This window comes from Verrucomicrobiota bacterium JB022 (assembly GCA_030673845.1).
GTDB lineage: Bacteria > Verrucomicrobiota > Verrucomicrobiia > Opitutales > Oceanipulchritudinaceae > WOUP01.
Genome location: JAUTCQ010000021.1, coordinates 115344 through 173014, shown reverse-complemented (window position 1 = coordinate 173014; position 57671 = coordinate 115344). Strand labels below are relative to the sequence as shown.

The following is a 57671-nucleotide window of genomic DNA, read 5'->3' as shown; positions in this document are numbered from 1 at the left end:
TGAGGTAGTAGCATTACTCAACAAAATCGGGTGGCAATTCGCCCCCCGATGCGCCATGACCTGAGCGCCACCGGCTCATCGTGGGCCGCCCCTTCCTTCATGGATTCGCAACCCAAGCCAACTCTGCGCAGCGTGCTGCCCTGGCTGGTGGCCATCGCGTTTTTCATCGAGACGCTCGACGCCACTATCCTCAACACCGCTGCGCCCCGTGTGGCCGAGAGCCTCGGTGTGGAGCCGTTGAGCCTCAAGGCTGCGCTCACGAGCTATGCGCTCAGCCTCGCCGTGTTCATCCCGATCAGCGGCTGGGTGGCAGACCGGCTGGGCACACGCCGCACCTTTACCAGTGCGATGGCGCTCTTTGCCCTCGGGTCGCTGCTCTGCGGCCTTTCGGTCAACCTGCCCATGATGGTGGCCTCCCGGATCCTGCAAGGGGCGGGGGGCTCGCTCATGATCCCGGTGGGCCGGATTGCGATGGTGCGGACGTATCCGCGCTCGGAGCTGATCCGCGCGCTCAACTTCGTCATTATTCCCGGTCTGCTCGGGCCCTTGCTCGGTCCGCTGGCGGGCGGTTTGATTGTCCAGTGGCTGCCCTGGCATTTCATCTTCTGGGTCAATCTCCCGTTCTGCTTTGCCGGCGTGCTCGCCTCCAGCAAGCACATGCCCGACTACCGCTCGGAGACTTCGCCCCCGCTGGACTGGGTGGGCTTCCTGCTCTTTGGCAGTGGGGTAGGGCTGCTCGCCTTCGCGCTGGAGGTCTTGGGCGAGCACACGCTGCCCATGGCGACGGTGGCCCTCATTGCGGCACTCGGGGTGGGGCTGGTGGTGACTTACGTGATCACCGCGCGCACCAAGGAGCACCCGCTGCTCGCGCTCGACCTCTTCAAGGTCCGCACTTTTCGGATCTCCGTGGTGGGCGGCTTCGTCACGCGGCTGGGCATCGCGGGCATGCCCTTCCTCCTGCCGCTGCTCTACCAGATCGGGCTGGGTTTCCCGCCCTGGAAGGCAGGCCTGCTGATGATGCCGGCCCCGGCGGCGGCCATCCTGATGAAATTCCTCACGGGCCCCATCCTCAAGCGAATCGGCCACCGGGTCGCGTTGCGCTGGAATACGGTGCTGCTGGGCGGCGTAATCGCTTCGTATTCGCTGATCGAGCCCGGCCGGCCCATCGCGTTGATCGTCGGGCTGGCCTTCCTGCACGGCTTTCTCATGTCGCTGCAGTTTACCAGCGTCAACTCGCTCGCCTATGCCGATGTGCCCAACGAGCGGACCAGCGGCGCGTCATCGATCACCAGCACCGGGCAGCAGATGTCGATGAGCTTCGGCATCGCACTCGCCTCCTTCCTCGCCATCCTGCTGTTGGGCGGGCTGGAGCAGGCAGAACCGCAGGCATTCGCTGCGGGGCTGCATCGCACCTTCTGGATCCTCGGCGGATTCACGGTCATCTCTTCCCTTACGTTTATCGGGCTGCGAGCCGACGACGGCAACAACGTGAGCAATCGGGCCAACCGCATCCGCGAGCCCGCGACAAATGTGGAAGAAGCGACCTTGCGCACGCGGAGTCGTTAGCTTAGGAATGGCATCGCTTCCGCAGCGTGAGGCGACCATCTGTCCAGCAGAAATTCCACCTATCCGCCTTTTTTACGGAACTAAACACGTTGAATTGTGTTCTTACCCCACGAACAGGATTTTTTTAGCCGTGGCTCTCTATCGTACTCTATCTCTTCCCGTGGCATTCGCCGGGGTCGCAATCTGGCTAGCCGGATGCGGTCAACAGGCGACGACCGAAGCTCCCCAACGCCGACCGGCTCCGGTCGAAGTCTTCACGGTTGAGAAGGGCACCATTACGGAACGTCGAGATTTGAGCGGCACCCTGCGCGCCAGTGCCGATTTTGTGGTTGCGAGCAAAGTCAGCGGTCGCGTCGACCAGTTAAAGGTACGCGTTTCCGACACCATCGAGCGCCGGGGCATTGTCGCCGTGCTGGAAGATGAATCTTACGTGCAGGAAGTCCGCCGCGCCGAGGCCGACCTGCTCGTGGCTGAGGCCAACCTGGAGGAAGCCAAGGCCCGGGCGGAGATTGCCCAACGCGAAATGCAGCGCGTCAGCCAGCTTCGCGAGCGTGGCGTCTCGTCGGATACCCAATACGATACCGCCCTGGGCAGTGAACGCTCTGCCCGCGCCGGGCTGGCCGTGGCCCAAGCCCAGGTCGCCCGTGCCGAAGCAGCGTTGGAAACGGCCCACCTGCAGCTGGGGTATACCGAAGTCCGCGCCGAATGGAGCGAAGGAGACGCCACCCGGATCGTAGCCGAACGCTTTGTAGACGAAGGCGACATGGTCGCTGTCAACGACGAGATGTTCCGCATCGTCAACCTCGACCCGCTACTGGGCGTGGTAAACGTGACGGAGCGTGACTATCCCCGCGTCTCCAACGGCAACACCGTCACCATTCGTACCGACGCCTATGCCGGACAGACCTTCGAGGGCAAGGTGGTGCGGGTCGCTCCGGTTTTCTCCGAGAACTCTCGCCAGGCCATGGTCGAATTTGAGGTGCCCAATGCCGACGGACGGCTTAAGCCCGGCATGTTTGTGCGGGCCGAGCTGGTGATGCAGGACCACGAAGACACGATCATCATCCCGGAGGCCGCCGTCGTGCGTCGCGACAATACCAACGGGGTCTTTTTGGTCGATGAAGGTGGCAAGACCGTTTCCTGGCAGCCGGTACGGCTCGGGATCCGCGAGGGCGACCGGGTGGAAGTGACGTCGGGCAACGTGTCTGGCCAAGTGGTGACGCTTGGCCAGCAGCTGCTGGAAGACGGCTCGGCGATCACCATCGACGCTGACTGATTATGAGCCTGCCCAAGTTTAGCGTCCGCAGGCCCATATTCGTGACGATGATCACCCTCATCGTCATCGTGCTGGGTGTCGTCTCCCTTCGCGAGCTCAAGATCGACATGTTGCCAAGTGTCGAGCTGCCGCGCATCTCCGTCACGACCGATTTTCAAGGGGCCAGCCCCGAGGTGATGGAGCGCCTGATCACGCAGATTATCGAAGAAATCGTCGCCACCACGCCCGGCATCGAGGAGCTCACCTCCACCTCCAGCGAAGGCCGCAGCCGCGTCAGCCTCACCTATGGCTTCGGCACCGATGTCGACCAGGCGGCGCTCGACCTGCAGGCGACACTGGCCGACGAAATCAACGAATTGCCCGACGACGTGGTGCGCCCCCGCGTCAGCAAATTCGACATCGACAGCTTTCCCGTCGTCCTTCTCGGCATCTCCAGCAAGCTCGACCCGGTCGAGCTGACGGAGATCGTCGAAGACCAGTTGCGCTACCGCTTTACCCGCGTGCCCGGCGTGGCTCAGGCCGACCTTTGGGGCGGCTTTACCCGCGAGATCCGGGTCGAGATCGACCCCGATCGCATGCGCGCACTCGGCCTTTCCATCGACACCGTGCTCGATGCGATCGAAAACGCCAACCTCGATTTGCCGGCGGGCAAGATCGAAGCCGGTCGCTACGAGGTTACGCTGCGTGCCCCCGCCGATTTCCAGAGCCTCGAAGAGCTGCGCAACACCGCGATTCTCAACCGCGACGGGGCGGTTGTCCGCCTGGCCCAGGTGGCCGAGGTGCTCGACACCTACACCAAGCTGACCCGCTACATCCGCATCAACGACGAGCAGGGGCTGCGCATCGCCATTCGCAAGAAGGCAGGCGCCAACACCGTCGAAGTGTCGCGGGCGATCCTCGAAGAGATCGAAGACATCAACGAATCTTTCCCGCAGCTGCAAGTGGTGCCGGTCATCGACCAGGGTAACTTCATTCAGCGCTCCATCGAAAACGTGGCCATGTCGGTATTCTATGGCGGCGGCCTGGCGGTGTTGATCCTGCTCTTCTTCCTGCGCAACTTCCGCAGCACAATCATCATCGGCATCGCGATCCCGATCTCGATCATTGCCACCTTTACGCTGGTTTACTTCCTCGGCTTCACTATCAACCTCATGACGCTCGGCGGCCTTGCCCTGGGCGTGGGCATGATGGTCGACAGCTCGATCGTGGTGCTCGAAAACATCTTCCGTCGGCGCGACGAAGAGGGCGAAGACCGCCGCGAAGCCGCCGCTCACGGGGCCGACGAAGTGGCCTCTGCCATTACCGCAAGCACGATCACCACACTGGTCATCTTCCTGCCGATCATCTTTATCCAAGGGGTGTCGGGCGTGCTGTTTCGCGACTTGGCCTACGTCATCGTCTTTTCGCTCTGCTGCTCGCTGGCCGTCGCGCTCAGCCTCGTGCCGATGCTCTGCTCCCGCTTCCTCAAGAGTCGTGAGCAGGAGGCCAAGCGCGCCCCGTGGGTTACCAAGCTGCTCGCGTGGTCCGACCGCGGCTTCAACCGCCTCGAAAGCGGCTACGGCTCGGTGCTCGACAAGGTGCTGCGCCGCCGTTTCGTAGTGGTGAGCACGGTGGCGGCGATGCTGGCGGGCTCGCTCTTTCTCTGGCCCTACATCGGGTCCGAATTTCTCCCGCCGACCGACGAAGGCGAAGTGCGGATCGAGGGCGAGATGGAGGTCGGCACCCGCCTGGAGCTGGTCGAAGAGCAGACGCGCAAGATGGAAGAGATCGTCTTCCCTGCGGTGCCCGAAATGGTGTCTTCAGTCGTCAGCGTCAGTGGTAACGAAGGCGAAATCCGCCTGTCGCTGACCCCTTCGGCCCAGCGTGCCCGCTCCAACATCGAGATTGCGGAAGACCTCCGTCAGCGCCTGGCGGGCAAGATCCCCGGGATGGAAGTGCGCACTCGCGCACCGCAAGGCCAGTTCCTGCTCGACCGCCTGCTCGGTGGCAACGAAGGCCTTACGATCGAGATTCGCGGTTTCGCTTTCGATACCCTGGCCGCCCTCGGTGAAGAGGTGGAAGACGCCATCATCGACATCCCCGGCGTCACGGACGTGCAGCGTAGCATCACCGAAGGCATTCCGCAGGAGCGCATCGAGATCGACCGCGAGAAGATTGCCGATCTGGGCCTGAGCGCCCGCGACGTCACCCGCCTCGTGGAAGCCGCCATTGCCGGTTCCGACGCCGGAGACTACCAGACGGGCGGCAATTCCTACCGCATCTTCGTCCAGCTTTCCGAAGCCGAGCACCGGACGATCGATGAAGTGCTCGACCTGCGTCTTACGACCGAGAGCGGCGAAGACGTGGCCCTGCGCAACCTCGTCTCCGTCACCTCCGGGCGTGGCCCGCAGGAGATCACGCGCAAGGACCAGCAGCGCATCGCCCGGGTGAGCCTCAACATCGAAGGCCGCGACCAAGGCTCGGTCGTGGCAGACGTCCAGGCGGCGCTCGACACCATCGCATTGCCCAACGGCTACTCCTTCTACGTGGCCGGCAGCTACGAGGAACAACAGGAGGCAGCGCGTGAGCTAGGGATCTCGTTCCTGCTCGCGATCCTGCTCGTCTATATGGTGCTCGCCTGCCAATACGAATCGCTGCTCAACCCGCTCGTGGTGATGTTCTCCGTGCCCACGGCCGCCATTGGGGTGCTGCTCACGCTGTTTCTCACCGGCACCACGCTCAACCTGCAGAGCGGCATCGGCTGTATCATGCTCGCAGGCATCGTGGTCAACAACGCCATCCTGCTGGTCGATCAGGCCGGCCAGCTGGAGGAAAAGGGCTGGGATCTGATGGCCGCCGTGCGCGAAGCCGGTCGCCGCCGCCTCCGCCCGATCCTCATGACCAGCCTCACCACGATGCTGGGCCTGTTGCCGCTCGCCCTCGGCATCGGCGAAGGGGCCGACGCGCAAGCCCCGCTGGGCCGTGCGGTCGTCGGGGGTCTCTTTGGTTCCACGCTCATCACGCTGTTTCTCGTGCCCGCCATCTACTCGCTCATGCACCAAGGTTTCCGTCGTTGGAAGGAGTCGCGCTAATGTCTCGCCTCCGCTGCTTTACCACCTGTTTCCTCATCGCCGGCCTCGGGCTGGCAGGATGCTCCAGCCGCGTCGAGCCCGACCCGCTGGTCGTCCCCACCTCCTCGGGTGGCGAAATCCGCGTCGAAGACCCGGTGATCGCGGGGCCCGTCCAGCCGCCGGCGAGCTTCAACGAAGCCGCCGTGCGCACCGCGCCGACCGAATACGCGCTGACGGTCGAAGACGCCGTCTTTCTCGCCCTGCGGCACAACCGCAACTTGCGCGTGCAAGAGCTGGAGCCCGTCATTGCCGACGCTTTCCTCATGACCGAGCGTGGTATCTTCGATCCGGAGATCTTCGCCTCCTACCAATACGACGAAGAAAACGTCTCCGAAACCGACCGAGGCACCGGGGGCTCTTACAACGTGGTCGGCAACGACAACAACGCCGCCGTCGGCGTTCGCCAGACCCTGCCCACGGGGACGGAAGTCGAAGTCTCGGTCGAGCAAGGGCGCTCGGTCTCCAGCCGGACGCAGGAAGAGCAGTCGGCCCGGCTCGGGCTCTCCGTCACGCAATCCCTGCTGCGCGGCTTTGGCCCCAGCGTCAACCTAGCCGCTGTCCGGGCGGCTGAGCTGGCGCGCGATGCGAGCTACTATGAGCTGGCCGCCTTCAGCGAGGCACTGCTGGCCGAAGTTGAGACGACCTATTGGGAATACGTGCTCGCGCGGGAAGAAATTGCCATTTTCGAGCGCTCCCTGGCGGTGGCCGAGCAGCAACGCGACGAGATCCAGACCCAGATCGAGATCGGGACGCTGCCCCCCATCAATGCCGCTGCGATCAAGGCCGAGGTGGCGCGCCGCCAGCAAGACCTGATCGACGCCCGCAGCCGGTCCAATCAACTACGCCTCGAATTGGCCCAGCTCATCCTGCCGCCCAACAGCTCCTTCAACGAAACGCAGATCGATACCCGCTCGACGCCGCCCTTGCAGCCCGAGCCCATCCGCGACGGCGCGGAGCGCATCCAGCTGGCCCTCCAGTCGCGCCCCGACCTCAAGGAGGCGGAGAACCTCTTTGGCCAGAACCGCCTCGAAGTCCTGCAAACGCGCAACGGCCTGCTTCCGCGGCTCGATTTGTTCCTCGATCTCGGCAAGACGGGCTACGCGCAATCGGTCGAGCGCTCTTTCCGCCGCATGGACGATGAGACGTACGACCTGATGGCGGGGGTCGAATTCAGCATGCCGCTGGGCAATCGTGCCGCCGAAGGTCGACACCTCGCCGCCCGCGCCGCCCGCGACCAGGCGGTGGAATCACTGCGCAACCTGCGCCAGGTCATCCAGCTCGACGTATTGCTCGCGCTGAACGAAGTCGAGCGTCTGCGCCAGCAGATCGAGGCGACCGCTGTCACCGTCGAGCTGCAGCGCCAAGCCGTTACCGCCGAGGAAGACCGCTTCGAACTCGGTAGCGGCACATCTCTCCAGCTCGCCCAGGCTCAACGCGACCTGCTGGAAGCGGAAATCGCGCGGGTGGGGGCGATTATCCAGTATCGCATTGCGCTGGTCGACCTCTACCTGGCCGAGGGCACCTTGCTGGAACGTCGAGGCGTTACGCTGCCCATGCCATACCGCGGCGGGGCAGGGCTCCCGTAGGCTCAACGCGAAGATTTCGCTTTGCTTTTACGAAAATTAGGATAAGCTGCCGACATAGTTTGAGCAGCTTCTCGCCGCATACCCTCATGTAGTAGCGCACATGGCGGCAGCGTTCTCCCCCGAGCGTATCGAGGCTGCACAGTCTCCTCATTACACCTTCAGCCAAGGCTGAATCACCCCCTCCCGTGTACCCTCATGCAGCGCTACGTCCTATTGTCACCGCCCCATTGGCCGCCTAACGTTGATGGTTTTCTCCGGCTGTGGCCTACTGCCGCGAAGACAAGCTACATTGGTTCCTCGTCCCCTCGTATCCTACCGTCTTGAACCCGGCACAGCTTTTTGTTTCTCCCCCTGTTCCTTCCGGCTGCGGAAGCGCGGCCACACCCCCTCCTTGCACCCCCCATGAAGTCGACCCTTTCCCCCGCCTATTTTTCCTTGCGCCTGCGCCCGGCCAACGACGGGCCCGCCCTTCAGGATCGCCAGCCTACCGTTGCCCAAGCCGCTCAGCGCGCGCTCGACCGGACGGTTTCCGACATTACTCAATGCCTCCGTGCCTTAGGCAGCGGCGACAAACAGGCCGCCGACGACCTGCTCCCGATGGTTTACGACGACCTGCGCCGACAGGCTGCTATCGGCATGTCGCGTGAATACCATTACCAGACGCTGCAGCCCACCGCGCTGGTGCACGAGGCCTGGTTGCGCGTAGTCGGCGGCAGTACGCGTCAATGGGCCAATCGCGCACACTTCTTTGGCGCGGCGGCCCAGGCCATGCGCCGGATCCTGATCGAAAACGCCCGCCGCAAGTCGCGCCTCAAACGTGGCGGCAACCAGACCCGCGTGCAGGTCGAAGATCTGGACCTCGCGGCCACCACCCCCGAAGAGAACATCCTGTTGATCGACGAGGCCCTGGAGCGCCTGCAGGAGCACGATGCCGACAAGGCCCGCATCGTGGAGCTGAAGGTTTTTTGGGGCTGCACCACCGCCGAGGTGGCCGAAACTATGGGCATGAGCGAGCGTAGCGTGGAGCGCCAGTGGACCTACGCCAAAGCCTGGCTCTATCAGTCGATCCGCAGTAGCCAGAGCTGAGCTTTTGCGCCGATGAAAGAGGCCGGGAAAGAGGAAGAGGCGATCTTTACCACCGCCGCCGAGATGGTCGACCCGACCAAGGTCAGCGCGTATCTGGACCGCGCCTGCGCCGGCCGCGCCGAGCTGCGCGCCCGGGTCGAAGCCCTGCTGGAGGCCCACCGCGAAGCCGACCGCTTTTTCGAAGAAGGCGCTTCGGTCGTCCGCCTCTCAGACACCTTCACCTTGCTCAAGCGCCGGGTCCGCAGTTCCGTCTTGCCCGACCAGGGCGGCCGGCTGGACGACGAGGCGATCGGCTCGCGCATCGGGCGCTACAAGCTGCTGGAGAAGATCGGGGAGGGCGGCTGCGGCGCCGTTTTCCTCGCCGAGCAGGAAGAGCCCGTACTGCGCCACGTAGCTCTCAAGATCATCCGGGGCGGGATGGAAAGCCGGAGCGTGATCGCACGCTTCGAAGCCGAGCGGCAAGCCCTCGCAATGATGGACCACCCCAACATCGCGCGTGTCTTCGATGCGGGGGCGACGGACAAGGGTGCACCGTACTTTGTGATGGAGCATGTGCGCGGCGTGCGGATCACCGATTATTGCGACCAGCACCGGCTCTCGATCCGTCAGCGGCTTCACCTCTTTATCCAGGTCTGCCACGCCATCCAGCACGCGCACCAGAAGGGCATCATCCACGGCGACATCAAGCCCTCCAACATTATGATCGCCCAGCACGACGGCGTGGCGCAGCCCAAGGTCATCGACTTTGGCATTGCCCGGGCGGCAGAAGCTCGGCGCGGCGAACGCCAGACGCTGAGCACCTCTGCGCTCTGGATCGGCACCCCTGCCTATATGAGCCCCGAACAGGTAGAGGTGGGGGAGCTGGACGTCGATACCCGCAGCGACATCTACAGCCTCGGCGTGTTGCTTTTTCAGTTGCTGACCGGTCGCACTCCGTTGGAAGGGCGGCTTCCGGAAGAGGCCGGTCTGGAAGAAGTCCGTCGCGCCCTGCGCGAATATACGCCATTGCGCCCTTCGGTGGCCTTGGCGGCGTTGCCACCGGAAGCCTTGCAGGCCGTGGCGGAGCAGCGCCAGACGACGCCCGCCCGCCTCCTGGCCCACCTCCGGGGCGACCTCGATTGCATTGCGCTGAAGGCTCTCGAAAAAGACCGCCGCTACCGTTACGAGACCGCCAACGGCCTCGCGATGGACGCCCAGCGCTTCCTCAATCACGACCCCGTGCTCGCGCACCCTGCCGGGTGGGTCTATTCGTTTCGCAAGCTCGTGCGGCGTAACCGCGCAGTCTTCTTTGCCTCGGCGATGGTCACGACCATTCTCCTCGCCGCCCTCGGGGTCTCGACCCACCTTTTCCTGAACGAGCGTGAGGCCCGTCAACGCGCGGTGCAGGCCGAGCAGCAACAGGCCCGCCTGCGTCAGGAGGCCGAAGAACGCGAAATGGTCACTCAAGCCGCCCTCATGGTTAGCCAGGAGCGTTACCCGGAAGCCGACGAGCTACTGAAAGGAGTGACGCTGACCGACTCGACGATGGAGGGTGCGGCCGTCTACCGCGCGGTGGGCGAGTGGCACGCGATCAACGAGCGTTGGGCCAAGGCCGCCGAGTGTTTTGGCGTGCTGCTGCGGATCAACGAGTTGGAAGGTGCCGACGTCCGCACGCTCGACTATCTGGAGCTGGGCCCGGTGCTGATCGAGTTGGGTGATCGTGAGGCGTATGACCGGTTCCGCCGCATCGCAGTCGATCGCTTTCCCGCCGCCGGCAGCTTCTCCGATCGTATCGTCAAGATCAGCCTACTGGCCCCGGCAGAAGCGACTTTGCTGGAAGATCTGCAGGAATATGCCGACTTCACCACCCAAGTTTCGATTGAGGCTGCCGCGAGTGGCGATACTTTCCAGGCCGCATGGCAATGCATGTCCATCGCCCTTTTCGAATACCGCTCCAGCGACTACCAGGCGGCAATCGACTGGTGCCTAAGGAGCGTCGAATACTCGGATAGCAATGCTCCCCGCACCGTTACGGTCAAGGCCATCCAGGCGATGGCGGAGGCGCGGTTGGGCCGTATCGATTCTGCCCGCGCCAGCCTGGCCCTTGCCACGGAATTGACGGAAACCCGCAACCCGAACCGCGCCGACCGGGGCACCCCGGTGCTCGGCTTCTGGTTCGACTGGGCCTTTGCCCGCATCATCCTGCGCGAGGCGACAACGCTCGTGGAGGAACGCAGTATGGGAATTTAGAGCACTGCCGCTTCCGGTCGCGAAAATGGCGGCCATTTTTTTTGCGAAATTTCGGCGGGGTAGGGATGGGAAGGGCGCATGTAGGGATGTGCGCTACTCACCCGCGGGCCATACGGTCCACGGTCACCCGGAAAAACCAACCCTTTCACCGCGTCATGCCCTGACCCTGTTTTTGTGCCCCCTACAGACGCCGCAGCCTGAGCGCGGTCGTCTTAACCCGCAAATTTCTTATCTGACGAAGCTGAAAGGGGATTCTGCACGTCAATAGGAGTAGCAACAGCATCGCCAGCGCCCTGTCACTCGGGGCGCTGGCTTTGACTCCTGCTGCGCAGAATCCCGCCTCCTTAGCCCCACAGGCTCCGCCTGCGCTCTACCCCTACATGAAGACACAGAAGCTAACCGTGCTGGAGAAGATCGGATTCGGATCCGGCGACATGGCCATCAATGTGGTCATTTCGTCGATGTTTCTGATCATCAATTACTTTTACACCGACGTCTTCGGCCTTAAGCCTGCGCACCTCGCCCTCATGTTTCCGCTAGTGCGGATTATCGACGCAGTGACCGACCCCGCGATGGGGATCCTCACGGATAAGCTCAAGGGCCGCCACGGGCGCTACCGACCCTACCTGTTATATCTGGCGGTGCCCTTCGGCATTGCCGTCTTCCTGACTTTTACGACACCCGATTTCGCCTACGCGGGCAAACTCGTCTGGGCTTACGCTACCTACATCTTCGTCACGCTCATGTTCACGGGCGTCACGATCCCCTACATCTCGCTCATTTCGGTGCTGACGGACGACCCGAAAGAGCGCCTTTCGGCCAACGGCTACCGCTTGTTCCTGGCCAAGGTCGCGGCCTTTCTCGTCGCCATCGCCGTGCCCAAGCTCGCGCAGATCTGGGGGGCGGAGAGTATGCAGCGCGGCTACCAGCTGGCCATGGGGCTGATGGCGCTGCTCTCGGTTTTCTTCCTCCTCTTCTGCTTCATCACCACGCGCGAGCGAGTCGAGCACGTGGTGGACCGCAAGCCGCTAGCCGAGCAGTGGAAGATCCTCTTCCGCAACGACCAATGGGTGGTGCTCTGCATCGTCTGCGTAGTCGGCACGGTAGGCTACACCATCCGCAACTCTGTCGCCGCCTACTACGCGCAATATTACCTGGGCGACAAGGGGTTGATCGCCCCCTTCCTTGGCACGGGTGTCGGTGCGGCCATCCTCGCGATGGTCGCCTCCACCTGGATCACCAAGCGCTACTGCAAGGTGCAGATGTTTCGCTGGACGCAGCTCGCCGTAGGCGTGATCAGCCTCGCGATGCTCTTACTGGTCGGGCCGGGCGATGTGGTGACGGCCTTCGTTTTCTACGCCCTGCTGTCGTTCGTGGTCGACTTGCACGCCCCGGTCTTCTGGTCGGCCATCGCCGAAGCGGTCGATTATGGGCAGGCCAAGACGGGGCAGCGCGTGTCCGGCATCGCCTTTGGGGGCATCTCGTTTTGCCAGAAGACGGGTATGGCCGTGGCCGGTTCGCTCGCCAACATCCTGCTGACCGTCTTCCACTACGTGCCCGATGTGCCGCAAAGCTCTTACACGCTGACGGGCATCGCGCTGATGGTGACGATTATCCCCGGGGCGTTCCATGCCATCATGGGCTGGGTCATGTTCAAATACCGCATCACCGACGCCTTTTACAACCGCATGAAGGAAGGCCGCGAGCCGGGCCTGCAGCCCATGGCGGGCGTCATCCACGATACCACGATCTAAGCCATTTCCATGAAGCGCCTCCAGCCACTCATCGAACAGCGAGCCGATCCCTTTGTCTACCGACATACCGACGGCTACTACTACTTTACCGCCTCCGTCCCGGCCTACGACCGCATCGAAGTCCGCCGCTCCCACACGCTTGCCGGCCTGCGCGAGGCCCAGCCGGTCGCCGTCTGGCACAAGCCAGCGACGGGCCCGCTCTGCGAACTCATCTGGGCGCCGGAGATCCACCACCACGAAGGCCGCTGGTATGTCTACTTTGCCGCTGCTCCGAGCCGCGAGATCAAGGACAACCTGTTCCAGCACCGCATGTATGCCATCTCGACCGACGCCGCCAACCCGCTAGAAGGCCCGTGGACGGAGCCCGTGCAGGTCAAGACCGGCTGGGAGAGCTTTTGCCTCGACGCCACCACCTTCCGCCACCGAGGCCGGCTCTATTACCTGTGGGCGCAGAAAGATCCTCAGATCCAGGGCAACTCCAACCTCTACCTCGCCGCAATGGAGACGCCCGTGAAGCTGGCAACCCAGCCTGTGATGCTGACCAAGCCGGAGTTCGACTGGGAGATCCGCGGCTTCTGGGTCAACGAAGGCCCGGCGGTGCTCGTCCGCCACGGCAAGGTGTTCATCACCTACTCGGCCAGTGCGACCGACGAGAACTACTGTATGGGCCTGCTCTCTGCCGATGAAGACGCCGAGCTGCTCGACCCCCAGAGCTGGACGAAGAGCCCGCAGCCGATCTTCCAGAGCGATTTCGAGCACGGCATTTACGGCCCTGGTCATAGCAGCTTTACGGTCTCCGAAGACGGCAAGGACCTGCTCGTCTACCATGCCCGCACCTATACCGAAATTGTAGGAGACCCGCTGTGGGATCCCAACCGTCACACTTTTGTCAAAGAGATCGCCTGGAAGGGCGGGATGCCGGTGCTGGGAAGCCCGGCCCTGCCCTGATCTCTGCCCCCCGAACCACCGAAACGCTTCCCGGCCGGCCTCCCGTGCCGGCTGGGGAGTACTTTGCCTGTGCGCCTCATGAACTCCACTTTTTCCCGCCTTCTGCGGACTTTACTGCTGCCCTTGGCGACTTCCCTGCACGCCCAGGAACGGCCCCCGGTGCCCGAAATCGGCTCAACCTTGCCCACCAACGGCGTGATTGCGCACGACCCGGTGATGATCGAGCAAGACGGCACCTATTACCTCTTCACCACCGGCCCCGGCATCTCTGTCTGGACCTCGACGGATCTCAAGGAATGGACGCGCCAACCCGGCGTGTTCGATCCCTTCCCGGAGTGGATTCCGGTCGCGATTCCTGAGTTCCAGGGACATCTCTGGGCGCCCGACATCTACTTCCACGACGGGCTCTATTACCTCTACTATTCGGCCTCGGCTTTCGGTAAAAACACTTCTGCCATCGGTGTGGCAACCAATCGAACGCTCGACCGCGACGATCCGAACTTCAAGTGGGTCGACCATGGCAAGATCGTGCAGTCCTTCCCCGGCGTCACCAACTGGAATGCTATCGACGCGCACATTATCGACGATGCCGACGGCACACCCTACATGTCGTTCGGCTCCTTCTGGGGCGGCCTCAAGATCGCCAAGCTGATGCCCGACCGGCTGAGCCTGGCCGATTGCTGGCAAGACCTTCTGACCATCGCTACCCGCGTGCGCGAAAACGAAAACGGCGAGGAACCGGGGGCCAACGCGATCGAGGCACCCTTCATCTTCCACCACGGCGACCACTATTATCTCTTCGCCTCCATCGACTACTGCTGCCGGGGCGCGCGCAGTGATTACAAGGTGATCGTAGGCCGCTCCGAGTCGCTCCTGGGGCCGTATGTAGACCGCGAAGGCGAGCCCCTGCTCGACGGTGGCGGCACGATCATCCTGCAGGGCGACAAGCGCTGGCATGGGGTGGGGCACAACGCCGTCTACACGTTCGATGGCGCGGATTACATCGTCTCGCACGCCTACGATGCGGAAGCGCACGGCTGGCCCAAGCTGCGGATCGACAAGATCCATTGGACCGAAGACGGCTGGCCCGAAGTGAGCGCCGAATAGACCTTTTTGCGCAGGATGAATCCCAAGCGCCCGACAGTTCAAGTCGGGCGTTTCTTTGTTTACACAAAGTCAACTGTCTACCATTTCGCGTCTCGGCAACTGAGGGGATTTGAGCAGAGTGCAGGCAGACCTTGGCGACCGCTGCCCCGCGCCTCATAGTCGCAAGGTCTTCCCCAAACTCCCAAAACTACCCCTACTATGTCTCACTACCTAAAGTATAGCCTGATGGCTGCTGCGACTCTGGGCTTTGCTGCCACCGGGTTCGCTCAAGACAGCGATCTGCCGGAAGACGAATACGTCTACACCCTCGAAGCCTTTGCCGTTCAGACCTCTGCCAACGACGAGTCTTACCGCGCCCAGGAGTCCCTTGGCGCCACCCGGATCAATACCCAGCTGACTGAGCTGCCGATTCAGGTGTCCGTGCTCAAGCCGGAGATGATCAACAACTTTCAACTCTTCGATCCCGATGAACAGGGCCAGTTTGTGGCCAGCTGGCTCTCCGGCGAAGTCGAAGCCGGTGGTGGGGGCGGCAGTCGCCTCCGTGGCTTCGTGCCGCTGACCTTCCGCAATGGCTTCGAGCGCACCGGAGTGGGCGAAGTCGTCAACCTCGACCGGGTCGAGATTATCAAGGGCCCGCTGTCTGCGATGTTCGGGCGCTCCAACCCGGGTGGCCTGATCAACTACATCACCAAAAAGCCCGCGCGCAAGCCGCACACCAAGCTCGTTGGCATCTACGGCAGCTTCGACTTTACCCGTTTCGAGCTGCACAACACCGGCCCCGCGTCCATCGTCTCCGACGACCTCTACTACCGTGTCGACGGCTCCTTCACCAACACCCGGGGCGTGCAGGACTATTTCTTCACCCGCACCTACGCGCTCAGCACGGCCTGGACCTACGAGCTGACCGAGAAGACCACGATCACGATCGAAGGCGAGCAGCTCAACCGTTACCAGAATCGTGGCTTTGGCGGGTACCTCAACCGCTGGAAAAACTTCGTGAGCCCGGTCGACGGCCAAAGCTACGGCAACGTGATCGGCGGCATCAATGAAGAGCTGGTCGAGAGCGGCTTCAACTACCACGGCCCGAATGCCCAAGTGAATCGCGAGATCACCACCCTCGACCTGCGCGTCGAGCACGAGCTGACGGATAATTCCGGCTTGCGCTTCAACGCCCAGTACTGGGACCGCACTTTCGAAGACTGGCGCTTCACGACTGGCGCGAGCGCCTTCTACGTCGACGATCCTGCGGCCGTTTACGCCCGCGAACCCTACGTCCACCTCCAACCGGAAGAGGCCGTGGCCCTGCAGCTCGACTACATCCTGCGCAACCGCTGGACCAACTTCGAAAACAGCCTGCTCGTCTCGGTCGACTATATGGACCGCAGCATGGAGCGCCGCGACTATAGCATGGAGCCCGGCGTCCGCGCCGAATATTTCCCCGACTACAATCGCTTCGACCTTTCGGATCCGGACTACGGCATCGCTTACGATTACAACCTGCTGACCCGTGAGCGACGCTACCACCTCGACGAGCGCGAGCGCTACGGCTTCCTCATCAGCGACCGCTTTGCCATGTTGCAGGGTAAGTTGATCGGCTACGGCTCGCTGCGCTACGAAGATACCTCCACGCACACCGAGTTCAGCTCGTCGGCCGACAATACGAAGGCCAAGGCCAGCCCAGCCGATGCCGATGAAGAGTCCACCACCTACTCGCTGGGCCTCGTCTACAAGATCCTCGACAACCGCCTGATCGCGTTCGCCAACCACTCCACCTCGTTCGAGTGGGCGGTCGATTCGGAGCCCTCGCTCGACCGCGGGACGAACGAACTGGTGCCCAACGTCGAAGGTCAGGGCTACGAAGCGGGCTTCAAGGGCGAGCTGCTGCAAGACAAGATTTACTGGCAGGCCACCGCCTTCCAGATCACCCGCGAGAACATCTCGGTCGACAACCCGGAGTTTATCCTCGACGACGAGGGCAACATCCCGCCCGGCATCCCGGAATTTCTCGGCCTCGCCGAAGAACGCTCCGAGGGTTACGAACTCGAAATCTACGGCGACCCGACCGAAAACCTTTCGTTCACCTTCGCGGTGGGCTATGTGGATGCCTTTACCAAGGAGTCGCCCAATTCGCCGGAGATCGAAGGCCGCAAGCTGCTCCGCGCGCCCGAGTGGAACATCGGCTCCACCTTGACCTACCGCATCAAGGAAGGCCCGCTCAACGGGGTAGTATTCGGCGCTGCCGTGCGCTACACCGACGAGTATTACGCCCGCTTTGGCGGTGTGGCCTCGCAGGTGACGGGCGAAGAGGGCTACACCGCCCCGACGCAGCCCTCACAGGCTGGCACCGAAACGACCAGCCGCATCGAAGAAATCCGCCCGGCCGTCACGCTGTGGGACTTCTATGTCGGCTATACCTGGCGCACGGGTGAGGACCGGAAGACCTACCACTCGGCCCGCCTCACGGTGAAGAACGCTTTCGACGAGCGCTGGTTCACCGTTACAGGGCGCGAGGGGCTGCCGACCGAAGTCCGGGGCAGCTACTCGATCAGCTTCTAATCTTGGTTTTGAGGTATCAGACAACGGGAGGGGCGGTACGTCCAGCAGTGGGGAGGCGTACAAGGAGACCAGATTCACGCCCCTCCCATCCCTTTTTACGCCATCGTTTTTATGCACCTGCTCAAGTTCACCTTCACGACTCTCGCCTGCGCCGTGGCGGGCACCCTTTCCGCCCAAAAACTGGAAAACGACGACTTCCGCGTGACGGTGACCGATTCGCACCGCATCGAAGTCCGCCCCCAGGGTGGCCAGCCGCAGACCTTTACCCTCGATTTTTTGGTGCTGCACCAGCCGAACGACCCGAAGATGGCCTTGCGCCCGGGCGGCCTGAAGGTGCCTTACAACCTGCTTTCGTGGGAAAATCCCAACCTGCGCAGCGCCGATGCGGCTCTCGGGCAGGTGAAGCGCGACGTCTCCCAGCAGGGCGACGGCTTTGACGACCGCGTACTGCTCGGCAGCAGTAAGTCGCGCACCGCCGACGTTTTTTATGCGGGTGACAGCCAACGCCTGAGCCCGGTCGCACACCGGGAAGTGGGCGACCGCATCGTCTGGGACTTCGCTCCGACGGAGTGGGGGACCCTGCAGGCCGAGTTGAGCCTGCCCGACGCGGGCGACCCCGTTTTGACTTACACCTGGGATGCTCGTCAGCCGGGTTATTATTCGATCGGCTATCTCGGTGCTCCAGCCAAGCCTCTGGCGGAAGTCGATGAAGTCTGGCAACCCCTTTTGTGGCAGGAGAAACGCTTCCCGGAGGCAAGCTACCTGACGGCCGCTTTTCGCGCGCCTATCCCTTCCGCGCTGGTCATGGACGAGGGTCAGACCTGGGGCGTGCTGGCGAATGCGGAAGAATATCCCTTCAGCCCGCTGCCGATGATCACCAACAGCCGTTTCGGCATTGGGGTCCGTAACGCCCAAGGGCAAGCGCAACCCTACCTCTTTGCGCCCCTGTTGGGCGGCATCGAGTCACTGCGCGAGCCGGGTGAGCCCTATCGCTTTTCCGTCCGCCTGCTCCTGCGCAACGACGACATCCTCGACACCTACGAATATGTGGCCCGTGAGCATTACGGCTTTCGCGACCAGCGCCACAACGCCCTCGGCTCCCTCAACGACGCGCTCGACCGCATGGTCGACTACGGGATGAGTGAATACAGCCACTTCAACCTCGATCTGAAGGGCTGCAGCTACTCGACCGATGTGCCCGGAGCGGTCAAGAACGTGTCGTCGCTCAACCCGCTGAACATGGCGCTGATCCGCGACGACGAGACGATCTTCACCCAGCGCGCCTATCCGATCATGGAATACCTGCTCTCGCGCGAGAAGTTCCTCTTCTCTCTCGATCCAGAGCAAAAGATCCAGAACCCTTCGCGCAACATGACCGGCCCCAGCGCGCCCGTCAGCGAGCTGGTGGCGCTCTACGAGATCAGCCACCGCGCCAATCCCGTATTTCGCGATCTGGCCGAGCAGATGTATGGCACCACCCGCACGCTCAACCTCGACGTGGAGGAGAAGGGCGACCGCTGGGAAAACAGCCTCATGCTCTATCGGGCGACCGACGACGAGCGGTTTGGCGAGCGGATGCGGCGCGATGCCGACCGCTATGTGAGCAAACGCATTGACCAGGCGCAGACGGACTTCGGTGGCGGAGCCTTCTTCTGGACCCAATTTACCGCCAACTGGATCGAGCTGTTCGAGCTTTACGAGACGACGGGTGATGAGCGTTATCTGCAGGCCGCTCACGAAGGCGCCCGCCGCTATGCCTTCTACACCTTCATGAGCCCGAAAGTGCCGGACGAGCTGGTGCGGGTCAACGAAGGCAACAAGGCCCCCGTCTACTGGTATCTGGCCAGCAAGGGGGCTAAGCAAATCGAGCTGCCGGAGGAATTCGCCCCCGCCTGGCGCCTCTCGGCGGTCGGCCTCACGCCGGAGTCTTCCGGCACGAGCAACGGCCACCGGGGCATCTTCATGGCCAACTACGCCCCTTGGATGCTCCGTATTGCCGAGGCCACGGGCGACGCTTACTTGCACGACATCGCCCGCTGGGCCGTGATTGGTCGCTACCGCAACTTCCCGGGCTACCACATCAATACCGCCCGCACGACAGTCTACGAAAAGGCGGATTACCCGCTGCGCAGTCACGACGAACTGAGCGTCAACTCATTCCACTACAACCACATCTGGCCCATGATGTCGATCCTGCTCGACTACCTGGTGTCCGACGCCAGTGCGCGCAGCGACGGCCAGATCGACTTTCCCTCCGAATACATCGAGGGCTACGCCTACCTGAAGTCCAAGTTTTACGGCCACCAGCCCGGTACCTTCTACGGCCACGACGACGCGATCCTCTGGATGCCGAAAGGCCTCGTGCAGGTCGAGTCGCCAGAGATCAACCATGTTAGCGCCCGGGGCGAAGGCAGCTTCTATCTCGCGCTGATGAACGAGTCGACCGAAACGGTCCAGACTACGGTGACGCTCGACCCGCAACGCCTCGGCCTGCAATCCGGTCGCGATTACAAGGTCCGCAGCTGGGTCGATGGCAAGTCGCAGCGGCAGCGTTCGCTTCGCGGCGGCCAGTTGACCGTCACCGTGCCGCCGCGCGGGCTCGTCGCCCTGTCGGTCGAAAGTGTGCAGCCGCAAGCCGCCTTCCAGCAAAGCCTGCTTGATCTTCAGACGGCAGACGCCTGGCGAGACCACTATCGCGAACTGCCCACCGGCGACGCCCGTGCCATCATCATGGACTGGGGGCAAACCGTTGGCACCAACGCCTACCTTTACCTCCGTCAGGACGATGCCCAGGTGGCCCGAGCCACGCTTGAAGTGCGACAGGGAGACCAGTGGCAGGCCTTCGAAGACGCGGCCTTCCCTTATGAATGGACGGTGCCGCTGCCGGACGACACCCAAACCTTCGAGTTTCGCCTGACGGTAGAAACGACCGATGGCCAGCGTCAGCGCGGCGAGATTCAGACCATGCGCCGCTAGCCTCAAGTTGTGTGAACAATGACGAAGGCCTATTCAATTTATGTGAGCGTTAGCGCGTTTAGGGGTGGCACCCTTTCAGGGTGCATCCTTGGGCTCGGGAACCCGGGGTGTCGGTCCGCTCTCGCGGCCCTCAACCCCGGGCTAAGGGGTGGCAAGCCTTTGGCTTGCTGGATGATCCAGCATCCCGGAGGGATGCCATAACTTAGCCGGTGGTTGAGGACGCATGCGTCCGACACCACCGGATCGTAACCGGACCAGTTTGCACCCAGAAAGGGTGCCACTGTGAAAACGCCCAGACGATCAGACACTAGCGCCTTTCTACGGCCCCTTTATTGAAAGCTTTTATGAACGATTTTGCTTCCCAATCCACCGCTGCGACGGGGGATGAGCGCATGTTTCGCGAGCCGCTGACCCACGCTGGGCGCGAGCTGCGGACGCAAACCCTCGAGCGCGATCTGGTGATCGTCGGGGGCGGGATTTCAGGCGTCTGCGCCGCGATCACCGCTGCCCGGGCCGGCCTCAAGGTCGTGCTCGTGCAAGACCGCTCCGTCCTGGGCGGCAATGCCTCCAGCGAGGTCCGCCTCTGGATGCTTGGCGCCACCTCCCACATGGGCAACAACAACCGCTGGTCCCGCGAGGGTGGGGTAATGGGTGAGTTGCTGGTGGAGAACGTCTTCCGCAACCCCGAGGGCAACCCGCTGCTCGTCGACGCGCTCATGCTCGACATGGTGCGCAGCGAGCCCAACATCGAGCTGCTGCTCAACACCTGCGTCTACGAAGTCGAGAAACGTAACGAGCGCGAGCTGGCCGCCGTCGTCGCCTTCTGCTCGCAAAACGCCACCCGCTACATCTTGCGCGGCCGCGACTTTATGGACTGCTCGGGCGACGGCGTGGTGGCTTTTCTTGCCGGCGCTCCCTTCCGCATGGGTGCCGAGACGGTCGACGAGTTTGGCGAGGGCCTCGCGCCCACCGAAGACTACGGCTACCTGCTCGGCCACTCGCTCTACTTTTACAGCAAGGACGCGGGCAGGCCGGTCAAGTATCACGCCCCCTCCTTTGCGCTGAAGGACATCAACCGAATCCCGCGCTTCCGCAACATCAAGCTCAAGGAATACGGCTGCAAGCTATGGTGGGTCGAATACGGGGGCCGCCTCGATACGATCCACGAGACCGAGCAGATCAAGTGGGAGCTTTGGAAGATCGTCTACGGCATCTGGGACTACATCAAGAACTCGGGGGAGTTCCCCGAGGCCGAGACGCACACGCTGGAGTGGGTCGGCATGATCCCCGGCAAGCGCGAGAGCCGCCGCTTCGAGGGGCAATACATGATCACCCAGCCCGACATCGTGGAGCAGCGCACCTTCCCCGACGCGGTGGCGCATGGCGGTTGGGCGCTCGACCTGCACCCTGCCGATGGCGTCTATTCCAACAAGCCGGGCTGCAGCCAGTGGCACTCCAAGGGCGTCTACCAGATCCCGTTGCGGGCGACCCTGCTGCGCGATTTCGACAACCTCGTGCTCGGCGGGCGGATCATCAGCGCCACGCACTCGGCCTTTGGCTCGACCCGCGTTATGGCCACCTGCGGCTACCTCGCTCAGGCGACCGCGCTGGCGGTAGTCGAGGCCCGAAGGCAAGGTGTTGCGCCCTCGCAAATGGCTGCGCCGAAGCACTTCGCCCCCCTGCAGGCCGCGTTGCAACGCATCGGTCAACACATCCCCGAAGTGCCGCTGCACGATACGCACGACTTGGCCGCGTCGGCCCAGCTCAGCACCTCCAGCAAGTGGGCTATTCTGCAGCTCCCAGCCGACGGGCCTTGGCAGACGCTGCACGAATCGCTTGCCCAAATGCTACCCGCCCCAAAAGGCCCGCTGCCAGGCATGACATTCACCGCCCAGGCCGACGTCGCCACCGAGTTGACGGTCGAGCTACGCCTTGGTCACCGCGCCGGTCACTACACGCCGGAAGACGTGCTGGAACGCCAGACGATCTCCCTGCAGCCGGGCGAGCAGTCGTTCACGCTGCGCTGGAGCACTCCTATGCCGCGCGCCGATTACGTCTTCGTCTGCTTCCTCGCGACCGAGGGCGTGTCCTTGCGATCCTCCGCTACGCGTGCGACCGGGCTGCTCACCGTCTACAACGGCGTGAACGAGCGGGTTTCCAACAATGGCCGCCAAGAGGCTCCCGCCGGCTCAGGCGTGGATAGTTTCGAGTTCTGGACGCCGCGCCGCCGCCCCGAAGGCCACAACCTGGCGTTCCAGTTCGACCGCCCGATCTTCGTGTGCGATGCGGCCCAGCTCCGCTCCGGCTTCGAGAGGCCGACGCATCAGCCCAACGCCTGGATCGCCGACCCGCAGGACGCCAGCCCCACGTTGGAGCTGCGCTGGGATGCGCCGCAAGATCTGCACGCTCTCGTGCTGGCCTTCGATACCGACTTCGATCACGCGATGGAGTCGGTACTGATGGGGCATCCAGAGGCGGCGATGCCGTTTACGGTGCCCGCCTGCCGCATCCTCGACGAAGAGGGCAAAGTGGTGGCCGAGGTGGCGGACAACCACCAGACGCTCGTGCACATTACCTTTGACGGAGGCTGGAAAACCGATTGCCTCCGGGTAGAGCTGACGCACCCCAGCGCCCAAGTGCCCGCCGCGCTCTTTACGGTGCGCGCCTACGGCCCCGCCACACTCCTCCCGCTGCCCTCCCTCCGCGCATGAGCACGCCCGACTACTTCGTCATCCTGCTGTATGTGATCGGCCTGATCGCGATGGGCGCGTCGTTCATTTCGCGCAACAAGTCTTCGCAGGAGATGTTTGCCGCTGGTGGGCAATCGCCTTGGTGGGTCTCGGGCCTGTCGGCCTTCATGACGATGTTTTCCGCCGGCACCTTTGTCGTGTGGGGTGGCATCGCGTACCGCTACGGCTTTGTTGCCGTCGCCATCAGCCTGTGCTACGGGGTGGCGGCGCTGATTGTGGGTGCCACGCTGGCGGGGGTGTGGAAGCGTATAGGCGTCAACTCCGCCGCCGAGTTCCTGCAACTGCGCTTCGGCAACTCCATCGTGCAGTTCTACACCTGGCTGCAAGGGCTGATCAACCTCTTCACCATGGGCGGCTCGGTCTACGCCCTGTCCGTCATTGTCTGCACGCTCGTGCCGCTGGGGATCGACCACCCGTTGGCCGACCCAGCCACCGGCAACCTCTCGGTCACCTACACCTCCATTTTCATCTGCGGCGTGGTCATCCTGATTACCTTTGGCGGCGGCTTGTGGGCGGTGCTGATGACCGATGTGCTGCAGTTCATCATCCTGACGGTGTCGGTGATTGTGGTTGTGCCGCTGATCCTGATGCAGGCGGGCGGGCTCGGCAGCATGTTGACGGAGGCACCGGAAGGCTTTTGGCAGCCGGTGGCGCAAGACTATACGTGGTGGTTCCTCACGGGCTGGGTGGTCGTCCACTACTTCAAGATCGGGGGAGACTGGACCTTTGTGCAGCGCTTCCTGTGCGTGCCGACGGAGAAGGATGCCCGCAAGAGCACCTACCTCTTCGGCATCATGTATCTCGTCAGCCCCATCTTCTGGATGCTGCCGCCGATGGCCTACCGCCTTGTTTCGCCGATCCCGGAGGGGCTCAGCCCCTCGGAGGTCAACGCCTTGGGCGAGCGTGCTTACATTCTGGCCTGCCAGCAAGTGCTGCCGGTCGGCATGATGGGCCTGATGGTAGCGGCGATGACCTCCGCCACGGCCAGCATGGTTACGACGCAGCTTAACGTTTACGCGGGGGCCTTTACCAACGAGTTTTACCGCAACCTGATCAACCCGCAGGCCAGCGAAAAGCGACTGGTGGCGATGGGGCGCATCTTCACTGTCGCACTCGGCATGATGATCGTCGCCGGGGCCATGATCATCCCGCGCGCTGGCACTTACACGGGCTATATCATCTCGCTCACGGCCATGTTGACGGGGCCGCTCGTACTCCCGACCATCTGGGGCCTGTTTTCGCGCAAGATCAGCCTCAAGACGGCTTGGGCCGCTACCATCATCGGCGGCTCGGCGGCGGTGGTGGCCAAGTTCGGCCTTTCGGCGGGCGGTTTTCTCGATGTAGAGCTGCTGCGGCCCATCACCTCGCTGGTCCAGCACAACCAGAACGTGACCGATCTCGTGGTAGGCTCGGTTACCGCGCTGCTCGTGCTCGGTCTTTCCGAAGCGCTCGGCCGCGAGGAAGCTCCCGGCTATCGCAAGATCCAGGCGCACGCCGCCCAAGCCAAAGTGTTGGCTGCCGATAACCCCATTGTGGCCTCGCTGCTGCCGGCCAAGCTCTGTGCGTGGTCGGTGCTCGTGCTGGGGGCCGTCATGACGGTGCTTGCGGTTACGGTCGCGCAAAAGGTTGCCGTGCTGCTGACCTTCGCTGCGATGCTCTTCCTCCTTGGCGGAGCAATCTGGTACGGCGTCCGCCGAGTCGAAGGTCGCGTCGTAGCGGCCTAGGCTGGCGAGACTGGCGCGGCGATTTCCTGTTGCCGCGCCATTTTTTCGGATACCGTCGTGCGCAAGCGCACCGGGATGGCACTCCCGCAAGGCGGTAGGCTGAAGCCATCGCGCCGGTGCGAATCGACCAGCACGACGCGCGGGTTTTCCGGCACGCCTGTCTGGTTGAGATTCAGGTTGGTCGCGACCAGCGAAACCGTTTCGCGCCCGATCAGCCGGTAACGGTGATTGACCCCGGTGGCCTCGACCGGAGGTTCGGAGAGGTCGATACTGGCAAAGGCGACGTCTGCCGGGATGCGGTAGCCGAGTCGCGCGAGGCGTTGGTAGACGCTGCCCGCGCCAACGATGGCCTGCGGGCGATACTGCTCAATCCACGCCTGCAGGCTCTCGTCGGAGATCTCCTTTTTCGGCAAGATGGGGATGTGGTGCGCTGCAGCGATCTTGGTCTGGAAAAAGAGAAACGACGAGGTGAAGAGCTTTTGGCCGATGCCGCCTTCCCCATACGTCATGACCAGCCCGATACGTTCGTAGCCCTGCGCGCAGAGGTGCTCCAGCAACTCATCCATCATTTGCAGGTAATTCGGGCAGGCGCGGTCAAGCATCGGGTCGATAATGCTGAAGCCCGCTGTCGCCGCGCAGAAGCCCGAAAAATCGAAGTCGATCCGGCCGACGCCGCTGCGGAAGGGCAGCACGATAATACCCTTGATCCCGCGTGCGATCAGGATGTTACGGAGCCGGGCGGAAGACATCTGCATGTCGGCCAGGTGAAACACGTCGAGCTCGAAGCCCATCCGGCCCGCCTGATCGCGGATACCCTCCAGCAAAGCCCGGATTGGGTGGTAACTCTGTTGTTCCGCCGTGCCGATTTCGGGGATCAAGACCGCCAGCGTCGCGGCCGAGCGCGTGGCGCGCGACTGCCGCAAGTGGGCCATCAACTGCGTCACATGCGGGTCCTTCGTGTAGCCCAGCTCCTGTGCCAGCTGCTGGATGCGTTCGCGCTGGGCGGCAGAGATCTTTGGGCTGTTGCGGAGCGCCAGTGACACGGCAGAGGGCGAGACCTCCGCGTGTTTGGCAATGTCGCGAATCGTAACGGGGCTGCGGGGCATGGGGTAGGGGTGGGACGCTTTGGCATCCCCGGCTCTACCTTGGCCAAAAGCGCGGCTTACGGCAAGCCGAGTCGCCCCCAAATCTCCGCTCTAATGGTGGTGATGGTGGTGGCACGCCTCGCCCGAGTGGTGGCAAGTCGCCCCTTGCACCGGCAGATATCCGGCGTCGGTCAACTGAATCCGGCCACGCTCGGTGAAGGCGTCGATCAACCCGTCGGCGGTCAAGCCTTCGGGGTCGCGGCAAGTGATATAGAGGGCCTGATGACCGAAGTAGTATTCCATGCACATCTTCAAGTGCATCCGCGGCAAAGGCTTGCCGATCGCCATCATCAAGTGCAGCACCTCGTGCCCATGGGTTTCGTTGTTCATGCGAAGCAGGGTTTAACGTTAACAACCACTATCCAGCTGAACGTCGCGAAACGGCACCCGCAAGCCCACGACGGGGTCGCAAACCTACGCAGCAGTGCGCCTAATAGGTGCGATTGCAGACGCTATAGCGAAGATTACGCTACGTTGCCTTGAAACCGGGCCGTGCTTCCTTAGGCTGACCGCGAAAGGCTTACCCATGTCGCGCACGCCTGTTTTCACCACACCCAAGCCATGGCTCAACCAGCGCCAAAGCGGCGTTCTCTGCCACGTTTCGTCGTTGCCGGGGCGCTTTGGGATCGGCAATTTCGGGGCGAGCGCTCACCGGTTGATCGACTGGCTGGCGGCGAGCGGCTTCCACTATTGGCAGATCTGCCCGCTTGGGCCTACGGGCTACGGCGACTCGCCCTATCAGTCCTTTTCCAGCTACGCGGGCAACCCCTACTTCATCGACCTCGCGGAGTTGGCCTCGCAAGGGTTGCTCCACCCCGAGGAGCTTCAGCCGTTGGAACATTTGCCTCCCGGACGCGTCGACTATGGCGGTTTGTATCGGCATTTCTGGCCGCTTCTGCGCTTGGCTGCCGACCGCTTCGACCCCACTCACACGGAAGACGGCAAGGTGGATTGGGAAGCGTTTCAGGCCGCCCAAAGCACCTGGCTCGAATCCTACGCGTTCTTTATGGCCTTGAAGGCCCACCATGGTGGGCGCGCCTGGACGGAGTGGGCGGAGCCATATCGCGACTTCCATCGCCTCGATCCCGCCTCGCTGCCAGAGGAGGTACAAGCCGAAGCCCGCCGCCGCCGGATCTACCAATATTGGTTTTTCGACCAATGGCAGCGCTTGCGCACCTACGCGCATGAGCGAGGCGTCGAGATCATCGGCGACGTGCCGATCTTTGTCGCGCACGACAGCGCCGACGTCTGGAGCGCCCCGGAAAACTTCCGTCTCCACGCCGATGGTCGCCTGCAGGTGTCGGCGGGAGTGCCGCCCGACTATTATTCGGAGCTGGGCCAGTTTTGGGGCAATCCGCTCTACGACTGGGCTTACTTGCGCGAGACAGGCTACCGCTGGTGGCTCGACCGCCTGGCCGGCGCTTTTGCGCTCTACGATGTCGTGCGGCTCGACCACTTTCGCGGTTTTTCGACCTATTGGGAGATCCCGGGTGACGCTCCCGATGCCCGGACCGGCCAATGGCAGCCTGGCCCGGGGCTCGACTTTTTCCAAGCGGTTTACGAGCGCTTCCCGGCCGCCCGGATCATTGCCGAAGACCTTGGCTATATCGACCGTGAGGTGTTCGAGCTGCGTGAAGCTACTGGCCTCCCGGGCATGAAGGTGCTGCAGTTCGGTTTCGGTCACGATGCCAATCAGGTGAACCTCCCGCACCACTACCCGGCTCATAGCGTCGTCTACACCGGTACGCACGACAACGACACGACCGTCGGCTGGAGAGCCAGTCTGCAAGGTGGGCAAGAGGCCGCCGTGCAGACCTATTTCGATTGGGGCGATCCGTCGACAGCCTGGCCGTTGGTGCGCGCTGCGCTGCTTTCGGTCTCGCGGCTGGCCGTCGTGCCGCTGCAAGACCTGCTCGACCTGGGCCCGGAGGCGCGGATGAATCTGCCTGGGACTCAGGGCGGCAACTGGCAGTGGCGGTGCACCGATGCGCAACTTGACACCCTCTACGCCCGCGAAGCGGAACTGCGCAGGTGGAACCACTTGAGCGGCCGCACGGCGGACAGCCTTCAACACGACTTCAGCGCTCCGCCGGAAGACCCCGCCGCACTGCATGCCTGAAACACACCCTCGCTATTTCGCGATTGCCCCAACTTTGTAGAATCGTAGAATCTAATAAATATGAGACCACTCCTCCTTACCCTGACTCTCCTTGCCAGCACGCTGGCCTGCGCTGCTCCTGAGCGCGAGCTGATCACCGTCGTGGTGACGCCCAACGAGGCCGACTGGACCTACGACGTTGGCACTCCGGTGACCTTTACCGTCCACGCGCTGAAAGATGCGCGCCCGGTCGAAGGTCTGGCGCTGCGTTACGAAATTTCGCCCGAACAGTTCGACGCGACCGAAGAAGGCAACGCCACGACGAGCGCCCAAGGGGTGGTGATCCAGACGGCTGGACGCGACAAGCCGGGTTTCCTGCGCTGCGCCGTGTTTGTCGACTACGAGGGCAAGACCTACCGCGGCGACGCCAACGTAGGCTTCGAGCCGGAAGAGATCACGCCCTACGTGTCCGAGCCCGCCGACTTCTGGCAGTTCTGGCAAGACGCCATCGCGCAGGTGCGTAAGGTGCCGCTGGAGCCAAGCTTCGAGCTGCTGCCCGATCTGAGCACCGATCGGGTCAACGCCTACCACGTGCGCTTCCGCAATGAGGCTCGCAATTACATCTACGGCGTGCTTTGCGTACCTAAAAAGCCCGGGAAGTATCCTGCCATCCTGCGCGTGCCCGGGGCAGGCGTGCGCCCTTACACGGGCTCATCCAAAGTGGCCGAACAAGGCGCCATTACCCTCGACATCGGAATCCACGGCATCCCCGTGCGCTACCCGGAAGAAACCTACCTCAACCTCCGCTATGGCGCCTTGCTGGACTACAACGTCAACCAGGCCGAAGATCGCGATCGCTACTATTACAAGCGTGTCTTCCTCGGCTGTGTCAAGGCGGTCGACTTCCTGCAGTCGCTACCCGAGTGGGATGGCGAGAACATCGGCGTGACCGGGGGCAGCCAGGGTGGGGCACTGAGCATCATCACCGCCAGTCTGCATGCGGACGTGGATGCGTATGTCTCCTTCTATCCCGCCATGTCGGACATGCTGGGCGATCTCAAGGGCCAAGCCGGTGGCTGGCCGCACCTCTTTTCGCGTTATGACGCGGCAAAGCACCCCGAGTGGTATGGCGTGATCCCGTACTACGATGTGGTGAATTTCGCCCGCCATCTCGACAAGCCGGGTTGGATGTCGTTTGGCTATAACGACTGGGTTTGCCCGCCGACTTCGACCTTTGCCGCCCACAATGTGCTGAAGCGTGAGCCGGAGCTTCACCTCTACCCCGAAACCTACCACTGGACCTATCCGGAGCAGACGGCGGCCGGGCAGGCTTGGCTCTTTGAGCAACTGAGCGCAGGCAACTAAGCCTTGGTCAACGCGTAGCGGTTTCGACCACGGGCAGCTCTCCCGTGGTTTTTTTACGCCTTCTCCAGCCAGCGGCGCAAGAGGGCCGCGTTGCGGATATTGGCGCGGAAGGCGAAGTCGAAGAAGTCGCCCAGAATCGGCACACTGCCGACCAGCCAGTCTACCCCTACGTTGGCGGCCATACGCAGGGCCAGAGTGCGCGGCGCACCCATGCGTAAAGCCTCAACGATCGGGTAGGCCGAGATGGCTGCCGTAATGGTATCACCAACGCCGGGGACGAGGCCGATGATGCCGTCCCAGCCAACGCGGCGACCGATGATCGGCACCTTGAAGGCCGTATCCATCAGGCGTGAGATCTTGTCTACGCGGCGCAACGCGGCCATCTGAGTGGCGTGATCGACACCTTTGGATTTAGGCTTGGCAGTCGAAAAAGTGGGGGCGGAGTAAGGGTGAGAGCTGCTCATACCTTAATATACTCCATTTCCTGTGCCAAGACGGCAGGTTTGGCGAAATTTGCCAAGGTCTGGATAAACGAAAAGCCGACTTCGCATGCGCAAAGTCGGCGGGGGTCGAAAGGGAAAGGGCAGTCGGGGCCTTAAAGGGCCTTCTCGACGAGACCAGCCTTGAGCGCCTTGGCGGAGACCCAGACGCGCTTCGTTTGGCCATTGGCCAACTTCACGCGCACCCGCTGCACATTCGGCTTGAAAGTGCGCTTGGTGATCTTCGCGATGTGCGTACCGATACCACCACTCTTCTTGGTGAGACCGCGGCGGTGAATCTTGCTGCCGCTGACGCGACGCTTACCAGTTACTGAACAAATCCGTGCCATAGCTCGCTTGGGAAAAACGTAGACAAAAGCACGCGCCCCCCGGGGGCCGCAAGGAAAAAAGTGAATAACTTTTCATGTATGTGCGCTTATCGGCTTCCCCAGAGCACCTGAAACTTGCTCCCGAAATACTGGGGGTGCAGCAGCTCCTGCAAGGCCCCGCGCGAAAGGCGGCTCTCGCGCATCGCTCGCTCGATGGCCGCCGTGCCATGCTGGACCAGGAAAGCCTCCTGCCGCTCCAGGTGCGCGTCAAAGCGATGGTCCCGCAACGCCTGCTCCAGCCAGTCCCAGCAGACGTGGCAGGTGATGTCGATTTCGCCCGGACGCTCCAGCAGGTCGTCGCCTTGCTGGTGGCGCGAGTAGGTGCGCGCGGTGCCTGCGGGGCGCTCGTAGGCAAGGGCATTCCAGAGCAGCCCGTAGTCGCAGGTAATAAAAAGCCCCTGCCAGTCTTGTCGGGCAATGCTTTCCAGCGCCTGCACAGCGTCGAGCGGCAGATCCAGCTCGTAACCCTCCGGCGCGGGGTGGGCCAAGGCCGGAAAATCGCGATCCCATCGCCCCAGCTCGATTTCCGCGAGCGTGGCATCTGGCTGGAGTTGCACCGCGCGCTCTCGCCACGCGCCTTCGCGGAAGACAAGGCGGTCGAAGGGCTGGGCGTCGAGCCACTCGTTGGCAAAGACCACGCTGCGAGGCGGGATATTGAGCTCCTGGCCCAGCCGGAGCGGTAGGTAGTCGGCAAAGGGGTGCTCGCGCCCGTGCAGCAGCCCGGAGTCTGGCTCGGCCGCGATTTCGACAAAGGTGTAGTGCGCGGGCGCCTCCGGCAGCAGTTTGACAGCAGCCGCGACGACCAGCTCGGCGAAGATCGGCCCCAGCGAAGTGGAGGTGTAGAAGTCGCTGCCCGGCTGCCTTCCCACGCGCTCCGCCGGCTGTCGATAGTAGCCCACCTCGGGCGTGTACAGGGTCACTTCGATAAAGTCGCGATAACTGAGCCGCCCTTGGGCATCGGCTCGGGCTTCCAGGGCCGCCCACATTTCCGGCCGGCATTGCTTATTTGCGCTGTCAGGAAATTGCATTCCGGGGCGATCTTCCGCATCCTGTCTCTCATGTTCAAGCGGTACTTCGCCCCCGGTGTGCTTTTCCTCTGCATCCTCGGCCTCTTTTCGTGGCTGATGTGGAGCCCTTATTGGGCGACGCTGCGCGAGGTGGGGGCCGTGATGCGCCTGATCCACCGCGAGTATTACGACGCCGACGCAGTGCGCTACAATCACCTGCGCGACAAGATGCTGCAGGGCACGGTCGAAAATCTCGATCCTTACTCGCGCTATTTCTCCGAAGAGGATTTTACCGCCTTTCGCGAGCGCTCCGACCAGCGTTATGTGGGTGTGGGAGTCGAGATCCAGAAACTTGAGGACCGGGTGGCGATCATGACCGTCTTCCCCGGCAGTTCGGCCGAGCAGGGCGGGGTGTTGCCGGGCGACCGCATCCTGCGCGTGGGGGATACCGATGTGCGCGAATTCTCGGTCGAGGCCGTGGTGGACGAAATTCGCGGCGAAGAAGGCCAGCCGGTCGAATTGGGGCTCTATCGCCCCTTGGAAGATCGCGAGCTGGACGTAAACCTCGTGCGCTCCCCGGTCTCCATTCCTAGCCTCGTCGATGTCGATCTGACGGAGCAGGGCATCGGTTATTTGCGGCTGACTCAATTTGGCGGGCGCACGGCGATGGAATTTGTCGAAACGCTCGACCGCTTGGAGGAGAGCGGCATGAAGGCCCTGATCATCGACTTGCGCGACAACCCGGGCGGCAACCTTACGGCAGCCAATGAAGTGACCGAGCAGTTCCTCGACGAGGGCGAGCTGATCGTCTACACCGCTGGCCGTGATGACGAAGACCGCGTCGAATACCGTTCTCATTCCCCCGACCGCGTCGGCCACTACCCGGTGGCGATCCTGATCAACCACTATAGCGCGAGCGGCTCCGAGATCGTGTCCGGGGTCCTCCAGGACGTGGGGCGCGCCACTATCGTCGGTGAAAAGTCTTACGGCAAAGGCTCCGTCCAGACGGTCTACAGCCTGCGCACCGGCGGCGCGTTTACCCAAACGACCGCGCTCTATTACTTCCCCAGCGGCAAATCTATTCACCAGAAAGGCGTCGAGCCCGATATCGTCGTCGACATGCCCGCCGAAACCTACCGCGAGCTGCAGGTGCAAAAGCGCCACGCCGACCGCATGTCTCGCGAGGAGTTTGAACGCATCTTCGGCTTTGCCCCGGATCGTGAGGACTCCGTGCGCCAAAAGGCCGAGGAATATCTGCTCAGTGAAGTTGAGGCGACCGCCCCTGCGGCGGCCTAAGTGTCTACCGCGTCAGGTAATCCGCAAACGTCAGCGTAAAAAGAATCCCCAACCAGAACAGCCCGCCAAAGATGAAGAGCCACGAGCTACGGTCGTGGTAGCGGGCGCGCATGAAGTAGACGATAATCAGCAGCGCCTTGGCCGCCGCGACCGTCATGGCCAGCACAGGGCTCCACCAGCCATGCGGCACCCAGATGAGGCTGAAGGCGACCACGAGCAGCATCATCAGGCCCGCCAGCACGAGCAGGAGCAGGCCGTTGGAAGGCGATTCTTCTTCGGGGTGGCTCATGCGCGGATCAGGTAGAGCAGGGGGTAGAGGAAGACCCACACGAGGTCGACAAAGTGCCAGTAAAGGGCCGCACAGGTCACGTAGGTGGGCTGAATCACGCGGCCCTTGCGGCTACGGAACCACCACACCATCCCGCCGATCCAGCAAATGCCGACGAACAAGTGGAAGGCGTGCAGCCCCGTCATTGAAAAATAGAGAAACTGGAACAGCTCGGCGCTGTGCGGGTGCTCGAAATCCTCCGCCTTGAAGTCGAGGCCTGGGATGTGATGCTTGTGTGCCTTTTCCCAGTATTCGTAGAGCTTGATCGCGAGAAACACGACCCCCAGAAAGGCCGCGCATCCCCAGCTCCAGAGGCCAGCTTTCATCTTGCGGGCCTCCAGCGCCTTTTCTCCAAAGGCAATGAGATAACTGCTGACAAGGAGGACGGCCGTATTGAGCGTGCCCCAAAACAGGCTCAGCTCACTCGCTGCCTCGCGAAAACCCTCCAGATGATAGGACCGTATCACGGTGTAGGCGAGGAAGAAGGCGCCGAAAAACAGGATCTCGGAGCTGAGGAACGCCCACATGCCGAGGTAGCCGGTGCGCTTCTCGTGCGGCGCATCGTGATAGGCTTCGTGCACTTGCTGGCTCAGGTGTCCCATCAGTCTTCGTAGGCGTAGGCTTCGCGGTCGACGACCGGCGTCTTTTCAAAATTGTGCTTTGGCGGCGGCGAAGGCGTCGTCCACTCCAGCCCGGTCGCGCGCCAGGGGTTGGCTGGTGCTTTTTCGCCCTTCCAGAGCGAGAAGATGAGGTAGATCAAAGGCAGCATGTATCCCAGGCCCAGGATCGTCGCCCCCGCCGTCGACATCACGTTGAGGAACTGGAACTCTTCCGGGTAGGTATGGTAGCGGCGCGGCATCCCGAGGTAGCCGAGCAGGAATTGAGGGAAAAACGTGAGGTTGAAGCCGATGAAGATCAGCGTTGCACCAATGCGCCCCCACCACTCGTGATACATGCGCCCCGTGATCTTCGGCCACCACAGGTGCAGCCCGCCCAGGTACCCCATCACCATGCCGCCCACCATGATGTAGTGGAAGTGGGCCACTACGAAGTAGGTATCGTGCACGTGCACATCGACGGCCAGCGTCGCGAGAAACAGGCCCGTGAGTCCCCCGATGGTAAAGAGCCCGAGGAAGCCCACCGCGTAAAGCAGGGGCGTCGTGAACTGCACACGCCCGAGGATCATCGTCACCGTCCAGTTGAAAACCTTGATCGCCGACGGCACCGCCACGAGGAAACTGAGCAGCGAAAACACCAGCCCGGCGTAGACCGATTGCGAGCTGACGAACATGTGGTGCCCCCACACGAGGAAGCCCAGCCCCGCAATCGCCAGACTGGAGAACGCCACCACGCTGTAGCCGAAGACGCGCTGTCGGGAAAAGGTGGCGATAATCTCACTGATCGCGCCGAACCCTGGCAGGATCATGATGTAGACCGCCGGGTGACTGTAGAACCAGAACAGGTGCTGGAACAGAATCGGGTCTCCCCCCAGTGCCGGGTCGAAAATGCCGACCCCGAAAAGGCGCTCCGCCATGACGAGGAACATCGTGATCGCCAGCACCGGCGTCGCCAGCACCATGACGAGGCTGGTGGCGTAGAGCGACCACACAAAGAGCGGGAGGCGGCCCCACGTCAGGCCCGGCGCGCGCATCTTGTGGACCGTCGCGATGAAGTTGACCCCGGTGAAGATCGACGAAAACCCCGCGATAAATATCCCCATCGCCATGCTGATGACGTGGCCGTTGGAATAGGTGCTCGAATAGGGCGTGTAGAAGGTCCAGCCTGTGTCGACCCCGCCTGCCACCATCGCGTAGAGCGTGAACAGCCCCGCTGCGACGAACACATACCAGCTCGCCAGGTTGATCCGTGGGAAAGCCACGTCTTTGGCCCCCAGCATCAGCGGCAGCAGGAAGTTGCCCAGCACCGCCGGGATGGAGGGCACGAGGAAAAACCACACCATCAGCACCCCGTGGATGGTGAAGAGCTTGTTGTAAGTTTCCGAGATCACCAGATCGCCCTGCGGCGTCGTCAGATCGGCCCGCATCATGGCGGCGGCGAATGCGGCAATGCCGAAGAAGAACGTGATCGTGAACAAGTAAAGAATGCCGATCCGCTTGTGGTCGGTGGTGAGCAGCCAACCCTTCAGGCTACGGTCGTGCTCCAGATAGCTGGGTTCGGCCGAAGGCTCCACCTCGCGGGGCGGATGGTGGATGTCGCGGCGTTGACTGTCGGCAGGTTTGTCCATCAGCGGGTAAAGTCTTCGGCTCCGGTTTCGAGCGATTGCAGGTAAGCGATCAGCGCGGCGAGCTGAGCCTCGTCTAGCTGGCCTTGATAAGAGGGCATCACGTTGTTGAAGCCCGCGACGATGTGCTTGCCGGGCACGAGGATGCTGTCGCGCAGGTAGGCGGTATCGGCGGTCACAAAGCTTCCATCGGCCAACGCCACGCGGCGACCGGCCAGCCCCTCCAGCCGCGGCGCATGCACGTTACCGCCCGGAAGGTGGCAACCGCTGCAGCCCTGGGTGTGAAAGATCTCCTGCCCGCGTTCGGCCAGCGTCATTTGCCCCGGCGTATTGCGGTCTTGCTGGAGCCAGGCCGCAAAATCCTCCGGCTCCATCACCTCGACCCAGCCACCCATCTTGCTGTGATCGGTGCCGCAATACTCCGCGCAGAAAAACCGGAAGCGACCTGTCTTGGACGGCGTGAAGGTCAGCCGCACGTATTTGCCCGGCACGACATCGCGCTTCACGCGAAACGCGGGCACATAAAACGAGTGGATCACGTCCTCCGAAGATAACACCAGCGTAATCGGCTCGCCGACCGGCAGGTGCAGCGCGTTTTGCTCCATCTTGCCCTCCGCGTGGTAGGCCTGAAACATCCATTGTCGGCCCACCATGTTGATTTCGCGCGCTCCGTCTTCCGGCTGATAAGAAACCAGATACAGACGCGCGCCCCACGCGAAGAGGCCCAGAAAGATGATCAGCGGCACGACCGTCCACCCCAGTTCGAGCTTCCAGCTGCTCCGCTTGATCCACTTTCCCAGGCCTTGATCGTCGCGTTTGTAGTTAAAGAGGGCATAAGCCAGCAGCACGAAGAGCAGGGCCAGGATCGCCCCGCTGATCAGTAACAGGCCAGCGAAGAGTAGATCGACGCGCAGGGCCAAGTCCGAAGCGGCTTCGGGCCAGAGCCTGAAGGTGGAAGTGGTATCGACTTGGGCAAGAGTGAGCATGCGCGTGGTCTAGGCGTGGGGCTGTTGGCGTTCGCGCCGCAGGTTCCAGGTGATGAAGCCGCCGAGGGCAAAAATGGTCGCCAAGGCCCCTGCCTTGAGCAGGTTCTGAATCGCGAGGCCGTATTTGCCCGTCATCGGGTCGTAGTGATAGCACAGCAGCAAGAGCTGATCGGCGGGCGAACCCAGCTTGCCTTGCGAGGCATCAACTAGCGCCAGACGCACGGCAGGGCCCTCGAAGCGCACCCCGAAGAAATACTGAGCGATCGTGCCGTCTTCCTCCGCGATCAGAAAACCGCCGGGGTGGGCGTATTCGGTGCTCTCCTCGTCGTATTCGTAGCCGAAGCCAGCAGCCTGCGCGATTTGCGTAATCGCCTCCGGCCCGGCCCGCAGAAACGTCCACGCATCTGCGTCGGCGTTTTCGGCGTAGGCGCGATTGGCGTTGCGCTGGGCTTCGCGAGCCAGCTGCGGATCTTCCTCCGGGTCGACGCTGATAAAGAGTACCTTGAAATCTTCCGGCGCCTTCCAGTCGAGGTCGTGCGTCACCTGCAATACCCCTTGGATCTGCTCGCCACACAGCATTGGGCAACGGTTGTAGCCCAGCAGCACGATCACAGGCTTGTCTCCGAAGTAGTGGCCGAAGGGCTTGGCGTTGCCCTGCACGTCGATCACCTCCGCGTCGAGTGGCAGGCGCTGGCCGAGATTTTGCGTCCAACCCACGTCGGGCGGGGGCGGCTGGTTGTAATTCGTCTGCGTTTCGGCGCGTAACACTCCCGTAAAGGCAGCGAGCAAGACGGCAATTCTAAGGACGTGCATCGTAATACGTCTCCTGGCGTTGAAGTTCGAAATCGGATTCAGCCGACCACTGCGGCAGGCCCTGAGAGGCGATCCGCCGCTTGGCTGCGTCGAGGGAAAGGGTCCCCGGCGCGCTGCCGTCCAGCCGCCCGCTATTGGCCTCCATCATCTCCTGCCAATCGGCCGCAATTGGCGTCTCGTAGGCCGAGCCATGCGTAAACAAACGGTCGTCTGGCCCATGGCGGTCGTAAAGGTGCTCACCATAGATCCAATAGAGCACGCCCAGGCATACTGCCATCAGCACGATGATACCCAGCGCGACGATTGCCGGCAAACGCAGGCCCACGTCGTGACGCTCGTAATCGGTATGCGGGTTCGGCGCTTCCATGGTTAGAAGGTATGGGGCAGGGGGTGCAAGAACCACAGCAGGTAGGCGGCCATCCCGGAGGCGGCGAGAAAAGCGGCTCGATTGATTCGCGCCGGGCGCACCCGGGCCTCACGCGAGAGCAGGCTGATGAAGGGCCACGCCACCCCGCATACTGCCATGTAGACGACCAGTAACACCCACGGGAAATGGCTCCGCTCCACGTAAAGCTGCGATTCGCGCGGCAGGTCGGCCATCCAGATGATGATCAGCTCGGCCGTGGCCAGATAGGCGCCGACGACGGTCGACGCTTGCAGCAAACTCGCCAGCTGACGGCGCGAGAACTCCTCGACCTCCGACCAACGGGTCCGCAACAGTGCCATCGAAAGGCCGAACAGGACCGAGAGCAGCATGAACGTGAACGGGAAGCCGGTCGAAAACCAGTCGGCGTCGCGCACCATCACCCAGTCCACCGCAAAGAAGAACATCGTCAGCGTCAGGCCGACCAATGCCGGTGCCGCCCACGGCTGACCCCGCTCGCCACCGCGCCGCCCCAGCAGGAGGCCGAGCCCGGCGAAGACCAGCAGATACACCACGTTACGCACGAGGAAAAAGGGCCAGTTGAGGAACGCGGCGCGCTCGTGCGTCAGCTCCTTCAGGTGGTCATTGGCAGGTGAAACCCAGTAGGCGAGGTGTTCGAAGAAAAAGATCAGCCCCAGGAAACAGAGCGCAGGCACCCACCACAGGCTCACGTGCTTCCGCAGGATCGGCCGCAGCGTCTCCATCCAGCGCCCTCCCGTCAGCGGATAAAGCAAAAGCAGATAGGCCGAGCCCGCTACCAGTGCCAACGCCAGCAGTGCCACATACCAGAATAAATGCAGCGCGAGCGTCATGGTGCCACCTCCTCCGTTGGATGCTGGCTCAATTGCAAGGCGCGCACAAAGGCTACAATCTCCCAACGCTCTTCCGGGCTCACGCGGCCCCCATAGGGCAGCATGGCGCCATAGCCGTTGGTGATCACGTCGAAGAGGTAGCCATCGGGCGCCACGCGCAGGCGGTCGAGGTGAAAATTGGTTGCCGTAGGAAAGCCACGCCGCACGACAATACCGTCGCCATACCCCGCCGGGCCATGGCAGACGACACAGTGCACGTGATAAAGCTCTTCACCCGCCTCCAGTGTGGCCTCCGTAACCTCCAGCGGCATGCGGTCGAGATAGCGGCCATCGGCCCCTTTGCCCGTGACGAAGGGCCGGTCAGCCCAAGGGCCATCGTGTGGGACGGTACCTTCGGGCGGCGGCTGGGCGGCGAACTCACCCGGCAGGTTGTCCGCGCGCTCGTAGGCTTCGACTTTCTGTTGATCGCCCATGTTGTCGTAGCAGCCGGCAAGGAAGGAAAGGGCCGCGATCAGTAGAGGTAAGAGCGGCTTCAGTTCCATCGGCGCACCTCCGTTTCTTCCGCCCCTGCATTGCTCAACTGCCTCTGTTGGTGGCGCAGCTCCTCTTCCGAAACGTCTCCGGTCGGCACCATGAGCAGCACGTAGCGGTCTTGCGTGCCGCGTGCGATCAGCGGCGAATCCAATTCCGGCACATAAAGGCGCGGACGAAGCCGGATCAGCCACGTAATCAGGCCCGTCAGTGCCGCCGTCAGCACCCCCAGCTCGAACGTGATCGGGATGAAGGCGGGCCAGCTGTGCAGCGGACGCCCCGCCACGTTGAGCGGGTAAGCCCAGACGGAAGCGTAGACCTGCATCAGGTAGCCGCCGAAGGCTCCGCAGATGAAGCCCCAAAAGATGATTTTCGGGATCGGACTCGGGCGATAGGCTACCAGTGCGTCCAGCGACTCCATCGGATGGGGTGTGAACACCTGCACCGACCACGCGGCATCCTCGCGCACGTAACGCTCTACGGCTCGTTCGAAAGCTTCGGCCTCACGAAACGAAGCGATCACCGCCAACGGTAGAATCGGAGCCCTCACTTCGCCTCCTTTCCGTGCTCTTCCCGTTCGTGCAGGATCTCCCGGATCTCGTGCATCGAGACCATTGGAATCAGCCGCACAAAGAGCAGCACAAGGAAGAAAAACAGCCCCAGCGTGCCCAGATACAGCGCCCAATCCCAGCCCGTGCTGTCGAAGTCCTGCCACGACGAGGTCAGGAAATCGTGGCCCAGGCTGGAGACCACGATCAGGTAGCGCTCCATCCACATGCCCACGTTGACCAGCCCGGCGATGATCCAGAGCGCGAGGCTGTTGGTGCGGACACGCTTCCACCAGAGCACCTGAATCACGCCCACGTTGCACGCGATCACCGTCCAGAAGACTGGGGCGTAGTAGCCCGTGAGGCGGTCCATCATCGTGTCCACCTCAAACAAGTCGGCGCTGTACCACTGGAAGAACACCTCGCTGAGGTAGCCAAAGCCCACCATCATGCCAGTCGCCAGCATTACCTTGCCGATGTTGTCGAGGTGGCGGCTGGTGATCATGCCCTCCAGCTTGAAAATCTTGCGGATCGGGATGACCAGCGTCGCCACCATGGCGAAGCCCGAGAAGATCGCGCCGGCCACAAAGTAAGGCGGGAAGACGGTACTGTGCCACCCCGGCAGGTTGCTCACTGCAAAGTCCAGCCCCACGATGCTGTGCACGGAGATCACGAGCGGCGTGGCCAGCCCGGCGAGCATGAAGTAGAGCGCCCGGTAGTCGCGCCACTGGTGGTCGCGCCCCAGCCAGCCGAGCGAGAAAAAGGCGTAGATACGCTTGCGCAGGCCCGGCGCCGTCCGGTCGCGCATGGTGGCTAGGTCCGGTACCAGCCCAAGATACCAGAAGATCAGCGACACGCTTCCGTAGGTCGAGACCGCAAAGAAGTCCCAGACCAGTGGACTGCGAAATTGCGGCCACAGCCCCATATCGTTGGGATACGGAATGAGGTAGAAGAAATACTGCGGTCGGCCGAGGTGGAGCAGGGGAAAAAGACCCGCGCACGCCACCGCGAACAGCGTCATCGCCTCCGTAAAGCGGTTGATCGAGTTGCGCCAGTCTTGCTGCAACAGGAGCAGGATGGCCGAAATGAACGTGCCCGCGTGTCCAATGCCGATCCACCAGACAAAGTTGATGATCGCAAAGCCCCAGGCGACGGGGATCTGCAGGCCCCAGACGCCAACACCCTTGGCGAGCAGCCACGTAATGGCAGTAAACAAGAGGAAGACCCCGCCAGCGGTGACGAGCAACGCACTCCACCACCACCAGGCACGGGTCCGCACCCGCGCCTCGTCACCCACACGCTGGTTGAGCAGCTCATGCGACATCTCGGCGCCGAGCAACTCCTCCGGGCGGGTCGGGGCGTTTTCCTGTTCAGCGGGCTTCATGCGGCGGGTTTTGCCAACGCGGCAGGTAAGTGGTGCGGGGGCGAGTGTCCAACTCGGCCAACAAGCCGTAGTCGCCTTTCTGGGCCTTCCGCTGGGCGACGGCGTTCTCCGGGCGGCTGATGTCGCCAAAGACGATCGCCTGTGTCGGGCAGGCCTGCTGACAAGCCGTCTGGATCTCGCCGTCGCGGATTTCGCGCTTTTCGTTACGGGCGTCGATCCGGGCCCGGCTGATGCGCTGGACGCAGTAGGTGCACTTTTCCATCACGCCCCGCTCGCGCACCGTCACCTCGGGGTTGAACTGCAGGTTACGCGGGTGCTTTTGCGGCGGACGGTAATCGAGGAAATTGAAGCGGCGGACCTTGTAAGGGCAGTTGTTCGAACAATAGCGCGTGCCAATGCAGCGGTTATAGACCATTGCGTTCAGGCCCTCGCTGTCGTGCACCGTTGCGGCTACCGGGCAGACCAATTCACACGGGGCCTTTTCGCAATGCATGCAGGGCACGGGCTGGTGCAGCACGCGCGTAGGGCCACTCTCGGCCGAGAAGTAGCGATCCACCCGCAGCCAGTGCATTTCGCGTCCGGCGGCCACCTGTTCCTTGCCTACGCTGGGGATATTGTTCTCTGCCTGGCAGGCCGTAATACAGGCCGAACAGCCGATGCATGAGCTGAGGTCGATCGACATACCCCAGGCATACGGCGCCTCCCCGGCGGGCAGCTTGGGCGGGTGGGGCATGAAACTGCTCTTTTCTGGATCAAAATGGTGCTCTTCCTTTGGGGCAGGGTGGCCCACCTCTCTCACCTTCACAAACTCATGCCCTTCCATCACCTGATGATGCTGCGTCGTCACCAGCTCGTAGCGCTCACCGGTCTTGGCCAGGGATACCCCCTCCCACCTCCATTGCCCTTGCAGAGTCGCTGCCGAATAGCCGGTGTGGTGGCCCTCATGCAAGCGAGCAGTCGCGCGGCCATAGCCAAGAAAGGCTACCACCGTGTCGTCCTCCATCGCGGGCAACGGCAATACGGGGAGGTGCAGACGCCGGTCGCCAACCCGGATTTCCACCACGTCGCCTTGCTGCAAATCCAGCTCTTGCGCGCGCCTCTGAGAGACCCAGAGCGCCTGGTCCCATACCAAGAGGCTGATGGGCTTGGGCAGCTCCTGGAGCCATGCGTTGCGCGCGCCGCGGCCATCCTCGATTGTCGGGTCGAGCCGCACCAGCAGGTCGAGCGGGCCATGGCCGGGTTCTCTCGTGGGGCGGCGCCCTGCCTCTCGACGGAGCACCTCGGGCGCAGGCGGAGCGTCGGCAAACACACCCTCCTGCAGTCCCTTGAGCCACCACGATTCAAAATCTCCCGGCACTTGAGCCTGCCAATGCCGTCGCACCAGATCGTGGGCGCTCAGCGGATTGCTCGGCTCCGCGAGCCAATGCAACAGCTCCAGCCGTGAGCGGCTCTGATACATCGGGCGGATGAGCGGCTGCACGGGGCTCAAGGTACCGGTCCAGCTGCGCAAATCGCCCCAGTCTTCCAGAAAGTGGTGCACCGGCAGCCGCCATTGGCAGGCGCGTGCGGTTTCATTCACCTCCAAGGTGGCGCAGGCCGACCACTGGGCGCGGGTGATTGCTGCCGCCAGTTCCGGGACGCTATGAACGGGGTTGGTATCGAAGCAAATCAGAGCCTGGACCGCCTCGGCCTCCAGCGCCTCCTGCAACTCCTGCCGTGAGGCGAGTGGCAGGCCCACCGCGTCGTCTGTGCGGGCTGGCAAGGCGATGGATTCCCAAGTGGTGCCCTCCGAGCCCAGTGCCTGGTTCAGTCGGCGCACGCGCTCCTGCAGCTCGTCGTCCAAGTAGCTTCCACCTACAATCAGGGCTCTGCTGCCCGCACGGTTCAAGTCTGCCCGGCAGCGTTCGACCCATTTTTGTTCCGCTTCTGCAAGATCGCCTGTCATCTGGCCTTCCAGCGCATCGAGCAGCACTGCCCAACGGCTGGGGCGGGCCAAGAGGGGCGCGTCTGCTTGCACGTTGGTCACATTGGGGGCGGCGTGCAGACTGTAGAAGCGGCTGAGTTGGGCGTCCTTTTCCCAACCGCGCCGGCGCTGTGCGAAATCGCGCGCATAACGTAGACTTTCGGGGTGTTCGGTCAGGAAATCGGGGTCGATGCCCACGACCACCTCGGCTGCGGCAAAACGGTAGTCAATGGGTTCCCAGTGCAGGTGATGGATGGGCGACTCCATCACGATGCGAACCTGTGGGAAGCGGGCTACCAGTCGTTGCCAGACTGCGGTTTCGGTGGGGGAGGCATTCGCCTCGGCTACAATCCAGAGACCACGCCCCCCGGTCGACTGCAAAGCTGTGAACCGTTCCAGCCAACTGGCCTCAAAACTCTGCCAGTTGCTGGTGCGCTGGCGCAGATGTGGGGCGCGCAGGCGCTGATGGTCGTAGAGTCCCAACAGGCTGGCCTGCATGATCGCATCGCTGGCTCCGAGCGTAGACGAATGGCTCTCGTTACCTTCGATCTTCACAGGACGACCTTCGCGGCTCTCGACCAGGATACCCCGCCCGTAGCCTCTCCAGTTGTGCGTGGTAGCATAGAAATTCGGCGTCCCCGGCAATACCTGCTCGGGCTGGCGCACGTAAGGCAGGATCTCTTCGCGGGGCTTCCGGAAGCACCCGCTGAGCGTCGCCAGGCTTAAGCCCGCTCCCGCCACTTGGAGAAACCTGCGCCGGCTCAACTGCGAAGGCCACACCGCAGCTTCGGGCGGAAACTCATCCGTATTGCGGGGAGAACTGGAGGTGGGGGCAGGCATCAGCGGTGGCAGGCGGTGCAATCGGTCAGGTTATAGGTGGCCACGCTCTGCTGGGCTGCCACTTCTTCGTGGACGTCATGCCAGCGTTTGGCATCGAAGGGAGAAGACCGCATGGCGTGAAAGGTCTCGCCCGGCTGGAGCGGGTCGGCTTGCCGCCGCACGTTAACGACCTCTGCTTCAGGCACCAAATGAGCGCTAGGGTTGCGGTGGCACTCCAGGCACCACAGCATCGAGAGTTCTTCGACCTGAGCCACCGTCACCATATCTTCGACATCCCCGTGGCAGGAGCGGCAGGACACCCCGTTGTTTACGTGCACGGAGTGGTCGAAATACACAAAGTCACCCAAGTCGTGCACTCGCTGCCAACGGACGGGCTCCCCTGTGCGCAGGCTCTCCCAAAGCGGATCCAGCATCGGGCTGTCGCGGAAGAGCTGGCTATGGCAACTCAGGCAGGTATCGGTCGAAGGCAGCCCCGCAAAGGCCGCTTTTTCGACGCCGGTATGGCAGTAGCGGCAGTCGATGCCCAATTCGCCCGCGTGGTGACGATGGCTGAAGATGATGGGCTGCTCGTGCGTTACCCCAAAGCCTTCGTAGCCATCTCGACTCCCAAACACATATACCGCCGTCAGCGAGGCTAGCACCAGCACGAGCGCGAAAATCGCACCCCCGCGCAGCCAGGCATCGGCGGAGGGTCCAAAGGCTTGCGGATGTTTGTCGGGGGCGGCCACGGAGGTGGAAAGTTGCTAGCGGCCACCCTCCTTTTGATACCACGCATCGACTTCTGTCTGCGCTTGTTCCGGCGTGAAGCCATAGCGCTTGCCGAGTCGGGCCTTGAGGCGATCGACATCGCCGCCGATTTCCCGCAAATCCTCTTCCTGCAGTTGTGGCCACTGTCGCATCAGGGCGTTTGCGTAGGTGAGCCAATGGGCTTTGAGGATATCGTTGTCCGTACTCATGGCCTTGGTAGATGCCAAGGCTGTACCAATTTTACGGAGAGACCCGGTAACGCTTCCGATTACTTGAAGGATTTTTACCGATTGTGGAAGCGAAAGGTCCGGTGGTGCAGCCTGCGCGATATTTTAGGGGTTGAACGGTGCAGGCTGCATGCGCCGCCCTCTACTTGCGCTCCCCTTGCCCCGGGATTTTCGCCGATTCGTCGTGCAGGAGATCGCGCTGGTAAAGCATACGGTAGCAGACTAATAGTATTACCGTTAGCGGCGTGCCCAGAATCAACCCGAGAGGCCCAAAGACCATGCCCATGACAATCGTCCCCAGCAGTGTCAACACAGGCGGCAGTTGCACATTCTGCTTCAGTACCATGGGGGTGATGAAATTGCCCTCCAGCACCTGAATCACGATATAGACGGCCAGGACCTTGATCGCCATAACCTCGCCGCCGGAGAATGCGATGAGGATCGCGGGGAAGGCCCATAATACCGGGCCCACGTTGGGCACGAATTGAAACAGACCCGCCAGCGGCCCCAGCACGAGCGCAAACGGGGCGCCCACGATTACCATGCCCAGGGTGACCAGGGTACCGATGATGAGCATGGCAAAGCCTTGGCCGATCAGCCAGTGCCAAAGCGCCCGCCCGCAGGCCAGCAATACCTGGCGGCCCTTTTCGCGGTAGCCCAGAGGCAGGATACTGATCATCCCGCGCGCATAGGCTTCAGGGTCGTAGGCGAGAAAGATGCCGATTACCAACGCGAGAGCCATCGCCGTAAACGCTTCGGCCGAGCGGGTCGCGGGGCCGATAATGCGGCTCAGCACACCGTCGCCGTCGCCGCCGCTCAAGCCGCCACTGAAGAACATGCGCCCCCAGGTGGTGGTCCTCACCTGGTCGATCATCGCCGGCATCTTTTCCAGCAGACGTTTCGATTCCTCGATCACCATCGGCAGGACCAGCATGGCGATCCCTGCGATAAGGAGGAAGACGCAAGCCGTGACCACGTAGAGGCAGTGGCAATAAGTCCAATGCGTCTTGCTGCGCAGCATATACGCAAAGCCGCCCATTACGACGGCCAGCACGACGCCGGCAAAAAAGATCAGAAAAGCCTCGGCGCTCTTCCACATGAAGAGGGCCAGGCCGATGAGGGCGAGCGCGATCATTACGCGCTTCTGGAACTCGACCAGAGGACGATGGTGGGCGAGATCGTTTGGGGGCTGTAGAGAGGTCATTACGGGTGGGTAGCTTGCCCGCGCTGGCGCAATGTAGAGCCCAGCCAGCGGGCGAAAGGAGCGGCGGTAATGCCGTGGATGACGACAGAGAGCGTGATTGCGAGACTGATGTGCGGCCACAAGTCGTTGCGGCTCAATTCATTTTCGGCAAACATCACATAGTAAAGCGCTGCGATCCCCAGCGGCCCGAACCAGCCGAGGAATGCCATCTCGGGCACATTGATACGCGGGCGCAGCAGGCGGTTGAGTACAACAACCGTTATCATGCGTCGGCCGATGATGACAGCCAGCCAAAGCAGCCCCATGCCCCAGCCGAGTGCCGGCCATTCCGTTACGGGCAGGAACAGGCCCACGATCATGAAGATCGTGATGGTGAAAAATTTGTTGATGGCCTCTTGAATCTCTTCCTGGTGCTCCTGGTGCTCGTCGTCGATAAATTGGTCGAAGACCACGCCTGCGACAAACGCGGCCAGAATGCCGTCGGCACCCATCATTTTGACCGCCGTCATGATGACCACGGGCAGGGCGAGCGTGAAGCCGAGATAAGACGTGTGGCGAATCATGCCACGATGGCTCACAAAGGTGAGGATCTGGGCCGCGAGCCAACCAAAAAAGGCTCCGAGCAGCGCCGCCATCCCGATTTCCTTCAACAACCCCACGACCAGCCACTCCTGAGCCGTCGCCCAGTTTACCCCGTGATTGAGCACATAGATGGGCAGGATGACAAAAAGGAAGCCGAGGCCGTCGTTGGAGCCAGATTCAGCCGAAATGCCCTGCTGCTCCCAGGTGGGAATTTGTTCGTTGGCCAATGGGCCAGTAACGATCGGAGTCGATACAATAGGGTCGGTTGGGGTGATGATCGCCGCCAATAGCGCCGAGATCCAGAAGCCGAAGTTGCCGCCTGCCCAAAGGCCCAGGGTGGCCGCCCCCCACATCAGCGGCATCCCCAGCAGGATGACGACGGAAAAGAAGCGCCACTCGCGGCGCCAGTAGTGCTTGGGCAGGCGTAGCGCGATCCCCATCAGGCCGATGGCGAGGGTCATGCGCGCGCCTTCTTCCATGATCAGGTGGCGATGCTCTTCGCTGGGGAGCTGGAGCAGGCCCGATACATGCGGGCCGATGATGACGCCCGTGGCCAAGGCCAGCAGAGGCAGCGGCAGCCACAACTTCTGCAGCAGACTCGCAAACGTGATATAGGCCAGCGAGGCTACCGAGAAGAGGAAAACCGTAAAGTTGATCGTCGCACCATCCATCAGGGCAACGGGAGAATGCTACTTGTGTGCCAGCCTTCAGGAACCCGTATTTCCGCCTGGGTGGAATAGCCAACGATGCAAAGTGAAACGCTTCGGCCCCTCTAGGGGGGCATCCTGAGCAAGCGGTAAAAGCGCTCGCTCATCGGCCGGAATCCTGCAGTGAATGGATCTGTTATGCGTAAACCCATCTTCCCCTTGATCGCCTTCGCCGGCGTTACCCTCTTCACGGCTTGCGAGCGCGCATCCACTACCGCCGATCCCACGGGCTCGACCACGCCCAGCGAGCAGGAACGCGCCTGGGCAGAGCGGACCTTTACCGCCACGCTCCAGGTCCCAACGCCTGCTCACAGCATCTCGATCCAGGAAGTCTGGCAGGTGCGCGACCAGGTATGGATCTGGGCGCGAGTGGCGCACAGCGAGGGCATGGCCGCGCAGGTCATCACCGAGTCTACCGACAGCGTCACGCTGCAGGCTCCTCCCGGCAACGCGCGCTACTTCGTCAGTGGCATCACATGGAACTGGGGAGAGCTGCCGGAAGGCTATCAGCGCGTGACCGACGAGCAGCCTTTCCAGCCCGAGACCCAAGGGGGCACCAAGCTCTACCCGGCGAAGGAGTAGGGCACAAAAAAGCGGCGGGAGCCTGATCCCCGCCGCTCGCTTAGCACAAATTTCTGGCCCGCGATCAGTCGTCATCGTCGCGGTCGCGCCGTTCCTCGCGATTGCCGTAGTAGCCACCCGCTGCGGCTCCTGCTGCGCCCCCGATGGCCGCCCCTTCGAGCGCATCGCCCGATTGGGACCCGATCAAGGCCCCGGCTGCGGCTCCGGCCGCCGCGCCTTGCAGCGCACCTTCTTCGGTGTTCTGCGGCTTACGGTAGTTTTCGCAGCCCGCAAAGCAGAAAGCCGCGAGCAGGCTCAGCCCCGCCAAGGGGCGGTAAAGGAAAGAAGTTTGAGCGTTCATGGTGGTAGGGATTCGTAAGTGAAAGGATTACACTTCCTGTTGCTTGCTGGCATCGAGCTGCAACAAGGGCAGCTCGACCCGTGGGTCGAATTCGCGGTGCAGGTGAGCCGGGCTGGCAATCACCATCACCTCCAGGGTGGGGCGCACCACGGCATCCTTAAGGTGCCCGCCGATACACTGGCCATCTGGCTTGCCCAGGATCGCGTGGGCATGCAGCTGGGCCTTGCCATCGCGAGAGGCAATCGTGCCAGTCAACGAGAGCAGCTCCACCTGCTCGTGCACCGGGATGTCGATATATTCCAGATGGTCGGTGTTGAAGAAACGCAGGCCCGCCTCTGAAAAGGCACCGATGCCGTGGAAGCGGGCAGAAACGATCCCTTCCTTCGCGACAAATGCGGCCAGCTTTTCCATCACGGCTTCGCCCGTTTCAAAGACGAGCACATAGGTGGTGTCGCCGGTAGTATCTAGCTTTTGGTAGCGCATGCCTAGCCTTGGAGCAGGGATTGGGCACCGTCGATAAAGACCTCCGTGCCAGTGATGTGGCGGCTGTGCTCGCTGGCGAGGAAGTAGACCAGCTCGGCCACATCTTCGGCCTTGCCAGGCTTGCCGTCGGTCAGCGGGATTTTGCCCTCGGGGAATACGACCGGCTCAGCTTCGGACTCGATGTTCTCCTTATCCGTATTGTCGTCGATGGCCGATTCGATGGCGCCGGGGCAGATGGCGTTGACGCGGATGCGGTGGCTGGCCAGCTCCAGTGCGATCATCTTCATGAAGGCCACTTGACCCGCCTTGGACGACGAGTAGGCACTGGCACCCGTGTTGGTAAACATACGGGTACCATTGACCGAAGAGGTGATGATGACGGAGCCGCCGTCGCGCTTCAGCATCGGGAGGCAGGCCTTGACGGTGTAAAAGGTGCCCGTGAGGTTGATGTCGATCGTCTTGCACCATTCCTCCGGCTCCATGTCTGCAATGGGTGTCCAGGTGCCGTTGATGCCGGCATTGGCAAAGACGATGTCGATCCGGCCCCACAGCTCGTCGAGTTGTTTGGCAGCCTTTTGCATGTCCTCCCATTTGCTGATGTCGGCCTGCAAAGCCTTGGCCTCGCCGCCCGCTTCCTTGATCAGGTCGACGGTTTCCTGGGTGTTATCGAGGTGTCGCCCCAGGCAGCCCACCTTGACGCCGTCACGGGCCAGTCGGAGCGCGGTAGCGCGTCCCAGGCCTTCGCCGGCTCCGGTAATCAAGGCCACGCGGTTATTGTCTTTTTTGTCTGCCATAATGGATTGGGGGTTAAGAGTCGTTCCTATGGCGCAAGACGCGGGCCAAACCGAGCGCCGTGCCGAGCAGGACGCCCGTCGTCACCCCCGCCATCGCCACAGTGCCCCGATGTTTGCTGGCCTCCAGCTGCAGACTGTGCCCGTAAGCCCGGTCGTCGAAGTCTCCGTGTGCGGCGAAGTCCCCTGGTACGGGGGCATAAAGATTGTCCGGGCGGTCGGCAGCTTCGGGCTCCTCGATTTGTTGGCCGCTGTAGCCCTCGCGGGCCAGCTTGCGATCCGCATAGCCGGGAGCCACCTTGTTGCCGTAAACTGCCTTGAGCGTAGAGCTGCCGACGAGGACCTCGCGCCGGCGACTACACGCGGCCAAATAAATGCCGTCGGCCGCCACTTCGGGCTGGTAGATAGGCGGCACCGGCTGGGCCTTCTGTGGCAAACGGCTGCGGACCCAACTAAATTGGGGCGTGTTGACCGCCGGCAGCTGGACCATCGTCACGTGCACGTTGCTGCCGTCGTGCAAAAGCTCCGTGCGCAGGGAATCGCAGAAGCCCTGAATCGCGTGTTTGGAAGCGCAGTATGCGCTCTGCAGCGGGATCCCCCGATAGGCGAGGGCAGAGCCCACTTGCACGATCGTGCCGCGGTCACGCTCCAGCATGCGGCCCAGCACTGCCTTGGTGCCGTAGACGTAGCCGAGGAAGCAGACTTCCGTCACGCGGCGAAACTCTTCCGGTGTGGTATCCTTGACCGGGGCGAAGACGCTGGTCATCGCGCAGTTGACCCACACGTCGATCTCGCCTAGCTGATGTTCGATACGATCGGCTGCCATTGCCAGTGCATGGGCGTCGCTGACATCGGCTTGGATCGCCAGGGCGTGTGCCCCCAGCTGCTGCAATTCCTTTTCCGTCGCCTCCAGGCGTCCGGCTTCGCGGGCTATAACCGCTACATTGTAGCCCTCATGGGCAAATTTGCGGGCGGTGGCGCGTCCTACGCCTGCCGTCCCGCCCGTGATTACGACGACGGGTTTACGATTCTCTGATACCATATCGGGAAGGGGTTGAGTTTACCCGATAGGGGGAGCAGAGACGGTACCAGCCTCAGGCGTTGGGCGGATCAAGGACCTCCGCAAGCGCTTGCTGAATGAAAGCGTCGCCCTCCAGGGCGTAGGAGCGCGGACGGCAGAGATACGTCTCGTGCATGGGCCGCTCGACAATTTCAAGGCCGGCAGAACGCAACATGGCTTCGACTCCGGGGATATTGGCCGCCCACCAGTTGGTCGGGTCGTCGGCCAGGCGATGCTCGATAAACGCCATCTTGGGCCAACCCGGCTCTGCCAGGCGCTCGCGCCGCTCGAATTCGAGATTGTCGGGCACCGCGCAGCCCTCGCTGCCTTCGGGGCTGGTCAGCGTCTGGAACACCATCCAGCCGTCCATCTTGCGCACCAGCCCGTCGAGCGCGAGCAGCGGGTAGCGCAGGTGGTAAAACAGCCCCATAAAAAAGATCCCATCGTAGCGATCGGGTTCGCGAATGACGGTGTTGACCGAGGCCTCGCGAAATCGGATGCGCTTTTGCAAGCCATGTTGCTCGGCAGCCCAGATCGCTTGCTTCAGGTAGTGCGGGTCGATCTCGACCGCATCCACCTGCGCGCCTCGCTCCGCCAGCTTCAGGGCGTAGAAACCAGCGTTGCAACCCAGCTCCAGCACGCGCTGGCCGGAGAGGTCTTCCGGCAGGTGGCTGGCGAGCTGCTCCCATTTGAACGACGGGAAGTCGCCCAGCGGATGTTTGGGGGCGGTCTGCGTGCCATCTGGCAGGTGCAGGTTCTGGAACCACGGTCCCAGCTCTGCCACCTTGCGTTCCGTCGGTGTCGAAGGGTTCGAGAAATCTGTCTGAAGCTGTGCCATATGCCGCTTAGGATGCGAGCGCCGGGGCGAGGCACCCATGGTAATGCCCTTCGAGTTCCGCCGCGCGATGATCGGCCGTGTGGGAGGCGAGGATACGTTTGCGTGCGGCCGTGCCGATGTTCTGGAGATCGGCGGGCGAGAACTCCTGCAGGTAGCGCAGCGTGTCGGCGGGGCCTCGGCTGATCAGGATTTCCGACCCGATGTCGAACAAGGTATCCAGACCGTTCCAGTAGTCCGAGATCACCGGCGTGCCGCAAGCGGCGGCTTCAAACAGGCGGACACTGGGCGCATAACCCGTCTGGCGCATGGCTGCGCGGGTGATGTTGAGGGTAGCACGCTGCTGGTTGTAAAAGGCGCGATGTTCGGCGGGCGGCAGGTGCTCGATACGACGGACATTTTCCGGCCACGCGATCGAATCCGGATACTGTGGGCCGGCGACTGCAAAGCGACCGTTGCGCCAGTGGCGTGCGGCTTCGAGCATCAGGCGGTCGACCCCTGGCTGGCGGTCGTCGCTGTAGGTGCCGAGGTAGCCCAGGTCGTAATGTGTTTCGCCCTGCTCTGGGTAATACAGCTCTGGATCGACGGAGCAGTAGAGCGGGCGCGCTCGTTGGGCGCCGAACTCCTGCTCCAGGCGTCGCAGCAAGGGGCCGCCGGTGAACGACAGGTAGAGGTCGAAGCGCGGGATCAGACCTGTTGAAAGGTACTCCTCGTCGCCCCGCGCCAGCTTCTCCAGCGTCACCGGCGTATCGATGTCGTAAAACGCGATCATACCGTGCGCCGTATCGCAGGCCCAATGGCCGACCGCGACCCCGTCGGGCACGTAGGAGCCTACGATCACCATGTCGGCCCTGCGCACGGTGTCGGCGAAGCGTTGCTTCAGATCGTCGAGGTCGGTGTAAAGGTGCGTTTCGGCAAAGTCGGGATGCGGCAGGTCACGGTTGCTGGCATACCACGGCACGTCGCGCTCCAGAAACGTAATCCGATGGCCCCGGCGCTGGAGGGCCTTGAGCAAGGCGCGGTAGGTGGTGGCGTGGCCGTTACCCCATGAAGATGTGATGGAGAGGCCGAGGACAACGATGTGCAGGGGATGGGGGGTGTTCATGAGGCGCTGGCAAACTGAGGACGGTTCAAGAGAAGGGCTTCAAGCTCGGCTGCACGGTGGGCGTAGGTGTGCTCCTGCAGCAGCCGCGCGCGGGCCCGGCGGCCGATTTCGCGCGATTCCTTCATGGAAAGGTCGCGCAGCAGCTCGGCCACTTCCTTGCCATTGTGGGCTACGAGGCACTCACGCCCCGGCTCCAGAAACTGCTCCACACCCTTCCAGGCATCGGTGATCAGGCAAGCTCCGGCTCCGGCGGCCTCAAACACGCGGGTGGCGGGCGAATAACCCATGCGGGCCATGCTCTCGCGGCTGATGTTGAGGACCGCGCGCGGGCTCGCATTGAAAGCATTGTGGTCGCGCGTGTAGAGGTGCCCCATTGGCTGGACGTTCGCCAGCTCGGGTGCGTTTTGGTGCCAGCCGTTCCCTGCCAGCAGGAAACGCTTCTCGGGCAGGGCCCGGGCGGCGCCAAAGAAAAACTCCATCACGCGCTCTTCACGATCGGGCAGGCGGTTGCCCGCGAAGTTGAGGTCGCAGGCAAAACGTTCGTCGGTCGGCACCGGGTGATGGTCTTCCGGGTCCAAAGCGTTGTAGATCGGCACGCACTGGCGCGAGCCCAACTGGGTAAACGCTTGCACCACGCCTGGTCCACCCCCGTAGGTTAGCACCGCATCATATTCGGGGATGTGGCTGCGCAGGGGGTCTTGCGGGTTGTTATCGAGCCGCTCCAGCGTCGCCGGGGCGTCAACGTCCCAGTAAATGACCTGCGCGCCTCGTCGTTGGTGGGCCAGCACGGCGGCCTCCAGCTCTTCGTCGAAAATACCGACTCCGCTGGCCTTCACCACCACATCGGCGTGGCTGGCATGCTCCAGACACTGGTGCATGGCTTCGCGGTTGGCGGCGTAGACGACGCTGCGGGCAAAGTCGGGGGTATCGAGGTCGCGGTGTTGCTGGCGTTCGAAAGCGTCGGGCTCGTAAAAGGTAATCTCGTGGCCTCGGGCATGGAAGGCGCGCAGCATGCCACGGTAGTAGGTGGCGGCGCCGTTCCAGTAGGCGGAAACGAGGCTGGAGCCGAAGAAAGCGATCTTGAGCTTGGGCATAGCGTGAAAGGGATCAAACTTGGGTGGCGGGGCTCAACCTGCGGGTGAGGCGGGCATGACGGTGCGTCTTGATCAGATCGATGATCTGGATCAGTTCGTCGACCCGGTGGTGGCAGGTGTGCCGAGAGCGGATGGTGTTGAAGGCGCGTTGGGCCATGGCTTCGGCGCGACGCGGGTCATGCTTCAGCGCGTAGAGGTGGCGCTCCATTTCATCGGCGTCCTCGGCCACGAGGTAATCTAGCCCGGGGGTGAAGAGCCTTTCGGCATCCTCCCATGGAGCGCTGATCAGCGGGATGCCGCAGGCCATCGCCTCAAAGGGCCGAATAGTCGGGATGCCGGGCAGGCTCTCGCGGTAGTACCGGCGCGGCACGTGAACCGTCATGCGGTAGCGGGCAAACACCTCGGGCGCGCGGAAGTTCGGCAGCCAACCGGCATAACGGATACCCGCCTCTTCGAGGGCTGCGAGTGCTTCGGGCGGGTAACGCACCCCGTGGACCGTCGCCTGATAGCCGAGGTTCTTGACCGGCTCCAGCAGGAACTCGTGCAGCTCGTTCGTGCGCTCGTCGTCTCCCCAGTTGCCGATCCAGACGACGTCGCCTTCGATATGGTCGCGGGGCAGGGGGCGAAATACGCGGCTGTCGGCGGCTTCATGCCACGTCCAGGCGCGTTCCACCCATTGCTTTTCCAGATAACGCTGGCGCAAGACTTCGCCAAAGACGAGCGCACCGTCGTAGCCGGAAAGATCCAGAGCATCCATCTCGTGCTGCGCACTCACGCCTCGGTGGTGCGTGTCGTGGAAAAGCAGCACGTAATTCGGGTTGGCCTTGTGATGCTCGCCGATCGCCTTGATCAGGGCGGGCGGGTTCCACTCGTGCACAATCACGACGTCGGCATCTTCAAGCAAGGCATCCAGCTCCAGCTCATTCGGCAGGTAAAAGCGTGGGTGCAACCGCGGGTAGTAGTCCCGCAAGGCCGAGAGCGGCTCCGAGCCCGCATCCTCCACCAGATGCTGGAGGCTCCAGTTGTTGAACTCCTCGTAGATCGCTACCTGATGGCCGCGGGTAATAAGGTCGGTCACGACGCCGCGCAAGAAATGGGCGTTGCCGTGGTTCCAGTCGGACGCGAGGGAATGGTAAAACCCGATAATATTCATCCAAAGGGCGGTTGAAAGGGTGAGGGGACGAAAGGCGCGCGTGAAAAGGTGGTGGCGGACGCTTTCTCATGGGTCGACTCGCGGCTCGGGAATTCCGCGTAGAGGCTGGCGTAGGCTTCCCCAAAGGCTTCGGCAGAATAGCGACGGGCGCGGGCTTGGGCACGGCGGGCCATTTCCGCCCGGCGGGGCGCATCATAAATGAGTTGCCGCAGCGTCAGGCACCAGGCTTCGGGAGCATCGCAGGGCACATACAACGCCGCATCGCCCCACACTTCGTGTAGCGACGGGATGTCGCCCAGCACGAGCGCACAACCTGCCAAGGCTGCCTCTAGCGGGGCCAGCCCAAAGGGCTCGTAGCGGGCCGGGTGGGCGAAGATCGAGGCAGCGGCCAGCACCTGACGCATCTGCAGCGGCCCGAGGTTGCCCAGGCAACGCAAAGCGGTTTGAGGCTCGCGTTGCTCGGGATAGCTCGGGTGCTCGGTCTCGCCCGCGACATAAATGGGCCAGCTGAGTTTGCGCCCGGCGGGGTGCAAGACGCTGAGATTCTTCGCCTCATCCCACACGCGCCCAGCGGCAAGGATCAGCGGCTGCTTTTGCGCGTTGCGGACAAAGGCGGTCGAGCTGCGGCCATTGGCGAAGACGCGGGCGTCCTGCACGTCGGCATCGTAGACTGCCAGTCCTCGCAGCATTTCCTTGGTCGGCGCAGTCACTACGGTCGCGTTTTCGAGCGCTTGGCGAACGCAATTGCGATAAGGCTGCCACTCCTGAGAAGGCAGCCCTCCTTTTACGGCCTGAAACCACGAGTAGACGCACGAATGCGCAGTCAAGACCACCGGCAACTCCCAGCCCGCGACTGCGGCTCCATAGTCGTTAAAGTGCAGGACATCGGGGGTCACATCGTCGACGAGGCGGCGCAAGGCGTCCTGCGCTTCTTCGACGTCGTGCCACGGGTCGTCCATCCATTCCAGCTTCTGGGGCAAGGTATAGAGCTCGCAGTTGCGCAGCGCATTGGCCTCTTCACGCTGCTCGCGGTTCGGCTCCCGGCCACGCGCCACGAGGGCGACTTCGACGTGGTGGGGCTCCAGCGAGCGGATGAGCTCCATGGCGTAGGTCCACACCCCGCCCAGTGTATCAGCGGTCATCAATACACGGCGTGTGGTCGGGTATGTTTCCGTTGCTTCCATCAACACTGCGCAAAGAGGGTGAGACTTGTTGTTTGCTCCTGCTGCCCAAACGTGCGACGCGTGGGGCTGTTCCAGACAAAATCGGGTGCGACAAGCATGAAACCGTCGAAGCTAGGAATTCATCAAGACGAGCGCCTTCATAAAGCCTTCAGGCCGCTCATGCATGGTCTCGAACGCCTGCTGGATGTCTTCCAGCGCGAAGGTGTGGGTGTAAAGGCGACGGGGGTCGAGACCTTCCAACGCCTGCAGCTCCACCGCACGCTTCATGCCGTCGAGGTAGATCAGCGGATCGCGCTCATGGGCGTTGATCACGTCGAGCCCCAGCCAGTTCCACTGCTGGAGGTTGACTTGGCGCAGCCCGTCCTGGTGGAAGCCGGCAATGACCATGCGGCCCCGCTCCTTCAGCAGATTGGTGGCGAGGTCGATTGGGCCGGCGGCACCTGTGGCTTCGATAACGACGCTCACCCCTTGGCTGCCAGCCCACTCGTGCAGCTGTTTGGTCACGTCCTGGCCGTCTCCCGTATCGCGTACCGTAAATTCCGCCCCGTATTCCTTGGCAAATTCCAGCGCCGACTCGCGACGACTGACGGCTGCCACTCGGGCGCCAGCCCGGGCGCAAAGCGAGACCAGCAACGTGCCGAGGAAGCCGCTGCCGATCACCACCACCGTGTCAGTGGCAAAAATGCGGGCGCGGCGGAAGACGTTGATCGCGCAGCCCAGCGGTTCTCCCGGCATGGGGCGACCGTCGAGCGACTCCGGCAAGGCGATAACCTGGCTGCGGTGGGCAAGGTCGTACGGAGCAAAAGCATGATAGGTGAGCGCAGTCACACGATCGCCGACTTGCCACTCGGTTACGTCTTCCCCCACGGCTGCGACATAGCCCCAACCTTCATGGCCCGGGTTGCCAGCCTTGACTGGATACTGGAACCAGTCGCGCCCTTCCCAGATCGGCAGGTTGGAGCCGCAGACGCCGCAACCCTCCATGCGGATGAGGACTTCATCGGCCTTCGGTTCGGGCACGGGGACTTCTTCCAGCACCCATTGCCGCGGCCCTTTGAGGACGGCGGCGCGCATCGTGGCGGGGATGGGATCAGAAGTTTCGCGGGTAGAGGGAGCAGCGGTAGAGGCTTCTTCGACGGTGAGTGAGGAGATCATTTTTCAGGATAAGGTTGAGACGGGTGAAGTGAGTTGCTGGCGACGTTCGAGCCAGCGGTAAAGTTTAGCCACGCCCTGCTTCCAGCTGATTTCCGGGCGCCAGTCGGTCGCGGTGGAAAAGCGGCTGTGGTCGGTCACATAGTAGCGTTGGTCGCCCGTGCGCCATTCGCCAAAGTTTACATCGACCGGCTGGCCATGAAGCTCGGAAAGGTAGTCGAGCAACTGGATGAGGCTGATCGAGTTGTCGCGCCCGCCCCCCAGGTTGAACGCATGGCCAGCGCAATGCTCCGGGTGATTCAGCGCGAGGCTGAAGGCGCGGACGAGGTCGCCCACATACAGGATGTCGCGCACCTGCTTGCCGTCGCCATAAAGCGTGATCGGCTCTCCCGCCAGCGTGCGACGGATAAAGTGCGCTACCCAACCCTGATCCTCGTTGCCATGCTGATGCGGGCCGTAAATGCAGCTGAGGCGGAAGACGGTGGCCGGGATGCCAAACGAGCGCGCGTAATCCAGGATATACTGGTCGGCCGCGCCTTTGGAACAGCCATAGGGGCTGTGAAAGTCGAGCGGGCGATCTTCCCCGAAAGCCTGCTGCTTGCGATCGACCGGGCGGTAGCGATTGTCGACCGCTTCCATCACCACATCTTCCATGCCGCCATACACCTTGTTGGTGGAGGTAAAGATAATAGGAACCGGCGTGCTGCGTTGGCGGATCGCTTCGAGAATGTTTAAAGTGCCGCCTACGTTGATTTCAAAGTCGTCGCGCGGGTTGACGAGGCTTGTGGTGACGGCGACCTGAGCGGAAAAGTTGAAGACTGCCTTGGCTCCGGCCACCGCATCTGCCACCGCAAAACGGTTGCGCACGTCGCTCAGCTCCACCCGCAGACGGTCGCCGTAGCGGGCGAGCAAGTCGTTGAGGTTGTTCTCGGCCCCGGCGCGGGAAAGATTGTCGAACACCAAGACCTTCTCGCCTTGATTCAGGAAATGCTCGGCTACGTTGCTGCCGATAAAACCGGAGCCGCCGAAGACGAGCACGTATTCTTCTGCCTCGCTGCGGTTGAGATGGTGGGTGCGGTCGGCGCGGGCCTCATGCCCGAATTGTGG

Annotated in this window: 48 protein-coding genes (1 of these 48 only partly in view); 17 read left to right on the top strand and 31 right to left on the bottom strand. The window is 62.6% G+C overall.

From position 1 onward, the window contains the following. Positions 1-99 precede the first annotated feature (99 nt). The 13 genes from Q7P63_17105 to Q7P63_17045 all read left to right on the top strand — a co-directional run bounded on the left by Q7P63_17105 (position 100) and on the right by Q7P63_17045 (position 24668). Complete coding sequence (locus Q7P63_17105; protein ID MDP0501816.1) at positions 100-1566, top strand: DHA2 family efflux MFS transporter permease subunit; 1467 nt, start codon at positions 100-102, stop codon at positions 1564-1566. A gap of 160 nt (positions 1567-1726) precedes the next feature. Then, a complete protein-coding gene (locus Q7P63_17100) occupies positions 1727-2842 on the top strand; it encodes an efflux RND transporter periplasmic adaptor subunit (protein ID MDP0501815.1) in 1116 nt (371 codons plus the stop codon). Between the two features lie 2 nt (positions 2843-2844). Then, complete coding sequence (locus tag Q7P63_17095) at positions 2845-5913, top strand: efflux RND transporter permease subunit (protein MDP0501814.1); 3069 nt, start codon at positions 2845-2847, stop codon at positions 5911-5913. Next, positions 5913-7538, top strand: coding sequence for a TolC family protein (locus Q7P63_17090; protein MDP0501813.1), 1626 nt, complete (start codon positions 5913-5915; stop codon positions 7536-7538). Before Q7P63_17095 ends, Q7P63_17090 begins: the two co-directional genes overlap by 1 nt. 402 nt (positions 7539-7940) lie before the next feature. Next, the gene (locus Q7P63_17085; GenBank protein ID MDP0501812.1) at positions 7941-8624 is read left to right on the top strand and encodes an ECF-type sigma factor; all 684 of its coding nucleotides are present in this window, start codon (positions 7941-7943) and stop codon (positions 8622-8624) included. Between the two features lie 12 nt (positions 8625-8636). After that, positions 8637-10853, top strand: a complete 2217-nt coding sequence (locus Q7P63_17080; protein ID MDP0501811.1) for a serine/threonine-protein kinase — start codon at positions 8637-8639, stop codon at positions 10851-10853. A gap of 380 nt (positions 10854-11233) precedes the next feature. Further along, complete coding sequence (locus tag Q7P63_17075; GenBank protein MDP0501810.1) at positions 11234-12607, top strand: MFS transporter; 1374 nt, start codon at positions 11234-11236, stop codon at positions 12605-12607. A gap of 9 nt (positions 12608-12616) precedes the next feature. Continuing rightward, positions 12617-13555, top strand: coding sequence for a family 43 glycosylhydrolase (locus Q7P63_17070; GenBank protein MDP0501809.1), 939 nt, complete (start codon positions 12617-12619; stop codon positions 13553-13555). Positions 13556-13633: 78 nt separating this feature from the next. After that, positions 13634-14662 (top strand): family 43 glycosylhydrolase, encoded by a 1029-nt coding sequence (locus Q7P63_17065; GenBank protein MDP0501808.1) that lies wholly within the window; start codon positions 13634-13636, stop codon positions 14660-14662. A 198-nt stretch (positions 14663-14860) separates the two neighbouring features. Further along, entirely contained in the window at positions 14861-17218 is a 2358-nt protein-coding gene (locus Q7P63_17060; protein MDP0501807.1) for a TonB-dependent receptor, read from the top strand. A gap of 111 nt (positions 17219-17329) precedes the next feature. Beyond that, the gene (locus Q7P63_17055; protein ID MDP0501806.1) at positions 17330-20194 is read left to right on the top strand and encodes a hypothetical protein; all 2865 of its coding nucleotides are present in this window, start codon (positions 17330-17332) and stop codon (positions 20192-20194) included. A gap of 344 nt (positions 20195-20538) precedes the next feature. Next, entirely contained in the window at positions 20539-22905 is a 2367-nt protein-coding gene (locus Q7P63_17050) for an FAD-dependent oxidoreductase (protein MDP0501805.1), read from the top strand. Beyond that, positions 22902-24668 carry a sodium:solute symporter family protein gene (locus Q7P63_17045; GenBank protein ID MDP0501804.1) on the top strand — a complete coding sequence of 589 codons (1767 nt, stop codon included), beginning with the start codon at positions 22902-22904 and terminating at the stop codon, positions 24666-24668. The genes Q7P63_17050 and Q7P63_17045 overlap by 4 nt, the downstream gene beginning before the upstream one ends. On the opposite strand, the gene Q7P63_17040 is transcribed toward Q7P63_17045, so the two are convergent. Both Q7P63_17040 and Q7P63_17035 read right to left on the bottom strand, forming a co-directional pair. Beyond that, positions 24665-25774 (bottom strand): LacI family DNA-binding transcriptional regulator, encoded by a 1110-nt coding sequence (locus Q7P63_17040; protein ID MDP0501803.1) that lies wholly within the window; start codon positions 25772-25774, stop codon positions 24665-24667. The two genes, Q7P63_17045 and Q7P63_17040, sit on opposite strands and share 4 nt — an antisense overlap. Before the next feature lie 90 nt (positions 25775-25864). Further along, positions 25865-26143, bottom strand: a complete 279-nt coding sequence (locus Q7P63_17035; GenBank protein ID MDP0501802.1) for a DUF2492 family protein — start codon at positions 26141-26143, stop codon at positions 25865-25867. 196 nt (positions 26144-26339) lie between these two features. Between Q7P63_17035 and malQ the strand changes: the two genes are divergently transcribed. Continuing rightward, the gene (malQ, locus tag Q7P63_17030; GenBank protein ID MDP0501801.1) at positions 26340-27932 is read left to right on the top strand and encodes a 4-alpha-glucanotransferase; all 1593 of its coding nucleotides are present in this window, start codon (positions 26340-26342) and stop codon (positions 27930-27932) included. 60 nt (positions 27933-27992) lie between these two features. After that, positions 27993-29276, top strand: coding sequence for an acetylxylan esterase (locus Q7P63_17025; GenBank protein ID MDP0501800.1), 1284 nt, complete (start codon positions 27993-27995; stop codon positions 29274-29276). 53 nt (positions 29277-29329) lie between these two features. On the opposite strand, the gene Q7P63_17020 is transcribed toward Q7P63_17025, so the two are convergent. The 3 genes from Q7P63_17020 to Q7P63_17010 all read right to left on the bottom strand — a co-directional run bounded on the left by Q7P63_17020 (position 29330) and on the right by Q7P63_17010 (position 31130). Further along, on the bottom strand, positions 29330-29740 hold the full coding sequence (locus Q7P63_17020) for a DUF4112 domain-containing protein (protein MDP0501799.1): 411 nt from the start codon (positions 29738-29740) through the stop codon (positions 29330-29332). Between the two features lie 131 nt (positions 29741-29871). Beyond that, positions 29872-30105: a 50S ribosomal protein L28 gene (gene rpmB / locus Q7P63_17015; protein MDP0501798.1), complete on the bottom strand. Its 234-nt coding sequence runs from the start codon at positions 30103-30105 to the stop codon at positions 29872-29874. Between the two features lie 86 nt (positions 30106-30191). Beyond that, positions 30192-31130 carry an SAM-dependent methyltransferase gene (locus Q7P63_17010; protein ID MDP0501797.1) on the bottom strand — a complete coding sequence of 313 codons (939 nt, stop codon included), beginning with the start codon at positions 31128-31130 and terminating at the stop codon, positions 30192-30194. 72 nt (positions 31131-31202) lie between these two features. Between Q7P63_17010 and Q7P63_17005 the strand changes: the two genes are divergently transcribed. Further along, positions 31203-32447 carry a S41 family peptidase gene (locus Q7P63_17005; protein MDP0501796.1) on the top strand — a complete coding sequence of 415 codons (1245 nt, stop codon included), beginning with the start codon at positions 31203-31205 and terminating at the stop codon, positions 32445-32447. A gap of 4 nt (positions 32448-32451) precedes the next feature. Here the strand turns inward: Q7P63_17005 and Q7P63_17000 are convergent, their stop codons facing one another. The 15 genes from Q7P63_17000 to Q7P63_16930 form a co-directional block, all read right to left on the bottom strand. Beyond that, positions 32452-32736 carry an oxidase gene (locus Q7P63_17000; GenBank protein ID MDP0501795.1) on the bottom strand — a complete coding sequence of 95 codons (285 nt, stop codon included), beginning with the start codon at positions 32734-32736 and terminating at the stop codon, positions 32452-32454. Then, a complete protein-coding gene (locus Q7P63_16995; protein ID MDP0501794.1) occupies positions 32733-33377 on the bottom strand; it encodes a cytochrome c oxidase subunit 3 in 645 nt (214 codons plus the stop codon). Before Q7P63_16995 ends, Q7P63_17000 begins: the two co-directional genes overlap by 4 nt. Beyond that, positions 33377-35020 (bottom strand): cbb3-type cytochrome c oxidase subunit I, encoded by a 1644-nt coding sequence (locus Q7P63_16990; GenBank protein ID MDP0501793.1) that lies wholly within the window; start codon positions 35018-35020, stop codon positions 33377-33379. Before Q7P63_16990 ends, Q7P63_16995 begins: the two co-directional genes overlap by 1 nt. Further along, a complete protein-coding gene (gene coxB / locus Q7P63_16985) occupies positions 35020-36003 on the bottom strand; it encodes a cytochrome c oxidase subunit II (GenBank protein MDP0501792.1) in 984 nt (327 codons plus the stop codon). The genes Q7P63_16990 and coxB overlap by 1 nt, the downstream gene beginning before the upstream one ends. A gap of 9 nt (positions 36004-36012) precedes the next feature. Then, positions 36013-36816 carry an SCO family protein gene (locus Q7P63_16980; protein ID MDP0501791.1) on the bottom strand — a complete coding sequence of 268 codons (804 nt, stop codon included), beginning with the start codon at positions 36814-36816 and terminating at the stop codon, positions 36013-36015. Beyond that, the gene (locus tag Q7P63_16975) at positions 36803-37183 is read right to left on the bottom strand and encodes a hypothetical protein (protein MDP0501790.1); all 381 of its coding nucleotides are present in this window, start codon (positions 37181-37183) and stop codon (positions 36803-36805) included. The genes Q7P63_16980 and Q7P63_16975 overlap by 14 nt, the downstream gene beginning before the upstream one ends. Positions 37184-37185: 2 nt before the next feature. Beyond that, a complete protein-coding gene (locus Q7P63_16970; protein ID MDP0501789.1) occupies positions 37186-38052 on the bottom strand; it encodes a hypothetical protein in 867 nt (288 codons plus the stop codon). Then, a complete protein-coding gene (locus Q7P63_16965) occupies positions 38049-38594 on the bottom strand; it encodes a cytochrome c (protein ID MDP0501788.1) in 546 nt (181 codons plus the stop codon). Before Q7P63_16965 ends, Q7P63_16970 begins: the two co-directional genes overlap by 4 nt. After that, the gene (locus Q7P63_16960; protein MDP0501787.1) at positions 38585-39106 is read right to left on the bottom strand and encodes a DUF3341 domain-containing protein; all 522 of its coding nucleotides are present in this window, start codon (positions 39104-39106) and stop codon (positions 38585-38587) included. Before Q7P63_16960 ends, Q7P63_16965 begins: the two co-directional genes overlap by 10 nt. Before the next feature lie 23 nt (positions 39107-39129). Further along, complete coding sequence (nrfD, locus tag Q7P63_16955) at positions 39130-40515, bottom strand: NrfD/PsrC family molybdoenzyme membrane anchor subunit (protein MDP0501786.1); 1386 nt, start codon at positions 40513-40515, stop codon at positions 39130-39132. Then, entirely contained in the window at positions 40502-43318 is a 2817-nt protein-coding gene (locus Q7P63_16950; protein ID MDP0501785.1) for a 4Fe-4S dicluster domain-containing protein, read from the bottom strand. The genes nrfD and Q7P63_16950 overlap by 14 nt, the downstream gene beginning before the upstream one ends. After that, the gene (locus tag Q7P63_16945) at positions 43318-44046 is read right to left on the bottom strand and encodes a cytochrome c3 family protein (protein MDP0501784.1); all 729 of its coding nucleotides are present in this window, start codon (positions 44044-44046) and stop codon (positions 43318-43320) included. The genes Q7P63_16950 and Q7P63_16945 overlap by 1 nt, the downstream gene beginning before the upstream one ends. 15 nt (positions 44047-44061) lie before the next feature. Continuing rightward, positions 44062-44274: a hypothetical protein gene (locus Q7P63_16940; GenBank protein ID MDP0501783.1), complete on the bottom strand. Its 213-nt coding sequence runs from the start codon at positions 44272-44274 to the stop codon at positions 44062-44064. A 160-nt stretch (positions 44275-44434) separates the two neighbouring features. After that, the gene (locus Q7P63_16935; GenBank protein ID MDP0501782.1) at positions 44435-45496 is read right to left on the bottom strand and encodes an AI-2E family transporter; all 1062 of its coding nucleotides are present in this window, start codon (positions 45494-45496) and stop codon (positions 44435-44437) included. Beyond that, entirely contained in the window at positions 45496-46749 is a 1254-nt protein-coding gene (locus Q7P63_16930) for a sodium:proton antiporter (protein ID MDP0501781.1), read from the bottom strand. The genes Q7P63_16935 and Q7P63_16930 overlap by 1 nt, the downstream gene beginning before the upstream one ends. 174 nt (positions 46750-46923) lie before the next feature. Here Q7P63_16930 and Q7P63_16925 point away from each other — a divergent pair, with 174 nt between their 5' ends. After that, positions 46924-47367 (top strand): hypothetical protein, encoded by a 444-nt coding sequence (locus Q7P63_16925; protein ID MDP0501780.1) that lies wholly within the window; start codon positions 46924-46926, stop codon positions 47365-47367. Between the two features lie 64 nt (positions 47368-47431). Here Q7P63_16925 and Q7P63_16920 read toward each other — a convergent pair whose 3' ends face one another. The 11 genes from Q7P63_16920 to Q7P63_16870 form a co-directional block, all read right to left on the bottom strand. Then, a complete protein-coding gene (locus Q7P63_16920; GenBank protein ID MDP0501779.1) occupies positions 47432-47707 on the bottom strand; it encodes a glycine zipper domain-containing protein in 276 nt (91 codons plus the stop codon). A gap of 27 nt (positions 47708-47734) precedes the next feature. Continuing rightward, positions 47735-48190, bottom strand: coding sequence for a DNA-binding protein (locus Q7P63_16915; GenBank protein ID MDP0501778.1), 456 nt, complete (start codon positions 48188-48190; stop codon positions 47735-47737). 2 nt (positions 48191-48192) lie between these two features. Beyond that, positions 48193-48984, bottom strand: a complete 792-nt coding sequence (locus Q7P63_16910) for an SDR family NAD(P)-dependent oxidoreductase (GenBank protein MDP0501777.1) — start codon at positions 48982-48984, stop codon at positions 48193-48195. Between the two features lie 13 nt (positions 48985-48997). Then, positions 48998-50023 (bottom strand): SDR family oxidoreductase, encoded by a 1026-nt coding sequence (locus Q7P63_16905; protein ID MDP0501776.1) that lies wholly within the window; start codon positions 50021-50023, stop codon positions 48998-49000. A 52-nt stretch (positions 50024-50075) separates the two neighbouring features. After that, positions 50076-50879, bottom strand: a complete 804-nt coding sequence (locus tag Q7P63_16900; protein MDP0501775.1) for a DUF1698 domain-containing protein — start codon at positions 50877-50879, stop codon at positions 50076-50078. Positions 50880-50886: 7 nt separating this feature from the next. Then, positions 50887-51981 (bottom strand): glycosyltransferase, encoded by a 1095-nt coding sequence (locus Q7P63_16895; GenBank protein ID MDP0501774.1) that lies wholly within the window; start codon positions 51979-51981, stop codon positions 50887-50889. Next, a complete protein-coding gene (locus tag Q7P63_16890; GenBank protein ID MDP0501773.1) occupies positions 51978-53075 on the bottom strand; it encodes a glycosyltransferase in 1098 nt (365 codons plus the stop codon). Before Q7P63_16890 ends, Q7P63_16895 begins: the two co-directional genes overlap by 4 nt. 13 nt (positions 53076-53088) lie before the next feature. Beyond that, positions 53089-54228: a glycosyltransferase gene (locus tag Q7P63_16885; GenBank protein MDP0501772.1), complete on the bottom strand. Its 1140-nt coding sequence runs from the start codon at positions 54226-54228 to the stop codon at positions 53089-53091. Next, positions 54225-55370, bottom strand: a complete 1146-nt coding sequence (locus tag Q7P63_16880) for a glycosyltransferase family 4 protein (protein ID MDP0501771.1) — start codon at positions 55368-55370, stop codon at positions 54225-54227. The genes Q7P63_16885 and Q7P63_16880 overlap by 4 nt, the downstream gene beginning before the upstream one ends. A 153-nt stretch (positions 55371-55523) precedes the next feature. Continuing rightward, the gene (locus Q7P63_16875; protein ID MDP0501770.1) at positions 55524-56486 is read right to left on the bottom strand and encodes a zinc-binding dehydrogenase; all 963 of its coding nucleotides are present in this window, start codon (positions 56484-56486) and stop codon (positions 55524-55526) included. Between the two features lie 84 nt (positions 56487-56570). Further along, a protein-coding gene (locus tag Q7P63_16870) for an NAD-dependent epimerase/dehydratase family protein (GenBank protein MDP0501769.1) crosses the window boundary here: on the bottom strand, positions 56571-57671 show its 3' portion. Its footprint extends 963 nt past the window's final position; the window shows 1101 of its 2064 coding nt (coding positions 964-2064); the start codon falls outside the window, past its right edge; the stop codon is at positions 56571-56573.

Excerpts from the sequence above, each read along its gene's own strand:
- Q7P63_17105 (MDP0501816.1), top strand. The coding sequence starts at position 100 with ATGGATTCGCAACCCAAGCCAACTCTGCGCAGCGTGCTGCCCTGGCTG.
- Q7P63_17095 (MDP0501814.1), top strand. The coding sequence starts at position 2,845 with ATGAGCCTGCCCAAGTTTAGCGTCCGCAGGCCCATATTCGTGACGATG.
- Q7P63_17090 (MDP0501813.1), top strand. The coding sequence starts at position 5,913 with ATGTCTCGCCTCCGCTGCTTTACCACCTGTTTCCTCATCGCCGGCCTC.
- Q7P63_17085 (MDP0501812.1), top strand. The coding sequence starts at position 7,941 with ATGAAGTCGACCCTTTCCCCCGCCTATTTTTCCTTGCGCCTGCGCCCG.
- Q7P63_17080 (MDP0501811.1), top strand. The coding sequence starts at position 8,637 with ATGAAAGAGGCCGGGAAAGAGGAAGAGGCGATCTTTACCACCGCCGCC.
- Q7P63_17075 (MDP0501810.1), top strand. The coding sequence starts at position 11,234 with ATGAAGACACAGAAGCTAACCGTGCTGGAGAAGATCGGATTCGGATCC.
- Q7P63_17070 (MDP0501809.1), top strand. The coding sequence starts at position 12,617 with ATGAAGCGCCTCCAGCCACTCATCGAACAGCGAGCCGATCCCTTTGTC.
- Q7P63_17065 (MDP0501808.1), top strand. The coding sequence starts at position 13,634 with ATGAACTCCACTTTTTCCCGCCTTCTGCGGACTTTACTGCTGCCCTTG.
- Q7P63_17060 (MDP0501807.1), top strand. The coding sequence starts at position 14,861 with ATGTCTCACTACCTAAAGTATAGCCTGATGGCTGCTGCGACTCTGGGC.
- Q7P63_17055 (MDP0501806.1), top strand. The coding sequence starts at position 17,330 with ATGCACCTGCTCAAGTTCACCTTCACGACTCTCGCCTGCGCCGTGGCG.
- Q7P63_17050 (MDP0501805.1), top strand. The coding sequence starts at position 20,539 with ATGAACGATTTTGCTTCCCAATCCACCGCTGCGACGGGGGATGAGCGC.
- Q7P63_17045 (MDP0501804.1), top strand. The coding sequence starts at position 22,902 with ATGAGCACGCCCGACTACTTCGTCATCCTGCTGTATGTGATCGGCCTG.
- Q7P63_17040 (MDP0501803.1), bottom strand. The coding sequence starts at position 25,774 with ATGCCCCGCAGCCCCGTTACGATTCGCGACATTGCCAAACACGCGGAG.
- Q7P63_17035 (MDP0501802.1), bottom strand. The coding sequence starts at position 26,143 with ATGAACAACGAAACCCATGGGCACGAGGTGCTGCACTTGATGATGGCG.
- malQ (MDP0501801.1), top strand. The coding sequence starts at position 26,340 with ATGTCGCGCACGCCTGTTTTCACCACACCCAAGCCATGGCTCAACCAG.
- Q7P63_17025 (MDP0501800.1), top strand. The coding sequence starts at position 27,993 with ATGAGACCACTCCTCCTTACCCTGACTCTCCTTGCCAGCACGCTGGCC.
- Q7P63_17020 (MDP0501799.1), bottom strand. The coding sequence starts at position 29,740 with ATGAGCAGCTCTCACCCTTACTCCGCCCCCACTTTTTCGACTGCCAAG.
- rpmB (MDP0501798.1), bottom strand. The coding sequence starts at position 30,105 with ATGGCACGGATTTGTTCAGTAACTGGTAAGCGTCGCGTCAGCGGCAGC.
- Q7P63_17010 (MDP0501797.1), bottom strand. The coding sequence starts at position 31,130 with ATGTGGGCGGCCCTGGAAGCCCGAGCCGATGCCCAAGGGCGGCTCAGT.
- Q7P63_17005 (MDP0501796.1), top strand. The coding sequence starts at position 31,203 with ATGTTCAAGCGGTACTTCGCCCCCGGTGTGCTTTTCCTCTGCATCCTC.
- Q7P63_17000 (MDP0501795.1), bottom strand. The coding sequence starts at position 32,736 with ATGAGCCACCCCGAAGAAGAATCGCCTTCCAACGGCCTGCTCCTGCTC.
- Q7P63_16995 (MDP0501794.1), bottom strand. The coding sequence starts at position 33,377 with ATGGGACACCTGAGCCAGCAAGTGCACGAAGCCTATCACGATGCGCCG.
- Q7P63_16990 (MDP0501793.1), bottom strand. The coding sequence starts at position 35,020 with ATGGACAAACCTGCCGACAGTCAACGCCGCGACATCCACCATCCGCCC.
- coxB (MDP0501792.1), bottom strand. The coding sequence starts at position 36,003 with ATGCTCACTCTTGCCCAAGTCGATACCACTTCCACCTTCAGGCTCTGG.
- Q7P63_16980 (MDP0501791.1), bottom strand. The coding sequence starts at position 36,816 with ATGCACGTCCTTAGAATTGCCGTCTTGCTCGCTGCCTTTACGGGAGTG.
- Q7P63_16975 (MDP0501790.1), bottom strand. The coding sequence starts at position 37,183 with ATGGAAGCGCCGAACCCGCATACCGATTACGAGCGTCACGACGTGGGC.
- Q7P63_16970 (MDP0501789.1), bottom strand. The coding sequence starts at position 38,052 with ATGACGCTCGCGCTGCATTTATTCTGGTATGTGGCACTGCTGGCGTTG.
- Q7P63_16965 (MDP0501788.1), bottom strand. The coding sequence starts at position 38,594 with ATGGAACTGAAGCCGCTCTTACCTCTACTGATCGCGGCCCTTTCCTTC.
- nrfD (MDP0501786.1), bottom strand. The coding sequence starts at position 40,515 with ATGAAGCCCGCTGAACAGGAAAACGCCCCGACCCGCCCGGAGGAGTTG.
- Q7P63_16950 (MDP0501785.1), bottom strand. The coding sequence starts at position 43,318 with ATGCCTGCCCCCACCTCCAGTTCTCCCCGCAATACGGATGAGTTTCCG.
- Q7P63_16940 (MDP0501783.1), bottom strand. The coding sequence starts at position 44,274 with ATGAGTACGGACAACGATATCCTCAAAGCCCATTGGCTCACCTACGCA.
- Q7P63_16935 (MDP0501782.1), bottom strand. The coding sequence starts at position 45,496 with ATGACCTCTCTACAGCCCCCAAACGATCTCGCCCACCATCGTCCTCTG.
- Q7P63_16930 (MDP0501781.1), bottom strand. The coding sequence starts at position 46,749 with ATGGATGGTGCGACGATCAACTTTACGGTTTTCCTCTTCTCGGTAGCC.
- Q7P63_16925 (MDP0501780.1), top strand. The coding sequence starts at position 46,924 with ATGCGTAAACCCATCTTCCCCTTGATCGCCTTCGCCGGCGTTACCCTC.
- Q7P63_16920 (MDP0501779.1), bottom strand. The coding sequence starts at position 47,707 with ATGAACGCTCAAACTTCTTTCCTTTACCGCCCCTTGGCGGGGCTGAGC.
- Q7P63_16915 (MDP0501778.1), bottom strand. The coding sequence starts at position 48,190 with ATGCGCTACCAAAAGCTAGATACTACCGGCGACACCACCTATGTGCTC.
- Q7P63_16910 (MDP0501777.1), bottom strand. The coding sequence starts at position 48,984 with ATGGCAGACAAAAAAGACAATAACCGCGTGGCCTTGATTACCGGAGCC.
- Q7P63_16905 (MDP0501776.1), bottom strand. The coding sequence starts at position 50,023 with ATGGTATCAGAGAATCGTAAACCCGTCGTCGTAATCACGGGCGGGACG.
- Q7P63_16900 (MDP0501775.1), bottom strand. The coding sequence starts at position 50,879 with ATGGCACAGCTTCAGACAGATTTCTCGAACCCTTCGACACCGACGGAA.
- Q7P63_16895 (MDP0501774.1), bottom strand. The coding sequence starts at position 51,981 with ATGAACACCCCCCATCCCCTGCACATCGTTGTCCTCGGCCTCTCCATC.
- Q7P63_16890 (MDP0501773.1), bottom strand. The coding sequence starts at position 53,075 with ATGCCCAAGCTCAAGATCGCTTTCTTCGGCTCCAGCCTCGTTTCCGCC.
- Q7P63_16885 (MDP0501772.1), bottom strand. The coding sequence starts at position 54,228 with ATGAATATTATCGGGTTTTACCATTCCCTCGCGTCCGACTGGAACCAC.
- Q7P63_16880 (MDP0501771.1), bottom strand. The coding sequence starts at position 55,370 with ATGACCGCTGATACACTGGGCGGGGTGTGGACCTACGCCATGGAGCTC.
- Q7P63_16875 (MDP0501770.1), bottom strand. The coding sequence starts at position 56,486 with ATGCGCGCCGCCGTCCTCAAAGGGCCGCGGCAATGGGTGCTGGAAGAA.